Origin of the sequence: Bacillus inaquosorum (genome assembly GCF_023238325.1) — a bacterium.
GTDB lineage: Bacteria > Bacillota > Bacilli > Bacillales > Bacillaceae > Bacillus > Bacillus inaquosorum.
Map to the genome: position 1 here is coordinate 1,670,110 of NZ_CP096592.1, position 57,671 is coordinate 1,727,780.

59 protein-coding genes, 1 riboswitch and 1 other annotated feature (1 of these 61 running past the window's edge) are annotated in these 57,671 nt (G+C 43.9%); of the genes, 54 read left to right on the plus strand and 5 right to left on the minus strand.

Translation table 11 applies throughout. The features are described from left to right. The first annotated feature begins 79 nt into the window (after positions 1 to 79). Genes coxB through ctaG form a run of 5 tightly spaced genes read left to right on the plus strand, consistent with a single transcriptional unit; the run spans position 80 to position 4,929 of the window. Positions 80 to 1,150: a cytochrome c oxidase subunit II gene (gene coxB / locus M1M80_RS08260; protein WP_060398563.1), complete on the plus strand. Its 1,071-nt coding sequence runs from the start codon at positions 80 to 82 to the stop codon at positions 1,148 to 1,150. Between the two features lie 32 nt (positions 1,151 to 1,182). After that, a complete protein-coding gene (gene ctaD / locus M1M80_RS08265) occupies positions 1,183 to 3,051 on the plus strand; it encodes a cytochrome c oxidase subunit I (RefSeq protein ID WP_003238747.1) in 1,869 nt (622 codons plus the stop codon). Continuing rightward, entirely contained in the window at positions 3,051 to 3,674 is a 624-nt protein-coding gene (gene ctaE, locus M1M80_RS08270) for a cytochrome c oxidase subunit III (RefSeq protein ID WP_060398564.1), read from the plus strand. The genes ctaD and ctaE overlap by 1 nt, the downstream gene beginning before the upstream one ends. A gap of 2 nt (positions 3,675 to 3,676) precedes the next feature. Continuing rightward, positions 3,677 to 4,009 carry a cytochrome c oxidase subunit IVB gene (gene ctaF, locus M1M80_RS08275; protein ID WP_003238744.1) on the plus strand — a complete coding sequence of 111 codons (333 nt, stop codon included), beginning with the start codon at positions 3,677 to 3,679 and terminating at the stop codon, positions 4,007 to 4,009. A 26-nt stretch (positions 4,010 to 4,035) separates the two neighbouring features. Then, on the plus strand, positions 4,036 to 4,929 hold the full coding sequence (gene ctaG, locus M1M80_RS08280) for a cytochrome c oxidase assembly factor CtaG (protein ID WP_060398565.1): 894 nt from the start codon (positions 4,036 to 4,038) through the stop codon (positions 4,927 to 4,929). A 31-nt stretch (positions 4,930 to 4,960) separates the two neighbouring features. Here ctaG and M1M80_RS08285 read toward each other — a convergent pair whose 3' ends face one another. Continuing rightward, complete coding sequence (locus M1M80_RS08285; protein WP_003238740.1) at positions 4,961 to 5,323, minus strand: YugN family protein; 363 nt, start codon at positions 5,321 to 5,323, stop codon at positions 4,961 to 4,963. Positions 5,324 to 5,462: 139 nt separating this feature from the next. On the opposite strand from M1M80_RS08285, the gene M1M80_RS08290 reads away from it, so the two are divergent. The 8 genes from M1M80_RS08290 (at position 5,463) to coaD (ending at position 10,172) form a co-directional block, all read left to right on the plus strand. Then, the gene (locus M1M80_RS08290; RefSeq protein ID WP_003238738.1) at positions 5,463 to 5,909 is read left to right on the plus strand and encodes a CBS domain-containing protein; all 447 of its coding nucleotides are present in this window, start codon (positions 5,463 to 5,465) and stop codon (positions 5,907 to 5,909) included. Between the two features lie 84 nt (positions 5,910 to 5,993). Further along, on the plus strand, positions 5,994 to 7,034 hold the full coding sequence (locus tag M1M80_RS08295; RefSeq protein WP_060398566.1) for a CAP domain-containing protein: 1,041 nt from the start codon (positions 5,994 to 5,996) through the stop codon (positions 7,032 to 7,034). Positions 7,035 to 7,268: 234 nt separating this feature from the next. Further along, on the plus strand, positions 7,269 to 7,667 hold the full coding sequence (gene ylbD / locus M1M80_RS08300) for a YlbD family protein (protein ID WP_060398567.1): 399 nt from the start codon (positions 7,269 to 7,271) through the stop codon (positions 7,665 to 7,667). A 15-nt stretch (positions 7,668 to 7,682) separates the two neighbouring features. Next, positions 7,683 to 7,922: a YlbE-like family protein gene (locus tag M1M80_RS08305; RefSeq protein WP_003238732.1), complete on the plus strand. Its 240-nt coding sequence runs from the start codon at positions 7,683 to 7,685 to the stop codon at positions 7,920 to 7,922. A gap of 104 nt (positions 7,923 to 8,026) precedes the next feature. Next, complete coding sequence (ricF, locus tag M1M80_RS08310) at positions 8,027 to 8,476, plus strand: regulatory iron-sulfur-containing complex subunit RicF (RefSeq protein ID WP_060398568.1); 450 nt, start codon at positions 8,027 to 8,029, stop codon at positions 8,474 to 8,476. A gap of 54 nt (positions 8,477 to 8,530) precedes the next feature. Then, on the plus strand, positions 8,531 to 8,803 hold the full coding sequence (locus tag M1M80_RS08315) for a YlbG family protein (RefSeq protein ID WP_009967171.1): 273 nt from the start codon (positions 8,531 to 8,533) through the stop codon (positions 8,801 to 8,803). 324 nt (positions 8,804 to 9,127) lie between these two features. Beyond that, positions 9,128 to 9,682 carry a 16S rRNA (guanine(966)-N(2))-methyltransferase RsmD gene (gene rsmD / locus M1M80_RS08320; RefSeq protein WP_019258325.1) on the plus strand — a complete coding sequence of 185 codons (555 nt, stop codon included), beginning with the start codon at positions 9,128 to 9,130 and terminating at the stop codon, positions 9,680 to 9,682. A 4-nt stretch (positions 9,683 to 9,686) separates the two neighbouring features. Beyond that, positions 9,687 to 10,172, plus strand: a complete 486-nt coding sequence (gene coaD, locus M1M80_RS08325; RefSeq protein WP_003238727.1) for a pantetheine-phosphate adenylyltransferase — start codon at positions 9,687 to 9,689, stop codon at positions 10,170 to 10,172. A 10-nt stretch (positions 10,173 to 10,182) separates the two neighbouring features. Here coaD and spoVV read toward each other — a convergent pair whose 3' ends face one another. Further along, positions 10,183 to 11,409: a dipicolinic acid transporter SpoVV gene (gene spoVV / locus M1M80_RS08330; RefSeq protein ID WP_060398569.1), complete on the minus strand. Its 1,227-nt coding sequence runs from the start codon at positions 11,407 to 11,409 to the stop codon at positions 10,183 to 10,185. Between the two features lie 180 nt (positions 11,410 to 11,589). On the opposite strand from spoVV, the gene M1M80_RS08335 reads away from it, so the two are divergent. Both M1M80_RS08335 and ddcP read left to right on the plus strand, forming a co-directional pair. After that, positions 11,590 to 12,372: a patatin family protein gene (locus M1M80_RS08335; protein ID WP_003238724.1), complete on the plus strand. Its 783-nt coding sequence runs from the start codon at positions 11,590 to 11,592 to the stop codon at positions 12,370 to 12,372. A gap of 1 nt (position 12,373) precedes the next feature. Then, positions 12,374 to 13,399 (plus strand): protease DdcP, encoded by a 1,026-nt coding sequence (gene ddcP / locus M1M80_RS08340; protein ID WP_060398570.1) that lies wholly within the window; start codon positions 12,374 to 12,376, stop codon positions 13,397 to 13,399. Positions 13,400 to 13,415: 16 nt separating this feature from the next. Here the strand turns inward: ddcP and M1M80_RS08345 are convergent, their stop codons facing one another. Continuing rightward, positions 13,416 to 14,663 carry a nucleotidyltransferase gene (locus M1M80_RS08345; RefSeq protein WP_060398571.1) on the minus strand — a complete coding sequence of 416 codons (1,248 nt, stop codon included), beginning with the start codon at positions 14,661 to 14,663 and terminating at the stop codon, positions 13,416 to 13,418. Then, positions 14,660 to 14,845 (minus strand): hypothetical protein, encoded by a 186-nt coding sequence (locus tag M1M80_RS08350; RefSeq protein WP_003238719.1) that lies wholly within the window; start codon positions 14,843 to 14,845, stop codon positions 14,660 to 14,662. Before M1M80_RS08350 ends, M1M80_RS08345 begins: the two co-directional genes overlap by 4 nt. Positions 14,846 to 14,872: 27 nt before the next feature. Here M1M80_RS08350 and M1M80_RS08355 point away from each other — a divergent pair, with 27 nt between their 5' ends. The 3 genes from M1M80_RS08355 to gerR all read left to right on the plus strand — a co-directional run bounded on the left by M1M80_RS08355 (position 14,873) and on the right by gerR (position 16,320). Beyond that, positions 14,873 to 15,391: a YceD family protein gene (locus M1M80_RS08355; protein ID WP_003221388.1), complete on the plus strand. Its 519-nt coding sequence runs from the start codon at positions 14,873 to 14,875 to the stop codon at positions 15,389 to 15,391. 21 nt (positions 15,392 to 15,412) lie between these two features. Next, entirely contained in the window at positions 15,413 to 15,592 is a 180-nt protein-coding gene (gene rpmF / locus M1M80_RS08360) for a 50S ribosomal protein L32 (protein ID WP_003154457.1), read from the plus strand. 146 nt (positions 15,593 to 15,738) lie between these two features. Beyond that, positions 15,739 to 16,320, plus strand: coding sequence for a sporulation-specific transcriptional regulator GerR (gerR, locus tag M1M80_RS08365; RefSeq protein WP_003238716.1), 582 nt, complete (start codon positions 15,739 to 15,741; stop codon positions 16,318 to 16,320). 55 nt (positions 16,321 to 16,375) lie between these two features. Here the strand turns inward: gerR and M1M80_RS08370 are convergent, their stop codons facing one another. Beyond that, positions 16,376 to 16,858: an N-acetyltransferase gene (locus tag M1M80_RS08370; RefSeq protein ID WP_003238714.1), complete on the minus strand. Its 483-nt coding sequence runs from the start codon at positions 16,856 to 16,858 to the stop codon at positions 16,376 to 16,378. A 159-nt stretch (positions 16,859 to 17,017) separates the two neighbouring features. Between M1M80_RS08370 and M1M80_RS08375 the strand changes: the two genes are divergently transcribed. The 36 genes from M1M80_RS08375 to M1M80_RS08550 form a co-directional block, all read left to right on the plus strand. Continuing rightward, complete coding sequence (locus tag M1M80_RS08375) at positions 17,018 to 17,914, plus strand: 2-dehydropantoate 2-reductase (protein ID WP_060398572.1); 897 nt, start codon at positions 17,018 to 17,020, stop codon at positions 17,912 to 17,914. A 70-nt stretch (positions 17,915 to 17,984) separates the two neighbouring features. Further along, positions 17,985 to 19,604 (plus strand): bacillithiol biosynthesis cysteine-adding enzyme BshC, encoded by a 1,620-nt coding sequence (bshC, locus tag M1M80_RS08380; RefSeq protein ID WP_060398573.1) that lies wholly within the window; start codon positions 17,985 to 17,987, stop codon positions 19,602 to 19,604. A 125-nt stretch (positions 19,605 to 19,729) separates the two neighbouring features. After that, complete coding sequence (gene mraZ, locus M1M80_RS08385; protein WP_003221402.1) at positions 19,730 to 20,161, plus strand: division/cell wall cluster transcriptional repressor MraZ; 432 nt, start codon at positions 19,730 to 19,732, stop codon at positions 20,159 to 20,161. A gap of 69 nt (positions 20,162 to 20,230) precedes the next feature. Continuing rightward, on the plus strand, positions 20,231 to 21,166 hold the full coding sequence (rsmH, locus tag M1M80_RS08390; RefSeq protein ID WP_003238706.1) for a 16S rRNA (cytosine(1402)-N(4))-methyltransferase RsmH: 936 nt from the start codon (positions 20,231 to 20,233) through the stop codon (positions 21,164 to 21,166). A 39-nt stretch (positions 21,167 to 21,205) separates the two neighbouring features. After that, on the plus strand, positions 21,206 to 21,559 hold the full coding sequence (ftsL, locus tag M1M80_RS08395) for a cell division protein FtsL (RefSeq protein WP_003238704.1): 354 nt from the start codon (positions 21,206 to 21,208) through the stop codon (positions 21,557 to 21,559). A 5-nt stretch (positions 21,560 to 21,564) separates the two neighbouring features. Further along, the gene (gene pbpB / locus M1M80_RS08400) at positions 21,565 to 23,706 is read left to right on the plus strand and encodes a penicillin-binding protein 2B (protein ID WP_060398574.1); all 2,142 of its coding nucleotides are present in this window, start codon (positions 21,565 to 21,567) and stop codon (positions 23,704 to 23,706) included. Between the two features lie 131 nt (positions 23,707 to 23,837). Next, positions 23,838 to 25,778 carry a stage V sporulation protein D gene (locus M1M80_RS08405; RefSeq protein ID WP_060398576.1) on the plus strand — a complete coding sequence of 647 codons (1,941 nt, stop codon included), beginning with the start codon at positions 23,838 to 23,840 and terminating at the stop codon, positions 25,776 to 25,778. 175 nt (positions 25,779 to 25,953) lie between these two features. Further along, a complete protein-coding gene (locus tag M1M80_RS08410; protein ID WP_060398577.1) occupies positions 25,954 to 27,438 on the plus strand; it encodes a UDP-N-acetylmuramoyl-L-alanyl-D-glutamate--2,6-diaminopimelate ligase in 1,485 nt (494 codons plus the stop codon). 110 nt (positions 27,439 to 27,548) lie between these two features. After that, positions 27,549 to 28,523 carry a phospho-N-acetylmuramoyl-pentapeptide-transferase gene (gene mraY / locus M1M80_RS08415; protein ID WP_003238695.1) on the plus strand — a complete coding sequence of 325 codons (975 nt, stop codon included), beginning with the start codon at positions 27,549 to 27,551 and terminating at the stop codon, positions 28,521 to 28,523. Further along, on the plus strand, positions 28,524 to 29,879 hold the full coding sequence (murD, locus tag M1M80_RS08420) for a UDP-N-acetylmuramoyl-L-alanine--D-glutamate ligase (RefSeq protein ID WP_060398578.1): 1,356 nt from the start codon (positions 28,524 to 28,526) through the stop codon (positions 29,877 to 29,879). Between the two features lie 60 nt (positions 29,880 to 29,939). Next, positions 29,940 to 31,040, plus strand: a complete 1,101-nt coding sequence (gene spoVE, locus M1M80_RS08425; RefSeq protein WP_019258336.1) for a stage V sporulation protein E — start codon at positions 29,940 to 29,942, stop codon at positions 31,038 to 31,040. 121 nt (positions 31,041 to 31,161) lie between these two features. Next, entirely contained in the window at positions 31,162 to 32,253 is a 1,092-nt protein-coding gene (murG, locus tag M1M80_RS08430) for an undecaprenyldiphospho-muramoylpentapeptide beta-N-acetylglucosaminyltransferase (protein WP_060398579.1), read from the plus strand. A 31-nt stretch (positions 32,254 to 32,284) separates the two neighbouring features. After that, positions 32,285 to 33,196: a UDP-N-acetylmuramate dehydrogenase gene (gene murB / locus M1M80_RS08435; protein ID WP_003238687.1), complete on the plus strand. Its 912-nt coding sequence runs from the start codon at positions 32,285 to 32,287 to the stop codon at positions 33,194 to 33,196. A gap of 129 nt (positions 33,197 to 33,325) precedes the next feature. Further along, positions 33,326 to 34,117, plus strand: a complete 792-nt coding sequence (divIB, locus tag M1M80_RS08440; protein ID WP_060398580.1) for a cell division protein DivIB — start codon at positions 33,326 to 33,328, stop codon at positions 34,115 to 34,117. Further along, a complete protein-coding gene (locus M1M80_RS08445) occupies positions 34,114 to 34,809 on the plus strand; it encodes a DUF881 domain-containing protein (protein WP_060398581.1) in 696 nt (231 codons plus the stop codon). Before divIB ends, M1M80_RS08445 begins: the two co-directional genes overlap by 4 nt. A 22-nt stretch (positions 34,810 to 34,831) precedes the next feature. After that, a complete protein-coding gene (locus M1M80_RS08450; protein ID WP_060398582.1) occupies positions 34,832 to 35,539 on the plus strand; it encodes a DUF881 domain-containing protein in 708 nt (235 codons plus the stop codon). A gap of 17 nt (positions 35,540 to 35,556) precedes the next feature. Next, a complete protein-coding gene (locus M1M80_RS08455) occupies positions 35,557 to 35,922 on the plus strand; it encodes a small basic family protein (protein ID WP_003238683.1) in 366 nt (121 codons plus the stop codon). A gap of 176 nt (positions 35,923 to 36,098) precedes the next feature. Next, complete coding sequence (ftsA, locus tag M1M80_RS08460; RefSeq protein WP_003238682.1) at positions 36,099 to 37,421, plus strand: cell division protein FtsA; 1,323 nt, start codon at positions 36,099 to 36,101, stop codon at positions 37,419 to 37,421. Between the two features lie 35 nt (positions 37,422 to 37,456). Then, on the plus strand, positions 37,457 to 38,605 hold the full coding sequence (gene ftsZ / locus M1M80_RS08465; protein ID WP_003238681.1) for a cell division protein FtsZ: 1,149 nt from the start codon (positions 37,457 to 37,459) through the stop codon (positions 38,603 to 38,605). A 301-nt stretch (positions 38,606 to 38,906) separates the two neighbouring features. Next, positions 38,907 to 43,208 carry a S8 family peptidase gene (locus tag M1M80_RS08470; RefSeq protein WP_060398583.1) on the plus strand — a complete coding sequence of 1,434 codons (4,302 nt, stop codon included), beginning with the start codon at positions 38,907 to 38,909 and terminating at the stop codon, positions 43,206 to 43,208. Positions 43,209 to 43,399: 191 nt separating this feature from the next. After that, entirely contained in the window at positions 43,400 to 44,329 is a 930-nt protein-coding gene (gene spoIIGA / locus M1M80_RS08475; protein WP_060400023.1) for a sigma-E processing peptidase SpoIIGA, read from the plus strand. Positions 44,330 to 44,391: 62 nt separating this feature from the next. Further along, positions 44,392 to 45,111, plus strand: a complete 720-nt coding sequence (sigE, locus tag M1M80_RS08480; RefSeq protein ID WP_003221446.1) for an RNA polymerase sporulation sigma factor SigE — start codon at positions 44,392 to 44,394, stop codon at positions 45,109 to 45,111. 139 nt (positions 45,112 to 45,250) lie between these two features. Next, positions 45,251 to 46,033 (plus strand): RNA polymerase sporulation sigma factor SigG, encoded by a 783-nt coding sequence (sigG, locus tag M1M80_RS08485; protein ID WP_009967190.1) that lies wholly within the window; start codon positions 45,251 to 45,253, stop codon positions 46,031 to 46,033. A 152-nt stretch (positions 46,034 to 46,185) separates the two neighbouring features. Further along, the gene (locus M1M80_RS08490; protein ID WP_060398584.1) at positions 46,186 to 46,980 is read left to right on the plus strand and encodes an ABC transporter ATP-binding protein; all 795 of its coding nucleotides are present in this window, start codon (positions 46,186 to 46,188) and stop codon (positions 46,978 to 46,980) included. Between the two features lie 12 nt (positions 46,981 to 46,992). Beyond that, a riboswitch (TPP riboswitch) is annotated at positions 46,993 to 47,094 on the plus strand. An 86-nt stretch (positions 47,095 to 47,180) separates the two neighbouring features. Further along, positions 47,181 to 48,461 carry an acetylornithine deacetylase gene (locus M1M80_RS08495; protein ID WP_060398585.1) on the plus strand — a complete coding sequence of 427 codons (1,281 nt, stop codon included), beginning with the start codon at positions 47,181 to 47,183 and terminating at the stop codon, positions 48,459 to 48,461. An 82-nt stretch (positions 48,462 to 48,543) separates the two neighbouring features. Continuing rightward, complete coding sequence (locus tag M1M80_RS08500) at positions 48,544 to 48,789, plus strand: YlmC/YmxH family sporulation protein (protein ID WP_003232153.1); 246 nt, start codon at positions 48,544 to 48,546, stop codon at positions 48,787 to 48,789. Positions 48,790 to 48,952: 163 nt separating this feature from the next. Then, positions 48,953 to 49,789: a peptidoglycan editing factor PgeF gene (pgeF, locus tag M1M80_RS08505; protein WP_060398586.1), complete on the plus strand. Its 837-nt coding sequence runs from the start codon at positions 48,953 to 48,955 to the stop codon at positions 49,787 to 49,789. Between the two features lie 6 nt (positions 49,790 to 49,795). After that, positions 49,796 to 50,488 carry a YggS family pyridoxal phosphate-dependent enzyme gene (locus tag M1M80_RS08510; RefSeq protein ID WP_060398587.1) on the plus strand — a complete coding sequence of 231 codons (693 nt, stop codon included), beginning with the start codon at positions 49,796 to 49,798 and terminating at the stop codon, positions 50,486 to 50,488. Next, positions 50,485 to 50,940 carry a cell division protein SepF gene (gene sepF / locus M1M80_RS08515; protein WP_019258347.1) on the plus strand — a complete coding sequence of 152 codons (456 nt, stop codon included), beginning with the start codon at positions 50,485 to 50,487 and terminating at the stop codon, positions 50,938 to 50,940. Before M1M80_RS08510 ends, sepF begins: the two co-directional genes overlap by 4 nt. A gap of 6 nt (positions 50,941 to 50,946) precedes the next feature. Then, positions 50,947 to 51,219 (plus strand): YggT family protein, encoded by a 273-nt coding sequence (locus M1M80_RS08520; RefSeq protein ID WP_003221463.1) that lies wholly within the window; start codon positions 50,947 to 50,949, stop codon positions 51,217 to 51,219. A gap of 60 nt (positions 51,220 to 51,279) precedes the next feature. Beyond that, complete coding sequence (locus M1M80_RS08525; protein WP_060398588.1) at positions 51,280 to 52,053, plus strand: YlmH family RNA-binding protein; 774 nt, start codon at positions 51,280 to 51,282, stop codon at positions 52,051 to 52,053. A 93-nt stretch (positions 52,054 to 52,146) separates the two neighbouring features. Then, positions 52,147 to 52,641 carry a septum site-determining protein DivIVA gene (divIVA, locus tag M1M80_RS08530; RefSeq protein WP_003221468.1) on the plus strand — a complete coding sequence of 165 codons (495 nt, stop codon included), beginning with the start codon at positions 52,147 to 52,149 and terminating at the stop codon, positions 52,639 to 52,641. 62 nt (positions 52,642 to 52,703) lie between these two features. Next, positions 52,704 to 52,930, plus strand: a binding site (T-box leader). Positions 52,931 to 52,983: 53 nt separating this feature from the next. Next, on the plus strand, positions 52,984 to 55,749 hold the full coding sequence (gene ileS / locus M1M80_RS08535; protein ID WP_060398589.1) for an isoleucine--tRNA ligase: 2,766 nt from the start codon (positions 52,984 to 52,986) through the stop codon (positions 55,747 to 55,749). A 144-nt stretch (positions 55,750 to 55,893) separates the two neighbouring features. After that, the gene (gene ylyA, locus M1M80_RS08540) at positions 55,894 to 56,268 is read left to right on the plus strand and encodes a sporulation-related RNA polymerase-binding protein YlyA (protein WP_003238661.1); all 375 of its coding nucleotides are present in this window, start codon (positions 55,894 to 55,896) and stop codon (positions 56,266 to 56,268) included. 102 nt (positions 56,269 to 56,370) lie between these two features. Then, positions 56,371 to 56,835 carry a signal peptidase II gene (lspA, locus tag M1M80_RS08545; protein ID WP_003238660.1) on the plus strand — a complete coding sequence of 155 codons (465 nt, stop codon included), beginning with the start codon at positions 56,371 to 56,373 and terminating at the stop codon, positions 56,833 to 56,835. Position 56,836: 1 nt separating this feature from the next. Continuing rightward, on the plus strand, positions 56,837 to 57,671 hold the 5' portion of the coding sequence (locus M1M80_RS08550) for an RluA family pseudouridine synthase (protein ID WP_060398590.1). The gene runs 77 nt beyond the window's last position; 835 of the gene's 912 nt are visible here — the first part of the coding sequence; its start codon is at positions 56,837 to 56,839; the stop codon falls past the right edge of the window.

Consider the following 57,671-nt stretch of genomic DNA (forward strand, 5'->3'; position numbering starts at 1 on the left):
TTATTGGTGATAGGCTGGATTGCGATGAATTTCGAGTCTGCTTTCCGCCTTGTATTGACCAGAAAAGGGGTTGGGTGAAATGGTAAAGCATTGGCGTCTTATTTCATTATTAGCCTTAGTGCCGCTTCTATTAAGCGGATGTGGAAAACCTTTTTTATCCACACTCAAGCCTGCTGGCGAGGTGGCTGATAAACAGTATGATCTGACAGTGCTCAGCACATTGATTATGGTGGTTGTTGTTGCAGTAGTATCTGTTATCTTCTTTTATGTGATTGTGAGATTCAGAAGATCACGGGTCGGTGAGAACACGATACCGAAACAGGTAGAGGGGAACAAATTTTTAGAAATCACATGGACCGTGATCCCGATTTTGCTGCTCATCATTCTTGTGATCCCTGTCGTATTATATACGCTTGAGCTAGCAGATACATCACCAATGGATAAGAAAAGCCGCAAAGCTGAGGATGCGCTTGTAGTCAATGTCCGGGCAAATCTATATTGGTGGGAGTTTGAATATCCTGATTACGGCATTATCACAAGCCAGGAGCTGATTGTGCCGACAGACCAGCGGGTATATTTTAATTTAAAAGCTTCCGATGTCAAACATTCCTTCTGGATTCCTTCAGTCGGAGGAAAACTTGATACGAATACAGATAATGAAAATAAGTTTTTCCTGACATTTGATTCAAAACGAAGCAAAGAAGCAGGAGATATGTTTTTTGGGAAGTGTGCAGAGCTTTGCGGCCCTTCACACGCGCTGATGGATTTTAAGGTAAAGACGATGTCTGCAAAAGAATTCCAGGGCTGGACAAAAGAAATGAAAAACTATAAGTCTACAACAGAAAGTGATTTGGCTAAGCAGGGCGAAGAACTGTTTAAAGAGAAGAACTGTCTGAGCTGCCATGCGGTAGAGCCGAATGATAAACGTGCAGAAGCAGCAAGAACGGCACCTAACTTAGCGACCTTCGGTGAAAGGGCAAAAGTGGCAGGGGTGAAAGACGCCAACGAAGAAAATGTGAAGGCTTGGCTGAAGGATCCTGAGAGCATAAAACCGGGTAACAAAATGACAGGAACATATCCGAAGCTGTCAGACAGTGAAACAGATGCGCTTTATGAATACTTAAAAGGCTTAAAAACGGAAAGCAAGTAGGGAAGAAAGGGAGATATTGGGGGAGGTCACATATGTTGAATGCGCTTACAGAAAAACGGACGCGCGGATCTATACTTTGGGATTATTTGACGACGGTGGACCATAAAAAAATCGCAATTCTTTACTTAATCGCCGGGGGATTCTTCTTTCTTGTCGGGGGAATTGAAGCGATGTTTATCAGAATTCAGCTTGCAAAACCTGAAAATGCTTTTCTCAGTGCCCAAGCGTACAATGAAGTAATGACAATGCACGGGACGACAATGATCTTTCTGGCTGCGATGCCGCTCTTATTTGCCTTGATGAATGCGGTCGTGCCTTTGCAGATTGGGGCTCGCGACGTTTCGTTTCCATTTTTAAACTCGCTCGGTTTTTGGCTCTTCTTTTTCGGGGGCATTTTCTTAAATCTAAGCTGGTTTTTGGGCGGAGCACCAGACGCGGGCTGGACGTCATACGCCTCACTTTCGCTTCATTCTGAAGGGCACGGCATAGACTTTTTCGTCCTCGGACTGCAAATATCGGGGCTTGGGACGCTGATAGCCGGGATTAACTTTTTGGCCACGATTATCAACATGAGGGCTCCGGGCATGACATACATGAGGCTGCCTTTGTTTACATGGACGACATTTGTGGCTTCGGCATTGATTTTGTTTGCATTTCCGCCGCTTACGGTCGGATTGGCACTGATGATGCTGGATCGGCTGTTCGGCACCAATTTCTTTAATCCGGAGCTTGGCGGGAATACGGTCATTTGGGAGCATTTATTTTGGATCTTTGGCCATCCGGAGGTTTATATCTTAATTTTGCCTGCATTCGGTATTTTTTCAGAGGTCATCCCTGTGTTTGCCAGAAAGCGTTTGTTTGGGTACTCATCAATGGTTTTTGCCATCGTGCTCATTGGCTTTTTGGGCTTTATGGTTTGGGTGCATCACATGTTTACGACAGGTCTCGGCCCGATTGCAAATGCGATTTTTGCGGTTGCCACAATGGCTATCGCGATACCGACCGGGATTAAGATTTTTAACTGGCTTTTGACGATCTGGGGAGGAAATGTAAAGTATACGACAGCGATGCTGTATGCCGTCTCATTTATTCCGTCCTTCGTGCTCGGCGGTGTGACGGGAGTCATGCTGGCAGCAGCAGCAGCTGATTATCAGTTCCATGATACGTATTTTGTGGTAGCGCACTTCCACTATGTCATTATTGGCGGCGTGGTATTCGGCCTTTTAGCCGGTGTTCATTTCTGGTGGCCGAAAATGTTCGGTAAGATTCTGCATGAAACGATGGGGAAAATTTCATTTGTATTGTTTTTTATCGGCTTTCATCTCACGTTTTTCATTCAGCATTTTGTCGGTTTGATGGGGATGCCGCGCCGGGTTTATACGTTTTTGCCAGGCCAGGGTCTTGAAACCGGCAACTTGATCAGTACGATCGGAGCGTTCTTTATGGCGGCAGCTGTTATTCTTCTGCTGGTCAATGTCATTTGGACATCAGTAAAAGGTGAATATGTCGGAGCCGATCCTTGGCAGGACGGACGTACGCTTGAATGGACCGTTTCTTCACCGCCGCCGGAGTATAACTTTAAACAGCTTCCTTTTGTCAGAGGGCTTGATCCGTTTTGGATCGAGAAGCAGGCAGGACACAAATCAATGACACCGGCTGAACCGGTTGATGATATTCATATGCCGAACGGTTCAATCCTGCCGTTCATCATTTCCTTCGGCCTCTTTGTCGCAGCGTTCGGTCTGCTGTACAGAACCGATCACGCTTGGGGGCTGCCGGTGATCTTTATCGGACTCGGCATCACATTTATTACGATGCTGCTTCGCTCAGTAATTGATGATCACGGCTATCATATTCATAAAGAGGAACTGCCGAATGATGATAAAGGGGTGAAGGCATAATGCAAATTGAAGAAAAATTCACCGCAGAAACCTTTCCAGCTTCTCCCGAAAAAGTAACACTGGAAGGGAAAAATAAATTTTTAGGCTTTTGGCTTTTTCTTGGGGGAGAGACAGTTTTGTTCGCGTCTCTCTTCGCAACGTTTCTTGCACTCCGGAATTCAAACGCCGGTGATCCGCCTACGACGGAAATGTTCGATGTAACACTTGTTTTTATCGCCACAATGCTATTGTTAACGAGCAGTTTAACGAGTGTGTACGCGATGTACCACATGAAGAACTTTTCCTTCGGCAAAATGCAGCTTTGGCTGGGAATTACGATCTTATTGGGGGCTGGCTTTTTAGGACTGGAAATCTATGAGTTTAAGCATTATACCCATGAGTTTGGCTTTACCATCACAAGCTCTGCGCTCGGTTCCGCGTTTTACACGCTTGTCGGTACACACGGCGCCCACGTGGCATTTGGGCTTATGTGGATCAGCGCGCTGATGATCCGTAATGCAAAGAGGGGTCTGAACCTGTATACGGCGCCTAAGTTTTATGTTGCCAGTCTTTATTGGCACTTTATTGATGTCGTGTGGGTCTTCATCTTTACCGTTGTATATTTAATGGGGATGGTGGGATAAACATGGTCGGTAAAAAAAGCAGAGGGCATATCAACAGCGACCTTGAATTTAAGAAAAAGAAGCATGCTCAGGAGATGAAATATCAGGTTCTGTCTTTTGGCTTAATGATCGGTCTTACGATTGTTGCATTTCTGACTGTGGCAACGGACGGTGTCGGCAGCTGGTTTACGATTCCTTTCATTATTCTGCTTGCTGCAGTTCAAGTCATCTTCCAGCTGTATTATTTCATGCATATGAATCAAAAAGGGCATGAGGCGCCGGCACTGTTTTTGTATTCAGGGGTGTTTGTCGCGTTCATCACTGTGCTTGCGTTTGTCACAATTATATGGTGGTAATTTGAACAGCCGCCGGAGGTGAAGGAATGAATCAGTTAGAGGTATTTGGGTTTCGCGCGATGTGGAGCCCTTATCTTTTTTGTATCCTGTTGGGCATTACGGTGCTTTATCTCTTTTTTTACAGGCGAATGTCTTCAAAGCCTGAACGGATAACAGGTAAAGAGATGATGTGCTTTCTGTCGGCGATGCTGTTTTTATATGCAGCCGAGGGAAGCCCGGTTGATCTGCTCGGACATATTATGTTCAGCGCGCATATGGTGCAGATGGCTGTGCTGTACTTGGTCGTCCCGCCGTTATTGATCGCGGGAATTCCTGCATGGCTCTGGGAGAAAATCATTTTCAAGCCTGCCATTAAACCGGTTTTTTCATTTTTCTCGACGCCTTTAATTGCTTTGCTTTTATTTAACGGCATTTTTTCTTTATATCATGTTCCGTTTATATTTGATGCTGTCAAAACGGATCCGTTTTACCATACGTTAATGACTTGGCTTATCTTTGTGCTTGCGTTTTTGATGTGGTGGCCGCTTGTTCATAAGGTAGAGCGTCTTCGGCAGCTCAGCGGCTTGATGAAGCTGGGATATATTATGGCGGACGGTATACTGCTCACGCCTGCTTGCGCACTGATCATGTTCAGCGGTGCGCCGTTATACGCCACCTATACAGATCCGTCTGCGTGGGCTGAGGCAATGAAGCTTTGTGTGCCTGCAGATATGATGGGGCAGGTCCCATTAACAGGACCGGAGATATTCAATACACTGCCTTTGTTAGAGGATCAGCAGCTCGGAGCGGTTATGATGAAAATCATTCAGGAAATTGTGTACGGTACTTTTTTGGCGATTATTTTTTTCCAATGGGTGAAGAAAGAAAGGGAAAAGGACGGGCAAGAGGAGCCGCCGTATATTCAGCAAACGATATCATAAAAGGTACAGCAAAACATGCTGTACCTTTTCATTACATTTGAACTGTTTTTAACAAGTCGGAGATGTCCTGAATCAGTGCCTTGCTTTTTGTCACAACCTGTACGGGAAACTCTTCCGTTTCTCCATATTCTACTCCATGCGGGTAGTAATGCTTGCCTAAGAGAGGGGACATTAATTGAATCACGGCACGGCCGCTTCCAACATCGCCCTCTGCCGCAATGCCTTGTATCCGCAGATAAAACGTACCCTCAATCGTCGAAAACTTCCTGTCATAGGTGACTCTTTCGTAATCCCATTGACCCGCTCTGACGAGGCCTTTGCTTTCCATCAAGTCGTCCAGCCAGCTCAGCTCAGCCTTTACCCCTTCAAGTCCGCTTTCAGTAAACTTCAACACCGACCCCTCCTTATAAAAATTACCTTTCCTGACAATCATAGTATGAAAGCGTTAAACTTTCAATGAATCTTCTTCTTTTGAAAGTATGCAAAAATTAAATTTTGACGACAATAGCACTAGACTAAAGGAGGTTATACGGATGACAAAAATAAAAGATCTGATGACAGCCGACTTGCAATATTGCACGGTATTAGATAATGTATATGAAGCTGCGGTAAAGATGAAAGACGCGAATGTAGGTGCGATTCCGATAGTTGATGAGGATGGAGAAACACTGGTAGGCATCGTAACCGACCGTGATCTCGTGTTAAGAGGAATCGCCATAAAAAAACCAAACTCGCAAAAAATCACTGACGCGATGACCGAAAAACCTGTCAGTGTGGAGGAAGATGCTTCAGTCGATGAGGTTCTTCATTTGATGGCATCCCATCAGCTCAGAAGGATACCTGTTACAAAAAACAAAAAGCTGACTGGAATTGTCACGCTTGGTGATCTTTCTTTATCTGAACAAACCAATGAACGTGCCGGCAGTGCCTTATCGGATATTTCCGAGGGTGATAATAGAGAAGAAGGCTTTTTTCATTAACACATAAATCTTTGGCATGTTAAATAGGCTGTATTGTAATGAGATGTAAGGCAAGACATTGTGATTCGCCACGGGGGTGATAGATTGAAAAATATATTGAGAGCACTGATTATCCTCTTGATTATCTGCGGAACTTATGTTCTGTTTATTCAATATGGATCTGTTCCTGAAAAAAAATCAAATGACAGCGAGCCTCAAGTGTCTAATGAGGAAGCGCAAAGCGGCAAACGAATACATATGCCGACTTCAGGGTTATTGTCCTTTATGGGCAAGTCCGCCGATGATGTAACGAAAAAACTGGGGGAACCTGAACGCATTGACCCTTCAGCTTATGATTATGATTGGTGGGTATACAATCAAGGAAAAGACCAATATATCCAAATCGGGGTATTAAACAATAAAGTGGTCACATTATTTGCGGCTGGGAATGATATTAACGCAAAGCCTTTCAAAATTGGTGAATCGACCGGAGACGTATTCAAGACGACCCAGGTTGCACCATTTGTGAATGTAGAGTATAAAGGAAATTCCTATCGATTTGAGTTTTCTGAAGAGGACATCAATACAAGACCGACTGTAAAAGTAGGAAAGATGTATGTCCAGCTGTATATGGACAAATTTGAGGGGAAGCTATCCAGCATCAGGGCATTTGATGCGCAAACCTTTGTTAAGCAAAGACCTTATGAGGTTGTGTACCGCGGTGAATTGATTGAACCGAAAGCTGTTTCAGATGATAAGTGGAAAAAGATCCAAACGACGAGCGAAAAGCAAATACTTGATTTGACGAATGTCATACGCGTCAAACATGGGCTTGCGAAGCTTGAGTGGGATCAGCCGACGGCGGAAGTGGCTTTTGGACATAGCGAGGATATGAGGGACAATAACTATTTCTCCCATGTCTCTAAAAAATACGGCTCGCTGAAAGACCGCTTAGAAAAAGGGGATGTTGACTTTCAGCAAGCGGGAGAAAATATCGCATACAATTATGTGGACGGTCCGGCCGCTGTAGAAGGCTGGCTGAATAGTGAAGGCCATCGAAAGGCGCTTCTGAATTCAGATTATACGCATCTTGGTGTCGGAGTAGACCGAAAATATTACACCCAAAATTTTATTAAACGATGGTAATGAAAAGCCGCGGACGAATGGTTCCGCGGCTTTTCCTATTCCGCAAAAGCTGATGGCTCGAGTGCAAGTGCTGATGGTAACAGAGGAGGCAGATTCCCATTCCTTCTAAGGCTACGGCTTTTATGTGTATGGAGGCAAGGTTAAAAATTGATTCCTGAATGAATATAGGCGAACACAATGCCTCACAAAACGATACATTGTAGTAGGTATCGATTTTCGGAGGGGGTGAGGATTGTGGCGAATCAACATGGCGATCATTCAATCAATGACTTTAAACAATTCGTCAAAAAGCATCCCAAGCTGATAAAAGAAGTGCGTAAAGAACAAAGAAGCTGGCAGGACGTATATGAAAATTGGGTTCTCTTTGGGGAGAGCGACCCGATTTGGGATCCATATCGGGAACCGGAAGAAGCTGCGGAAGATGTGCCTGAAACACCGCAAAAAAATGATTTTGTCTCTAAGATGGTGACAGCGGTGAAAAAGATGGATGTCAATCAAATGAACGAACAAATCAATAAAATGAGCCAGTCGATCTCATCGTTGCAAAGTCTTCTTCATACATTTTCCGGAAATGGCCAGAAGCAATCTCAGCCAGGCTCTGGACAGCATCCTTTTTCTTTTCGAAAGGATTAAAAAAGGGGAGCTCATATGCGCAAAGAGGTTCAGGAATTTATTTTAGCAAACGAAGAACGGAAACGATTCATCAGAGAACAGCCGATATGGTACCGCAGGCTTTCGAGAAAACCGGATGATCTGTCCTCCTTTCAGCTTGAGATGATGAACTTTTATGAAAAAACCATACCGCACCGGGTGAACCAGTTTTCGAACGGGGTTCAAATGGCGCAAATGATGATGCAAATGTTTCAAGCGATGCGGACAAAAGATTAAAAGGCCCGAAAGAGGGTCTTTTTCGTGAGATTGTTTTCGGGCTGCGGTTAAGCATTTTCCAATTGGCTGGTTTCATGGTAAACTAACAACTGGAGGTGCATGTTATGTATGCGACGATGGAATCCGTGCGGCTTCAAAGTGAAGCTCAGCAGCTTGCCGAGATGATTCTGCAGTCGGAGACGGCTGAGAACTACCGCAATTGTTACAAGCGTCTCCAGGAAGATGAAGAGGCAGGGCGGATTATTCGTTCTTTTATCAAAATAAAAGAGCAGTATGAGGATGTACAGCGTTTTGGCAAATATCATCCTGACTATAGAGAAATATCCCGGAAAATGAGGGAGATCAAGCGGGAGCTGGACCTGAACGATAAGGTGGCTGACTTCAAGAGAGCTGAAAATGAGCTCCAGACTATTCTTGACGAGGTTAGCGTCGAGATTGGGACTGCTGTTTCAGAGCATGTTAAAGTTCCGACTGGGAACCCTTATTTTGATGGTTTGTCTTCATGCGGAGGCGGCTGCGGTTCAGGCGGAAGCTGCGGATGCAAAGTATCCTGACGAGACTGGCCGTCTCGTCTTTTACATAAAAGAGAAATCAGGCAGGTGATTGTATTGGAGAATAGGCGCCAGGGCATGGTTGTGTATTTGCATTCCCTTAAGCAAAGCAAAATGCTGAGGAAGTTCGGAAATGTGCACTATGTATCAAAACGCTTAAAATATGTCGTGCTGTATTGCGATATGGACCAAATTGAAAAAACAATGGACAAGATCGCATCGTACTCGTTTGTGAAAAAAGTAGAGCCTTCTTATAAACCGTTTTTAAAATTGGAATTCGAGTCAAAGCTTGATAAAGCAAAAGAATACGATTATAAAATCGGAATATAGCTGTATAAAAAAATCCCCGCAGGCTTCTGCGGGGTCCTTCTATTCCTTAACATGTTAAGGAGAAGGCAAAGGGAGAGGAGAAACCGGAGGAAGAACTTATGGGGAAACGTAAGTCTTCTCCGCGGTTGGCAACAACATCCTCTAGATGCTGTTGCTTATAGTATGGACAAGGATCATTCTGCCTATACACCTGTTTATCAAGATTAGCGTTCATTGTTTGAAAGAATGCTTTATGTTAAGATAGGGATGATTTTTTTCTATGTACATAGCGGCGTCCGGCCGAACAAAGAAACAAAATAGCTTTTAGAAAAAGTGGTGTGGAACATGAGAGTAATTTCTGGATCAAAAAAAGGCCGTTCATTAAAGGCTGTGCCGGGAACATCAACAAGACCGACAACCGACAAAGTGAAGGAATCCATTTTCAATATGATCGGCCCTTATTTTGACGGGGGCAGGGGACTTGACTTATTCGCGGGGAGCGGAGGCCTAGGAATCGAAGCGCTTTCACGCGGATTTGAGCATTGTATATTTGTTGACCGTGATTTTAAAGCAATTCAAACGGTAAAATCAAATTTGAAAACGCTGGAGCTTACAAAACATGCACAGGTATACCGCAATGATGCGGAACGGGCTTTGCATGCTGCTGCCAAAAGAGAAACAGGCTTTCGCGGAATTTTTCTTGATCCGCCGTATAAGGAACAAAAGCTGAAAGCACTCTTAACGATGATTGACGAATATCAAATGCTGGAAGAAGACGGCTTTATCGTTGCTGAGCATGACAGAGAGGTTGAGCTTCCCGAAACCGTAGGAGATCTTGTGATGACAAGGAAAGAAACCTACGGGCTTACAGGGGTGGCGATTTATAAAAAGAGGGGGTAGTGATGTGGCGAGTATAGCTGTCTGTCCCGGCAGTTTTGATCCGGTGACCTACGGGCATTTGGACATCATCAGACGCGGGGCGCATATTTTTGAACAAGTGTATGTATGTGTGCTGAATAATTCTTCAAAAAAGCCCTTGTTCAGTGTGGAAGAACGGTGTGAGCTTCTGAGAGAAGTGACAAAAGACATTCCAAACATAACAGTTGAAACGTCGCAAGGGCTGTTGATCGATTATGCAAAAAGAAAAAATGCGAAAGCGATTTTAAGAGGCTTGAGAGCGGTATCTGATTTTGAATACGAGATGCAGGGGACATCCGTAAACCGTGTGCTGGATGAATCCATTGAGACGTTTTTTATGATGACAAACAATCAATATTCGTTTTTAAGTTCAAGTATCGTAAAAGAAGTGGCAAGATACAATGGCTCGGTATCAGAGTTTGTGCCGCCGGAAGTAGAGCTGGCGCTTCAGCAAAAATTCAGACAAGGATGAGGGTTTTGACTCATCCTTTTTTTGTTCCGTTTGTCAGTCTGTAAGAAAAAATGATAATGTACGTAAACAGCGCGCATAATGTGACAGCAGGTCCAATCTGCACAAGCAGATTCCATCCGTTTATAAATGCAGTTGGCATTTCGCCGCTATTAAGAGGTTTGAATACATGCTGATATGGATCATGCCATGCTATGTAAAGAGGTTTCCATAAAAGCATGACGAACACGGCCGCATAAACGCCCTGCAGCAAACGTGCGATAAAGAATGGTTTAAATCTGATATCGGTTTCCGATAAAATACCTGCCACCTGAGCTTGAACGGAAAAGCCGCTAAACCCGAGAATAAAGCTGACGATAATGGCTTTTTGCAGAAGAGAAACATCTGTCTCGCTGACAAGCTTGCTTCCTAACGTGATTTCAAACATCCCTGATAAAAGGGGAATGTCCAATTGAGCCGGAAGCTGAAACAAGGTCAGCGCGCCTTTTGTGAAAACAGACAGAATATCAGTCAGCTGAATGACAGACAACAGCCGGTTAAAGACAGAAAATAAAATAATAAAGCCGCCTACCATAAGGAGCGTTTGAACTGAAGACGTCACAGCGTCGCCTAAAATTTTGCCCAGAGGCCGTTTTTCCGCAAGTCTGGCAGTGTGAAGAGCGTGTAAAGCATCTTTGATCGAAGGAAAAGGTATCGTTTTCCTCCTTCTGAGATGCTGCTCTTCCTTGCGTCCGTAGGAACGCATCGTTAAACCGACAGCCAGATTCCCCAAATAGTGTGCAGAAGCCAATAAAATGCCCAATGACGCGTTTTGAAAGAAACCGACGGCAACAGCGCCGAAAATAAAGAGCGGGTTTGAAGAATTGGTAAACGACGCAAGCCGTTCTGCTTCTACTCTTGAAATCTGTTTTTCCTGCCGCAGACGGGCAGTGAGTTTTGCTCCCGCTGGGTTTCCTGATGCCATTCCCATAGCAAGTACGAAGCCGCCGACACCCGGCACACGAAAGATCGGCCGCATAAAAGGCTCAAGCAAAACACCGACAAACCGTACAATGCCAAAACCGATTAAGAGTTCAGACAGAATAAAAAATGGCAGCAATGACGGAAACACAACTTCCCACCACATAGAAAGCCCGGTTTTAGAGGCTTCGAATGAAGCCTGCGGATGTGAGATGACAGTCGCTGTTAAAAAAAGAAAAAACGAAGCAATCAAAAGTGTATTAATCTTCGACAAGTTCATTCTTACCTCCCCGATGCTAAAAATGCCCAATGACATGTATATCATGATAAAATAATGTATGACACGAAACGGCCAAGCAGTACCTGTCCTCTTGATTCTTTGTACTAATATACGAGCATAGGGGTTCAGTTTAGACCATAGAATTCGGTATACAGGGAATTCAGGCAGGAGGTTAACGCGTTGGCCAAACCTAAAATCGGGTTAGCGTTAGGATCGGGAGGGGCCAGAGGGCTCGCTCATCTCGGTGTGCTTTCCAGTTTACATAAGCACCAAATTGAAGTGGATATGATTGCGGGGAGCAGCATGGGCGCTTTGGTGGGCAGTTTCTATGCCGCCGGCCATGACGTGGCAACGATGAAAAAAGTCGCCAAAGCCTTTAAACGGCGGTTTTATGCTGATTATACAGTGCCCAGACTCGGTTTTTTAAAAGGTGACCGCGTCAGGCAGCTTGTGCATGCTTATACATTCGGAAAACCGATCGAAGAGCTTCAAATCCCGCTGGGCATTGTTGCATGTGATTTACAGACGGGAGAAAAGATTGTATTCCGCAAAGGATCAGTGTCAGATGCGGTGCGGGCCAGCATAAGCATACCGGGTATCTTTATTCCGCAGAAGCTGGACGGACGGCTTCTTGTAGATGGCGCGGTCGTAGACCGAATTCCGGTTTCTGTTGTAAAAGACATGGGCGCTGATATCATCATCGCCTCTGATGTCTCCAGGGTTCGAAAAACCGAAACGGCGTCGCATATTTTTGATGTAATTATGCAAAGTATGGATATACTGCAAAATGAATTGGTGCGACATCAAACGATCGCCGCGGATATCATGATTCGCCCTTCTCTTGAAACATACAGCTCCAGCTCGTTTGCCAATATTGAAGCAATGATATCGGCAGGCGAGGAGGCGACAAACCGAATGATCAGCCAGATAAAAAAAGAAATAGAGAATTGGGAGGGCTTATAATTTGCTACGTAAAAAACATTTTAGCTGGATGCTTGTCATCCTCATTTTGATTGCCGTTTTATCATTTATAAAACTTCCATTTTATATTACAAAACCGGGAGAAGCGACAGAGCTTGCTTCACTGATAAAAGTGGAGGGAGGCTACCCGGAAAAAGGGAGTCTGTCCTTAATGACTGTCAAAGTGGGACCGGCTAATCCATTTACATATGTGTGGGCAAAGATGCACCCTTATTATGAGATTGTTCCTGATGAAAGCATCAAGGAAGAAGGCGAATCAGATAAGGAGTATATGAAAAGGCAGATCCAAATGATGGAAAGTTCGCAAGAAAACGCCGTCATAGCCGCCTATCAAAAGGCAGGAAAAAAAGTCAGCTATTCCTTTAACGGCATATACGCAAGCTCAGTTGTAGAAAACATGCCTGCAAAAGGGAAAATAGAAGTCGGTGATAAAATCATCAGCGCAGACGGCAAAAACTATCAGTCTGCTGAAAAGCTGATTGATTATATCAGCAGCAAAAAAGCGGGAGATAAAGTCACGTTAAAAATCGAAAGAGAAGAAAAAGAAAAGAGTGTCACCCTTTCGTTAAAACAATTTCCTGATGAGCCGGAACGGGCAGGAATCGGAGTATCGCTCTATACGGACAGAAACGTGGAAGTGGAGCCTGATATTGATTTTGAAATCGAAAATATCGGCGGACCGTCAGCAGGGTTAATGATGTCTCTTGAAATCTATAATCAGCTGACAAAAACAGACGAAACAAAAGGCTACGATATTGCGGGAACCGGTACAATTGATGTTGACGGAAAAGTAGGCCCGATTGGCGGCATTGATCAAAAAGTCGTCGCCGCAGACAAAGCCGGAAAAGACATTTTCTTCGCGCCAAATCAAAACGGTGCCAGCAATTCTGATTATAAAAACGCAGTAAAAACAGCAAAAGATATCGATTCAGACATGAAGATTGTGCCTGTTGATACGATGCAGGATGCGATTGATTATTTGAATAAGCTGAAAGCAAAAAGCACCTGATACTCAGGTGCTTTTTCTATAAGTTTAAAAAACGTTGTTCATCTTCGTCATATTGAATCGGTGCATGTCCGTATTCTTGCAGGTCAAACTCAGTTCTCAGTGGCTCTTCTATCGGCAGGCTGTAGATTCTGCTCGCTTTAATGTCCAGATCTAGAGCGGGATGGGAGAAAGAAGACAGTTTGCTGACAAGCGGAACGGACAGCGCTTTTTTCTTTTCCGATAAATAAGCCTGTCCTTTTTTCGTCATGCCGAGAAGCCTGATATAAGGCACTTCTTTGTCGTCAAGCAGCTTGTGTATATCCTGTTTTTTCGTTCTGGTTAAAATGTGCGTGTTCATCCGCTGAAGCCTTGTCCACGTATAACGTTTTGTTTTCAGCAGCTCCATAAATTCCTGATAGGAGCTGGCTTTTCTGATTGAACGAAGAATTCTGTGCTCTAAGCCCTCCTCCACCTCGTATATTTGCTGTAATTCCTGTGCTGTTACAGTTGAAAGGCTGTATTTTAAGTAAGAAAAATAGCTTTCAGGTGTATGCCACAGTCCGAAAGATTTGCGGTAATCTGCCAATTCACATGCAGATGCAGCAGGAAGAAACCGAAGGCAGGTTTCAAGATTCTGTTCAATCATCGCTTTTCTGATGCTTGTGGCGCTTGCGATATGGTGTTCGCCTTCAGGAAGGTCGGCATCATGATAGTCCGAGGAAATTCGAGCTGTGGTATAAGGTTTCATCGGATATCTCCCGGAAAGAATGGAAGTCACATAATGGTATCCCAGAATGTTGTTTGGTTTTGACAAATCAAGTGCATTTTCGGTATGTAAAATGGAGCTGAAGGCGATAGCTGCCGCTGCTGGGTAACTGGCACCCTTTTTAACTTCTTCTTTAATACGCTGATCAAATGTATGTTTATGATCATTAATAAGCTTTGCAGTTTTTAAAAACGGCTCAATATCACCATTTTCGCTCCCGAAAAACAGCGCCTCGCATCCGAGTTTGTTCAGGCTGGATACACTGCCGCGTGCAAAAATCTCCGCTTTTTGCACCGCATACAGATAAGGCAGCTCAATCACAAGATCGACGCCGCTTTGCAGCGCCATTTTTGTTCGTGCCCATTTTGACACAACAGCTGGTTCTCCTCGCTGTAAAAAATGCCCGCTCATTACCGCGATAGCCGCGTCGCATCCGGTTTGCCGCTTTGCTGTTTGGGCATGATAAAGGTGACCGTTATGAAAGGGATTATATTCAACCACCAATCCGACAGCTTTCATATTTTTTCCGCCTTTCTTGCTATGTTTAAAAACGTATGGTACATTTGCAAATGGAAACTCTTATGTCTTATTTTTGTTTTAAGTGTATGCATAGCACATTCCGCTGTCAACGATACTTGAATGGCAGCATTATGCTGTAAAGAAAAAATATTGACAAAAACAATCTTAAAAGCTATAATCATGTTTGTTGCTTTCCTGAGGTGATACAAATGAAATGGACGATTTATCAGCTGCATCAAATGCCAAAACAAAGTTTTGAGTTTGATGAAACAGTTGAGTTAAATGAGCTGACAAAACTGAATTCTGACATTCGCCGCATTTCTCCCGTCCGGGTGAAGGGCAGAGCGGATATCAAATCCAAACAGGTTTCGTTTGATTTTACAATTTCAGGCGAAATGATTTTGCCATGCTCAAGAACACTCGTTGATGTTCCGTATCCATTTGAAATTTCAACAAAAGAACTGTTTATATTTCATCAGACGGATGATATAGAAGATGATGACGTTCACATTGTTGAGGACGATACTATCGACTTAACTCCGATCGTGAAAGAAGAAATTCTTTTAGAAATCCCTATGCAAATCTTTTGTGAATCTGAACAAGAAAAAGGGGCTGCTCCTCAAGAAGGAAAGGACTGGCAAGTCATTTCGGAGGAAGACAAGAAGAATCAAGTTGATCCGAGACTTGCAGCCCTCGAAAAGCTCTTAAAACAAGATGATGAATCTTAACTCTTTAAGGAGGTGGGAATAATGGCTGTACCTTTTAGAAGAACTTCTAAAATGAAGAAAAGATTGCGCCGTACACATTTCAAACTTAATGTACCTGGTATGACAGAATGTCCGTCATGCGGAGAGATGAAATTGTCTCACCGTGTATGCAAAGCATGCGGATCATACAACGGCAAAGACATAAATGTAAAAAGTAACTAAGTAAGAAAAGCGCAGGGTGAAAACCCTGCGCTTTTTCTTTTTCTCTTCCTGTCAGCTTGCGGAAAAATTGTGAGTGCAAATAGTCTATCTAATCTATTACCGGCATATGTATGAGATAAATAAGCTGACATGGAGGGAGATTAAATTTGACCATTACCAGACAAGATGCTTGGACTCAGGATGAGGATTTGCTGCTGGCGGAAGTGGTGCTTCGTCATATTCGAGAGGGAGGAACACAGCTTTCCGCCTTTGAGGAGGTTGGAAGGGCGCTGACCAGAACTGCGGCAGCCTGTGGCTTCAGGTGGAACTCGTATGTGAGAAAACAATACCAGTCAGGCATAGAGCTTGCGAAAAAGCAGAGGAAAGAATTGAGAAAGCAAATCGGCGTTCATTCAGTCAATATGCCGAATTCCGTGAAGCAGACTGCCGCGGCAGCGCCAGAAGGAAAACGAGATTTGTCCATTCAGGATGTGATTCAATTTCTTGAACAATTCAAAGAAACGCCGTCTTCGCAAGAATTTCAGCTTGAAAGGGAAAAATTGAAGGAGCAAATCCAATCGCTGCAAAAAGAGCTTGAGGATTTACGGAGTGAAAATCAAACACTGAGGAACCAGCTAGAGATGACAGAAGAGGATTACAAGGCGCTGATCGATATCATGGATCGGGCCAGAAAAATGGTTGTTTCAAAGGAAGACGGAAGAATGAAAAAAGCAGCTCAAGAAACGTAATGAACGTCTGAAATGAACCGGCCCTATATTTAGAAGAGGCCGGTTGTTTTTATTTCTATGCAGACTCTCCCGGTGTCATTTCGTGATCCATGTCAGGATGCCAGATGAGCGGGTTTTCCCCTTTGTCCCGCGCCATATCATACTTAACAGTTTCAAAGTTCATTTTATTCCAAAATTCCGCTGATTTCATTCGTGGATTTGTCCGGATCGGCATTTTGAATGATTTAGCGAATTCAACCAATGCTGTCCCGTAACCTCTGTTCTGGTAGCCCGGAAGAACCTCAAGCTTCCACAGCTCCAAATAATCCTGGCGGTTGTCGAAATAAGGATTCGATTTGCCGTTAACTTGATATAGACTCATTCGCGCTACAAGTTTATCCCCAAAATAAATCCCGTAAAAAGGCGAAGTGCTGTCATTTTCAATAATATTATCCTGAAGATCTTCAAGCATTGAAAGCTCCTGGATACCGTATTCTTTGAATTTCTTGAATTCATCAAGCGTTTTATAGTTGATAAGCAGACGTTCTACCTTTACCAAACAAATCTCCCCCTTTGTTGTTTCTACATATATTGTAAACGCTTTATTTAAAAAATCCAAATATTTAAACTTTAATTTTAAGCACACGGGATCTTTGAGAAGTAATTTCTTTGCACTTCTGCTATGATAATACGTAAATGCTAAATTGGGTGTGACATCATGAAAATTGGAATTATCGGCGGGGGCTCCGTCGGCCTTTTATGCGCCTATTATTTGTCACTTCATCACGAGGTGACTGTTGTGACGAGGCGGGAAGAACAGGCTGCGGCCATTCAGTCTGAAGGGATCCGGCTTTATAAAGGCGGAGAAGAATTCAGAGCTGATTGCAGTGCGGACATGAGAATCAATTCGCATTTTGATCTTCTTGTCGTGACAGTGAAGCAGCATCAGCTTCAGTCTGTTTTTCCATCGCTTGAACGGATCGGGAAAACGAATATTTTATTTTTGCAAAACGGTATGGGGCATATCCATGATCTCAAAGACTGGCGCGCTGGCCATTCCATTTATGTTGGAATTGCTGAGCACGGAGCTGTAAGGAAATCAGATACTGCTGTTGAACATACAGGCTTAGGTGCGATAAAATGGAGCGCGTTCGACGATGCTGAACCAGATCGGCTGAATGTCTTGCTTTCGCATAACCATTCGGATTTTCCGATTCGTTATGAGACGGATTGGTACCGCCTGCTGACGGGCAAGCTGATTGTAAATGCTTGTATCAATCCGTTAACCGCGTTATTGCAGGTGAAGAACGGAGAACTGCTGACAACGCCGGCTTATCTGGCTTTTATGAAGCTGGTTTTTAAGGAGGCGTGCCGTATTTTAAGGCTTGAAAACGAAGAAGAGGCTTGGGAACGGGTTCGGTCCGTTTGCGGGCAAACGAAAGAAAATCGTTCTTCTATGCTGGTTGACGTCATCGAAGGCCGGCAGACAGAAGCTGACGCCATTATCGGATATTTATTGAAGGAAGCAAGACTTCAGGGCCTTGATGCCGTCCACCTGGAGTTTTTATACGGCAGCATTAAAGCTTTGGAGCGAAATACAAACAAAGTCTTTTGAGCTTTTTCGGTAACATGCTATACTCATTTCGGATAACTAACTATTTATTGGAGAAAGGAAGTTCTAGAAGATGCAGCTAACTGAACTTTCCATCAAAAATCAGAATGTGTTTGTACAGCACTATATAGATGGCAAAGAAGAAATGTCTTCTTTTTTTGATTACAGCATTCATCATAAGGACATGTGGCGCGAAAGACTGAAAGATTTATCCTCCCGGTTTTTCGCAAGAGAGGAATTGGCGGCGTACTTATCCTCTTACCATCATAAATTCGGATCAAGTGCCATGCAGTCTGCCATTGAGAAGCTGAAGGACCCGTCAAGTGCCGCTGTTGTCGGCGGACAGCAGGCCGGACTTTTAACAGGACCGCTTTACACTATACATAAAATCATTTCAATCATTGTGTTAGCAAAGGAACAAGAAAAGCAACTGCAAGTGCCTGTCATACCGATCTTTTGGGTGGCCGGAGAAGACCACGATTTGGATGAGATTAATTTTGTCCATACGTCAGAAGAGAATGGGCCTGTGAAAAAAAAGCTGCCTCAGTCTTACTGGAAGAAGTCTTCGGCAGCAAGCACATCGCTTGATCAGGAAAAATGTGCCGCCTGGATAGATGATGTATTTGCCGCGTTTGAAGAAACAGACCATACGAATGCACTTCTCGACAATGTAAAACGATGTTTAAGGGAATCTGTTACGTTTACTGACTTCTTTGAACTGCTGATTGCGGATCTGTTCCAAGAGGAGGGCCTAGTATTATTAAATTCTGGAGATCCGGGGATTAAAAAGCTGGAAACGGCCATGTTCCAAAAGATTCTTCGGGAAAATGATGAACTCGCCCGCGCTGTTTCAGATCAGCAGGCCTTCATGCGTGAAGCAGGCTACAAACCGATTATCGAGTCCGGAAAAGAGCAGGCGAATCTGTTTTATGAATATGAAGAAGAACGTTTTTTAATTGAAAAAGATAACGGCCGTTTTGTTATCAATGAGCTTGATCTCGGATGGACGATGGATGAACTTTATACCCATATGGAAGAACATCCTGAGCGCTTCAGCAACAATGTTGTGACGAGACCGTTAATGCAGGAATACCTCATTCCGACTTTAGCATTTATTGCAGGCCCTGGAGAAATCAACTATTGGGGTGAGCTCAAACAGGCCTTTGCGGTGATGGGCTTTAAAATGCCTCCTGTTATGCCGAGGCTGAACATTACAATACTTGAACGGCATATTGAGAAAAAACTGCTTGAACGGAATATCTCGTTACAAGACGCGATTGAACGCGGAACGGAGAATCAAAGAGAGACATACTTTGAGCGCCAGATTCCGGAAGAGTTTACCGCAGTGATGGATCAGGCGAAGAGCCAAATTGAAGCGATTCACAAAACGGTCCGGCAGGAGGCGTTAAAGGTTGATCAAAGCATGGAACCTTTACTCATGAAAAATGCCGCTTTTATCCAGGGTCAGCTTCAGTTTTTAGAGCGTACGGTGACGAAACGAATTGAAGAGAAAGAAGGCTACGTGCTGAAGGATTATGAGAGAATCCAAAATAGCATTAAGCCGATGCTTGCGCCGCAAGAACGAATTTGGAATATTATGTATTATTTGAACAGGTACGGTCCAAAATTCTTCACATCATTCAAGAATCTGCCATTTTCTTTTCAAAATCAACATCAAGTTGTCAAACTTTGAAATAAAGTTTTAAAGAACCCTGAATAGTTCAGGGTTTTTTTTTATGGGTAAACAGTGTAAAATGAAGTTGTGGAGAGAAGTGGTGGATAGTGGTGAGTTAAGGAGAGAAAGTGGGGCAAGAGATCATGTTTATGGGTGAATATCAGCATACCATCGATGCGAAGGGCCGCATGATCGTACCCGCTAAATTCAGAGAAGGCCTCGGTGAGCAGTTTGTGCTAACTAGAGGGCTTGACCAATGTCTCTTCGGCTACCCTATGCACGAATGGAAACAAATTGAAGAAAAACTAAAAGCTCTTCCTCTCACTAAGAAAGATGCCCGCGCGTTTACCCGTTTCTTCTTTTCAGGGGCTACCGAATGCGAACTGGACAAGCAAGGCAGGGTAAATATTGCATCATCTCTATTGAATTACGCCAAACTGGAAAAAGAATGTGTTGTTATCGGGGTTTCTAATCGAATTGAATTGTGGAGTAAAGTAATTTGGGAACAATACACAGAAGAGCAAGAAGATTCATTTGCTGAAATTGCTGAAAACATGATTGGGTTTGATATATAATGATTCTTCGTGTATAACACTCTAAAAACAATTTCAATTCATCCTGATAAAAGGTGGGACCAACACAATATGTTTCAACACAAGACAGTACTTCTTCATGAAACCGTAGACGGGCTTAATATTAAACCGGACGGTACATATGTAGACTGCACACTCGGCGGAGCTGGGCACAGTACATACTTATTGCAGCAGTTATCCGAGAAGGGGCGTTTAATCGCTTTTGACCAAGATGATACGGCATTACAGCATGCGAAAGAAGCGTTGTCCGATTATAAAGGGCAGCTCATTCTGATTAAAAGCAATTTCAGGTATTTAAAAGAATGTTTGAATGAACAAGGCATTACAGAAGTAGACGGTATTTTATTTGATTTAGGGGTGTCCTCCCCGCAGCTGGATACACCGGAACGCGGATTCAGTTACCATCATGACGCTCCGTTGGACATGAGGATGGACCAGTCGGCCACGCTTACGGCGAAAGAAGTCGTAAATGAGTGGCGCTATGAGGATCTCGTACGTATTTTCTTTAAATACGGCGAAGAGAAGTTCAGCAAACAGATCGCCAGAAAAATTGAGGAGGCAAGAATCAAATCTCCTATTCAAACTACGGGCCAACTGGTCGATCTAATAAAAGACGCGATTCCCGCTCCAGCGAGAAGGAGCGGGGGACATCCCGCTAAACGCGTGTTTCAGGCAATCAGAATTGCCGTGAACGATGAACTTAAGGTTTTTGAAGAGGCTTTGGAGCAGGCAATTGAGGTTCTTAAGCCAGGGGGAAGGGTATCAGTCATTACCTTCCACTCGCTTGAAGACAGAATTTGCAAAAGCACTTTTAAAGAAAAGTCGTCGCTTCCGGAACTTCCACCGGGTCTTCCTGTCATACCGGAAGAGTTTGAACCGGAGCTGAAGCTCATCACACGAAAACCGATTACGGCATCTCATGAAGAGCTTGAAGAAAACAACCGGGCTCGTTCTGCGAAGCTTCGGATTGCCGAAAAAAGAAAATAACGAAACACGAAAGCAAAATTAAAAGGAGGTCATCAGCCTATGAGCAATTTAGCTTACCAACCAGAGAAACAGCAGCGGCATGCGATCAGTCCTGAGAAAAAAGTGATTGTCAAGAAAAGGGCTTCCATTACTCTCGGAGAAAAAGTGCTTCTTGTCCTCTTTGCTGCGGTGGTGCTCAGCGTATCGCTTTTGATCGTATCGAAGGCGTATGCGGCATATCAAACCAATATTGAGGTACAAAAGCTTGAGGAGCAAATTTCATCCGAAAATAAGCAAATTGGTGACCTCGAAAAAAGCGTTGCTGATTTAAGCAAACCGCAGCGCATTATGGACATTGCGAAAAAGAACGGCTTGAATTTAAAAGATAAAAAAGTGAAAAACATACAGGAATGATTCAAATGCCAAAAAAGAATAAATTTATGAATAGAGGAGCAGCGATTCTAAGTATTTGTTTCGCTCTCTTTTTCTTTGTCATCCTGGGGAGAATGGCATATATTCAAATAACCGGAAAAGCGAACGGTGAAGTGCTTGCGACAAAAGCAACAGAGCAGCATGAAAAGAAACGGACCATCGAAGCAAGCCGCGGCTCGATATTAGACCGAACCGGAAAAGTGATTGCAGAGGACACAGCTACGTATAAGCTGATTGCGATTCTCGATAAAAAAATGACCACTGATGTCAAGCATCCTCAGCATGTCCAAGACAAAGAAAAAACGGCGGAAGCGCTGTCTAAAGTAATAAACATAGACAAGGCTGATATCCTTGATATCTTAAATAAGGATGCAAAACAAGTAGAGTTCGGCTCAGCGGGCCGGGATATTACGTATTCACAAAAGCAAAAGATCGAAAAGCTGAAACTCCCGGGCATTTCATTTTTACGGGATACAAAACGCTACTATCCAAACGGCGTTTTTGCATCCAATTTAATCGGCTATGCCGAGGTTGATCAAGACACAAATGAAATTTCCGGCGCGATGGGATTAGAAAAAGTGCTGGATAAGTATTTGAAGGAGCGGGACGGATATGTGACTTATGAAAGTGACAAATCCGGCTGGGAGCTCCCGAACAGCAAAAATAAAATTACAGCGCCAAAAAATGGTGACAATGTATATTTAACCATTGACCAAAAAATTCAAACCTTTTTGGAAGACAGCATGACAAAAGTGGCGAAAAAGTATAATCCGAAAAAAATCATGGCCGCAGTCGTCGATCCGAAAACGGGCAAAGTCCTTGCGATGGGACAGCGCCCAAGCTTTGACCCGAACACGCGTGATGTGACAAACTACTATAATGATTTGATTTCATATGCGTATGAGCCCGGGTCAACGATGAAGATTTTTACACTTGCTGCTGCCATACAGGAGAATGTGTATAACGGCAATGAAAAGTACAAGTCCGGAACATATAAAGTAGGCGGAGGAATAGTAAAAGACCATAATGACGGAGTAGGCTGGGGGGCAACAACATACCATGACGGTGTAGTAAGGTCTTCTAATGTGGCTTTTGCCAAATTGGCTAATGAAAAGCTGGGCTATACCCGTCTTGATGAATATCTGCATAAATTCAATTTCTATCAAAAAACAGGTATTGACTTGCCGAATGAAGTATCAAGTAAAATGAACTTTAAATATGAATTTGATAAAGCATCGACTGCATATGGTCAAGCTTCTGCTGTTACACCAATTCAACAGCTGCAGGCTGCGACTGCAATAGCAAATGACGGTAAAATGATGCAACCCTACGTCATAGACCATATTGTTGATCCTGATACGAAGAAAACCATTTATCAAAATAAACCTCAGTCAGCCGGTACGCCAATCTCTGCTGACACCGCTAAAGAGGTTCGTAATATTTTAGGTGATGTCGTTACATCTGATATCGGTACTGGACGGCCTTATAAAATTGAAGGTTTTGATGTAGCTGTTAAAACCGGGACAGCACAAATTGCCGGGCAAAACGGTTATTTATCTGGACGCGATAATTACGTATTTTCTGTAATGGGAATGGCGCCTAAAGATGATCCCGAGTTGCTGATCTATGTTGCAGTACAGCAGCCGCAATTAGAGAATGATGAAACGGGTTCAAATCCAGTTTCTGAAATCTTCAACCCAACAATGAAAAACAGCCTGCACTACCTAAACATAGAGCCAACTGAAAAGTCTGACTCAGATAAGGAAAAAACAAAAGCGCAGACGATGCCTGATTTAACAGATCAAACGGTAACTGCTGCTCAAAAGAAAGCAAAAGAAGAGAATCTCACACCGATTGTCATCGGCAGTGATATCGCTGTAAAAGAACAGTATCCGAAAGCGGATGAGGAAGTTCTGACCAATCAGAAGGTCTTCCTGAAAACGGGCGGCAAAATCAAAATGCCTGATATGACAGGCTGGTCGAGAAGAGAGGTTCTTCAATACGGCGAGCTGGCGGGTATTCATATTGAAGTAAGCGGACAAGGCTATGCTGTCAGCCAAAGCGTCAAGAAGGACAAAGAAATAAAAGACAAAACAGTCATCAAGGTAACGTTTAAAAATCCAGATTAAAAAAGAAAGCCTGCTGGGGATTTTCCCCATTATGCAGGCTTTCTTTTTTTATACCTTCAAAGGAGCATCGTTCTATCCGTCCAATTTCAGGCATAAAATGAAACAAGCCTAAATAAGGAGTGGACGGTCTCTTGCGCGTCTCGAATGTAACGGTTAGAAAACGTTTATTATTTGTTTTGCTTTTTGGCGTGATCGTGTTTCTGATCATTGATACAAGGCTGGGGTATGTTCAGTTTGTGATGGGCGAGAAACTGACTTCGCTGGCGAAAGATTCCTGGAGCCGGAACTTGCCGTTTGAACCAGAGAGAGGAGAGATTCTGGATCGGAACGGCGTGAAACTCGCAACAAACAAAAGTGCGCCGACCGTATTCGTCGTCCCGCGCCAAGTTCATAATCCGATGAAAACGAGCAAGCAGCTTGCGGCGGTTTTAAACATGTCAGAAGAAAAAGTATATAAGCATGTAACAAAAAAAGCGTCAATCGAAAAGATAACTCCTGAAGGGAGAAAGATTTCGAATGAAAAGGCGAAAGAAATCAAAGCGCTTGATTTAAAGGGTGTGTATGTTGCGGAGGACAGTATCCGCCATTACCCTTTCGGCAGCTTTTTATCTCATGTGCTTGGATTTGCCGGCATTGACAACCAAGGGCTCCTTGGACTTGAAGCCTATTACGACGATGATCTGAAAGGGGAAAAGGGCTCTGTTAAGTTTTATACAGATGCAAAAGGGAAGAAAATGCCTGATGAAGCGGACGACTACACACCGCCTAAGGACGGGCTTGATATGAAGCTGACAGTTGATTCGAAGGTTCAGACGATAATGGAAAGGGAGCTTGATAACGCTGAGGCCAAATATCACCCTGACGGTATGATTGCCGTAGCGATGAATCCGAAAAACGGAGAAATATTGGGGATGGCTAGCAGGCCTGACTTTGACCCGGCTGATTATCAATCAGTCGATCCGTCCGTCTACAATCGGAATCTGCCGGTATGGAGCACGTATGAGCCGGGATCCACCTTTAAAATTATTACACTTGCAGCAGCTCTTGAAGAACAAAAAGTAAATTTGAAACGTGATCAATTTTATGATAAAGGGCATGCGGAAGTGGACGGAGCGAGACTGCGGTGCTGGAAAAGAGGCGGACACGGGCTGCAGACGTATCTAGAGGTTGTACAAAACTCCTGCAACCCGGGGTTTGTTGAATTAGGCGAGCGCTTAGGGAAGAATAAGCTTTTCAAATATATTAAAGACTTTGGTTTCGGCCAAAAAACTGGAATTGATCTGCAGGGCGAGGGGACAGGAATCTTATTCCCGCTTGATAGAGTAGGTCCGGTCGAGCAAGCGACTACGGCTTTCGGACAGGGGGTATCTGTCACGCCGATTCAGCAGGTTGCAGCCGTATCTGCCGCTGTAAATGGAGGAACGCTCTACACACCTTATATTGCAAAGGAATGGATCGACCCTGTAACGAAAAAAACGGTTAAAAAACAATCACCAATCGCAAAGAAACAAGTCATTTCTGAGGAGACATCCAAACAAATCCGCTATGCTTTAGAAAGCGTCGTCGCAGAAGGCACCGGCCGTAACGCATTTGTTGAAGGATATCGTGTCGGCGGAAAAACGGGAACTGCACAAAAGGTAAAGGATGGAAAATACCTCGAAAACAACCATATTGTATCATTTATCGGTTTCGCGCCGGCTGACGATCCGAGTCTTGTCGTCTATGTCGCGGTGGATAACCCGAAAGGCACGATTCAGTTTGGCGGAACGGTTGCAGCGCCTATTGTCGGGAATATTATGAGAGACAGCCTGCCGGAGATTGGTGTGAAGCCTCGGAAAAATCAAATCGAGAAAAAGTACCAATGGAACGACACAAAAACAATAGAAGTTCCGAATGTTGTAGGGATGTCTGTCTCAGATCTTGAGTCACTTTTGGTGAATCTCAATGTGGATGCTTCCGGGAAAGGAAGCAAAATCGTTAAACAATCGCCAGCTGCCGGAACGAAAGTAAAAGAGGGCTCAAAGATACGCGTTTATTTGACTGAAGAAGATGAAAAAGAGGCAGCCGATTAATTCGGGCTGCCTATTATTTTATTGCAGAAAAAATGCTCATATCTTCAAGATTAGCTGGATGTATCCTTTTATTTACGCTAAAATATGAACTGTATGCTTAAAATCATTATCACATCATTTGACGTGACTTCAAATGATAAAAAGAACGAATTAGAATGTTGAGAGGTTTGATACGATGAAACTTACAAAGCTGCTTACATACTTAACAACCGAACCTTCTGTAAACGACTCACAAGACCCTGAAATAACTTCAATTGAGATGGACTCCAGGGAAGTAAAGAAAGGGAGTCTTTTTGTATGTGTAAAAGGGTATACGGTAGATGGCCATGATTTTGCGCAAAAAGCAGTAGAGAACGGCGCAGCGGCTATTGTGGCTGAAAGAGAGCTCGATGTGGATGTGCCCGTCATTATTGTCCGGCAGTCACTGCGTGCGCTCAGCGTTTTGTCTGATGCGTTTTACGGACAGCCGACAAAGAAGCTTCAGCTGATCGGGATAACAGGCACAAACGGCAAAACATCAACGACCCACATGGTCGATGAGATTCTGAAAAAAGCGGGAAAACGCACAGGCTTGATCGGCACAATGTACATGAAAATCGTCGATGAAACACTTCCCGTTAAAAACACGACTCCGGAAAGCGTCACGCTGCAGAAAACGTTTAAGAAAATGAATGACAAGCAAGTTGACACTGCTATCATGGAGGTTTCTTCTCACGCTTTATCTTTAGGGCGTGTTCATGGCTGTGATTATGATATTGCCGTGTTTACGAATTTAACGCAGGACCATCTGGACTATCATAAAACGATGGATGAGTACAGACAGGCAAAAAGCCTGCTCTTTTCTCAGCTTGGCGGGGCTTTCAACCATGAACATCCAAAGCGTGCCGTACTGAACGCTGATGATGAGGCGAGCGCTTATTTTGAAAAGGTGACCGCAGCGCATATCTCTACATACGGAATTAAAAACAACGCTGATGTGATGGCGAAGAACATCACGATCACTGCACAGGGCACAAGCTTTGATCTTGTGACAAACAAAGGCACTAAACATATCACGATGTCGCTCGTCGGACAATTTAACGTGTATAATGTGCTGGCAGCTGTTGCAACATGTATTGCAGCAGGCATACCGTTTGAAACCATCACTGAAGCTGTTGAAGAATTGCATGGCGTAAGAGGCCGCTTTGAATTGGTCAATCAGCAGCAGGAGTTTCCGGTTATTGTAGATTACGCGCACACACCGGACAGCCTTGAAAATGTGCTGAAGACATGCAGAGACATGACGGTAGGAAAGCTCTTTGTCGTTGTCGGCTGCGGGGGAGACAGAGATAAGACGAAACGCCCAAAAATGGCTAAAATCGCTGTAGAGCTGGCTGATGAGCCGATTTTCACTTCAGATAACCCGCGAAGCGAAGATCCTCGCGCGATTTTAAGAGATATGGAAGCCGGAGTAGAGAACGAATACTACCACAGCATTGCAAACCGCGAGCAGGCAATCTTTTTCGCGATTGCCAATGCCAAAAAAGGAGATGTAGTTCTCATTGCCGGAAAAGGGCATGAAACCTATCAGCAGATCGGAAGCGAAACCTTCGACTTTGACGATGCTGAAGTGGCGGCGAGAGCCATTGTCGAACTCAATAAGAATAAGACGAATTCATAGGAAAGAGATGTTATTGAATATGGAGCTTGAAAAGAATTTTCATATGAGAAAAAATCATGAATATGATAACTACGTATGTCGTTTGAAAGAAACAGGAGGAGAAAAGGACAATGCTTGAGCAAGTCATTCTGTTTACAATTTTAATGGGGTTTTTAATTAGTGTTCTGCTCTCTCCGATTCTTATTCCGTTTTTAAGAAGATTAAAATTCGGCCAGAGTATTAGAGAAGAAGGACCGAAATCACATCAGAAAAAATCAGGGACGCCGACAATGGGCGGGGTCATGATCATACTTTCTATCATTGTGACAACAATTGTTATGACACAGAAATTTTCAGAAATAAGCCCGGAAATGGTGCTGCTTCTGTTTGTTACGCTCGGCTACGGTTTGCTTGGCTTTTTAGATGATTACATCAAGGTCGTCATGAAGCGCAATCTGGGATTGACGTCAAAGCAAAAGCTGATCGGACAAATTATCATTGCGGTTGTATTTTATGCCGTGTATCATTACTACAATTTCGCGACAGATATTCGCGTGCCTGGAACTGACTTATCATTTGATCTTGGCTGGGCTTACTTTATCCTGGTGCTCTTTATGCTTGTCGGCGGATCAAATGCGGTTAACCTGACTGACGGTCTTGACGGCTTATTATCCGGTACTGCGGCGATTGCTTTTGGCGCTTTTGCCATCCTGGCATGGAATCAGTCTCAATATGACGTAGCGATTTTCTCAGTTGCCGTTGTGGGTGCGGTGCTGGGTTTCCTCGTATTTAATGCTCATCCGGCCAAAGTCTTTATGGGAGATACCGGATCACTGGCATTGGGAGGAGCCATCGTTACCATTGCCATTTTAACGAAATTAGAGATCCTGCTGGTTATTATCGGCGGTGTATTTGTTATCGAGACATTATCCGTTATCCTGCAGGTTATCAGCTTTAAAACGACAGGTAAACGTATCTTTAAAATGAGTCCGCTTCATCACCATTATGAGCTTGTCGGCTGGTCTGAATGGAGAGTAGTCGTGACGTTTTGGGCTGCGGGACTTTTGCTTGCCGTTTTAGGAATTTACATCGAGGTGTGGTTATAAGTGGAAAACGATCAATTTTTACAGAATCAGCATTTTTTAATCCTTGGGCTCGCGAAAAGCGGGTATGCGGCGGCATCCATTCTTCACGAAAAAGGCATTTATGTTGCAGTCAACGACCAAAAGCCTTTTGAAGAAAACGAACCAGCGCAGAAGCTTTCTAAAAAAGGACTCGAGGTTGTTTGCGGAGAGCATCCAGTTTCTCTGTTTGATCAGCATCAAATCACGGTCCTGATCAAAAACCCGGGAATTCCATACGAAAATATTATGGTTCAGGAAGCGGAAAAAAGAGGCATCCCGGTTTGGACGGAAATTGAGCTCGCTTATTACCTGACAAACGCCAAGTTTATCGGGATTACCGGATCGAACGGAAAAACGACCACGACAACGCTGATTTATGAAATGCTCAAAGCTGACTCGCAAAAAGCACTGATTGCCGGAAATATCGGCACAGTCGCAAGTGAGGTTGCCTATCATGCTGATGGGGATGAGTGGATCGTTACTGAATTGTCTTCGTTTCAGCTGATGGGGACACACGCTTTCAGACCGGAAATCAGCTTGATTTTAAACATATTTGACGCTCATTTGGATTATCACCATACGCGAGAAAACTATGAAAAAGCGAAACAGAAAGTGTATCTTCATCAGACTGCTTCAGATAAAGCCATTGTCAACCAGGATGATGAAACCGTCATGCGTCTGGCTGAAGCCGGAAAAGCCGGTACCGTTCCATTTTCAGTCAGCAAAACGCTTGAACAGGGTGCTTATGTAAAAGACGGTATGATTATGTTCAATGGCGAAGTCATTCTCCCTCTGGAAGAGGTTGTGCTGCCCGGCGCTCATAACCTGGAGAACATTTTAGCTGCCATTGCAGTTGTGAAAACGGCAGGAGCGTCCAACGAAGCAGTCAAAAAGGTGCTGACAAGCTTTACTGGCGTGAAGCACCGTCTCCAATATGTCACAACAGTGAAAAACCGCAAGTTTTATAATGACAGTAAAGCGACAAACATTTTGGCGACAAGCAAGGCGCTTTCAGCTTTTGACAAACCGGTCATTCTGCTTGCGGGCGGACTGGATCGCGGAAATGGTTTTGACGACTTAAAACCGTATATGAAGCATGTCAAAGCAGTGCTGACATTTGGCCAGACTGGTCCGAAACTCGAGAAGCTCGGTAATGAGATGGGAATACAACATGTCAAACGTGTCGATAATGTTGAACAAGCAGTATCTGCGGCGTTTGCGCTCTCAAATGAAGGAGATGTCATCTTGCTGTCACCTGCGTGTGCGAGCTGGGATCAATTCAAAACATTTGAAGAACGCGGTGACATGTTTATAGATGCCGTGCATATGCTTAAGTAAGGGCTTGTCTTGAAGTAAATCGGCAGCCCTAATGACTTTAAGCTTGGGGTGTCGATTGCTTTGACTACTAAAAAAACATCGCCTGATTTGTTATTGGTCATCATTACGTTATTATTATTAACAATCGGATTAATTATGGTGTACAGTGCGAGTGCGGTATGGGCGGATTATAAATTTGATGACTCATTCTTTTTCGCGAAACGGCAGCTGCTGTTTGCGGGAATAGGCGTCATAGCCATGTTTTTTATCATGAATGTTGATTATTGGACATGGCGGACATGGTCCAAATTGCTGATGGTTATCTGTTTTTTTCTTTTGATTCTTGTTTTGATACCGGGCGTCGGCATGGTGCGGAACGGCTCAAGAAGCTGGATCGGAGTCGGGGCATTCAGCATACAGCCTTCAGAGTTTATGAAGCTTGCGATGATTGCATTCCTTGCTAAATTTCTCTCTGAAAAACAAAAAAACATAACATCGTTCAGAAGGGGATTCATCCCGGCACTTGGCATTGTATTTTCAGCATTTTTGATTATTATGTGCCAGCCTGACCTCGGAACGGGGACAGTAATGGTCGGAACTTGTATTGTCATGATTTTTGTAGCTGGCGCGCGAATCGCCCATTTCGTCTTTCTCGGACTGATCGGCCTCAGCGGATTTGTTGGGCTCGTACTATCGGCCCCATATCGGATTAAGCGGATTACTTCATATTTAAATCCGTGGGAAGATCCGCTCGGCAGCGGTTTTCAAATCATTCAATCGCTTTATGCAGTGGGGCCCGGCGGATTGTTCGGAATGGGACTTGGACAAAGCAGACAGAAGTTCTTTTATCTGCCTGAGCCGCAAACAGACTTTATTTTTGCCATCTTGTCAGAGGAACTTGGGTTTATCGGGGGAACACTTATTTTGCTCCTCTTCAGCGTCCTGCTGTGGAGAGGAATCAGAATTGCACTCGGTGCACCTGATCTGTACGGAAGCTTTGTCGCAGTCGGCATTATTTCAATGATTGCCATTCAAGTCATGATTAATATCGGCGTAGTAACGGGCCTTATTCCGGTAACAGGGATCACGCTCCCGTTCCTGAGCTACGGAGGTTCTTCATTGACCCTGATGCTGATGGCCGTCGGTGTGCTGCTGAACGTGAGCCGATACTCGAGGTATTAATGAATGTTTGCCTAAAGCTCCCTGTGAAACAGGAAGCTGGGAAACAATTGATGCGATAACCCTGTCCAACAAAACAGGGTTATCGCTATGTTATAGAGAAACTTAGACTGGGGGAAGAGATATGCGAATTGCAATAAGCGGAGGCGGTACAGGGGGACACATTTATCCCGCTCTTGCCTTTATTAAAGAAGTGCAGCGCCGTCATCCTAATGTGGAATTTTTATATATCGGAACAGAAAACGGGCTGGAGAAAAAAATTGTGGAACGGGAGAATATACCTTTTCGTTCAATTGAAATTACAGGGTTTAAAAGAAAGCTGTCATTTGAAAACGTCAAGACTGTGATGCGTTTTCTGAAGGGCGTAAAAAAGAGCAAATCGTATTTGGCGGAATTTAAGCCTGATGCCGTAATTGGAACGGGCGGCTACGTATGCGGACCGGTTGTCTATGCCGCTGCCAAGATGGGAATTCCGACTATCGTCCATGAACAAAACAGCCTGCCGGGCATCACGAATAAGTTTCTTTCAAAATATGTTAATAAAGTAGCAATTTGTTTTGAAGAAGCAAAATCGCATTTTCCTAGCGAGAAAGTTGTATTTACGGGAAACCCGAGAGCCTCTGAAGTCGTCTCAATAGAGACGGGCCGATCAATGGCTGAATTTGGGCTTTCTGAAGAGAAAAAAACGGTCTTAATCTTCGGCGGAAGCAGAGGCGCCGCACCGATTAACCGTGCTGTCATTGATATGCAGGATGCGCTGAAAACAAGAGACTACCAAGTGCTGTATATTACCGGTGAAGTTCACTATGAAAAAGTGATGAATGAGCTGAAAAGCAAGGGTGCAGCTGATAATATGGTCACAAAGCCGTTTCTTCATCAAATGCCAGAGTATTTGAAGGCCATTGATGTCATTGTGGCCAGAGCTGGTGCGACGACGATTGCTGAAATTACTGCTCTCGGAATCCCAAGTGTACTGATTCCAAGCCCATATGTAACAGCGAATCACCAAGAGGTCAATGCGAGATCTCTCGGCCAGCATGATGCGGCGATTGTTCTGAAAGAAACAGAGCTCAACGGGGAAAAACTGATTGAAGCGCTTGACCGGATCGTACTGAATGAGAAAACGTTAAAGGAAATGAGCGAACGGACAAAGTCACTCGGTGTTCCTGACGCGGCTGCCCGTTTATACAGCGTACTCGAAGAATTGAAAAAATAATAGAAAAGCAAATGGAATGCGGAGGTTTACGATGGAGAAAGTGATACAGGAATTAAAAGAACGCGAAGTCGGCAAGGTTCTTGCAAATGAACCGCTCGCGAATCATACAACGATGAAAATCGGCGGACCTGCGGATGTATTGGTCATTCCAAGCAGTGTAGATGCCGTCAAAGATATTATGGACGTTATTAAAAAATATGATGTGAAGTGGACAGTCATCGGCCGCGGATCCAACCTTCTTGTTTTAGATGAGGGAATCAGAGGCGTAGTGATTAAGCTGGGCGCAGGCCTTGACCATTTGGAGCTTGACGGGGAACAAGTAACAGTCGGAGGCGGCTATTCCGTGGTCCGTCTTGCAACATCATTGAGCAAAAAAGGCCTGTCCGGGCTGGAATTTGCTGCTGGTATTCCAGGATCAGTCGGCGGAGCGGTTTATATGAATGCCGGCGCCCACGGTTCTGATATGAGCGAAATCCTCGTCAAAGCACATATTTTATTTGAAGACGGCACGATTGAGTGGCTGACAAATGAGCAGATGGATTTCAGCTACAGAACATCTGTATTGCAAAAGAAGCGCCCGGGCGTTTGCCTTGAAGCTGTTCTGCAGCTGGAGCAGAAGGATAAGGAATCAATCGTTCAGCAAATGCAAAGCAATAAAGATTACAGAAAAAATACACAGCCGTATTCAAGCCCTTGTGCGGGAAGCATATTCAGAAATCCGCTTCCGAATCATGCCGGAAACCTTGTAGAAAAAGCAGGCTTGAAAGGATATCAAATCGGCGGTGCAAAGATATCGGAGATGCACGGAAACTTCATCGTCAATGCGGGCGGAGCATCAGCAAAAGATGTGCTTGATCTCATTGACCATGTGAAAAAGACAATCCGTGAAAAATACGAGATTGATATGCACACAGAGGTTGAAATCATCGGCGAAAATCGCTGATTCAAGTTCTGACTGAAGCTGTTCATATGATATACTGTAAGCAAACGACAAACGGCATCGTAGTATGCCGTTTGTTTTGGAATAGACAGACTTTTAACAGCTGTTTCATTTGAATGAGGTGAACAGGCAATGAACCCGGGTCATGACCGAGAAAAAATCGTAAACATTGAAGAACGGATTCCTAAAATTAAAGAGCAGAGGAAACAGAAGGCAAATCGCCGTCTCATTTCATTTATTATGCTCTTTTTTATTATGGTGCTGATCATCGTGTACCTGCAGACGCCAATCAGTAAAGTATCAACCATCTCTGTTACAGGGAATGAAAATGTATCTAAAAAGGAAATTATCGAGCTTTCCGATATTAACAGCGGTGATACTGAGTTTTGGAGTTTGGACAAGACAAAAACAGAAAAGAAGATTCAGCAAAATAAATTAGTAAAAAAAGCGGAGATCAGCAAATCGCTTCCTAATAAAATCAACATTGCGATCGAAGAGTATAAAGCGATTGCTTATTTAGAAAAAGACAATGTGTACTATGAAGTGCTTGAAAACGGATCAGTTCTGCCAAACGAAGTAACGCCGGAGGATGCCGGACCGATTTTGGTCAATTGGACAAACGCGAAAAAGCGGTCTCAAATGGCCAAGCAGCTCGATGCTTTGTCAAATTCTTTAAAACAGTCAATTTCAGAAATTTATTACACGCCTGTAAAAATGGATGAAAACCGCATTAAATTGTATATGAACGACGGTTATGTTGTCACTGCGTCTATTAAAACCTTTGCAGACCGAATGAAAACGTATCCTTCTATCATTTCACAGCTTAGCAGCAATAAGAAAGGCATTATTCATTTAGAAGTTGCCACCTATTTTGAAGAGTTTGGAAAAAACAATAAAGCTGCTAAAAAGGAAGATGAAAATTGAGGGGCAAATCAGCAGTCCTTCTTTCTTTGATTATGCTTATCGCAGGCTTTTTGATCTCATTTTCTTTTCAAATGACAAAAGAAAACAACAAAAGCGCGTCTGAGACGGAAGAATGGAAAAAAGAATATGCGCTGAGAGATGAACTCCTGAAACAGGAGAAAGAAAATAAGAATCTTGAAAAAGAATTGTATCAAAAGCAAAACAAAGTCCGTCAGGCGGAAAATAAGCTGAAGAAAGAAAAGACGGAATACTATAACGTCCTCGAAGATACAGAAAAGTACAGAATGTATATTGGGGAAGTCGGTGTGCAGGGAGAGGGCGTTGAGGTGACCTTGGAAGATGCGTCGTACATACCGGAAGGGGAGAATGTGAACAGTTACATCGTTCACGAAAGCCATATCTTTCAAGTGGTAAACGAACTGTATATTTCGGGGGCGGCGGCCGTCGCCGTTAATGGCCAGCGTTTGACACATGATTCCTATATCAAGTGCAACGGTCCTGTTGTAACGGTAGACGGGGTACAGCATCCGGCTCCGTTTACGATATCCGCTATTGGAGATCCTGATGTTCTGCTGCCTTCGTTAAATATAGCAGGAGGCCTGATCGATCAGCTTTCTATGGATCATATTTCTGTTACCGCAGAAAAAGAGAAAAACGTACAAATGAAACCGATTCTGAAAACGAAGGAATGACTGAAAAAGCGGGTGAAACAGATTGAAAATAAAGCGTTCCTTCATAAGCATCAGTGTGCTTATGGTCATCTTCGGCCTCATGATTTCTGTTCAGTTTAACTCGTTAAAGCATCCTAAAGTCCGAGATACAAGAGATATGTGGGATATAAGAGAAGAGCTGACATCAGAGCAGAAGAAGCAGGAAAAGCTGCTGGCTGAAATAAACAAATATGATAAACTGCTGAATAGCTATTCGCAGAGTAAAGAAATGACAAAAGAAACCGCGCTCAATAATACCTTGCAAACCTTAAAAAAAACAGCCGGCATGACCGATATAACAGGTAGCGGAATTGTCATCACCATTTCCCCGCTTTTTTCCGAAAGCTTAACAGGAGAGCCGATCGAAAATCCGCCTCCGGATTTGCTGAAGAAGCTGATCAATGAACTCAACTCCTTCGGTGCAGAGCATATCTCGATTAATGAGCGAAGAGTTGTGAATCATACAGTCATAAGGGATATAAACGGCACAACAAAAATAGACGGATACGGCCTTGACGATTATCCTTTAACAGTAAAAGTGCTCGCCGAAGATCCGGACATGCTGTACAGCAGAGTGAAGGGGTCCGGCCTTGAGGATCTTTTTGCATCTGAAAATTTAGCATTAAAAGCCGGTAAATCTAAAAGCGAGCTGACATTAAAAGCATACGACAGACCATTGGACATACAACAGCTGAAACCGCTTAAAGACTGAAAAGGAGGAGAATTGTCATGTGGCTGCCCGTGCTGGGACTAGTGCTCGGAATAGCGATTGGACTGATGACAAACTTAACGATACCGAGTGAATACTCAAACTATTTATCGCTTGCGGTGCTCGCCGCACTTGATACATTAATCGGCGGAATCAGGGCGCATTTACAAGGTACATATGATGAAATGGTATTTGTTTCCGGTTTCTTTTTTAATATTATATTGGCAATAAGTTTAGCTTTTCTGGGAGTCCATCTTGGTGTAGACTTGTATTTAGCAGGTATATTTGCATTTGGAGTCAGATTATTTCAGAATATAGCTGTTATCAGAAGAAATCTACTAACAAAGTGGACTCTTTCTAAAAAAAATAAAAAAAATGTGATATAAAAGAGGATATACATAGGATATAACGAATATTTTCAATAAACATAAAATGTGAAAAGCACATAAGGAATATTCTGTTGTGATATTTTTTGTTACACACTTGTAAAGCCACATTCATTGTATTGTTGTTCCGCAAATAATAGAATAGAAATGATCGAAATGTGAGGAGGTGCCATAGAATGAACAACAATGAACTTTACGTCAGTCTTGACATCGGTACGTCCAATACAAAAGTGATCGTCGGAGAAATGACAGATGATTCCCTTAATATTATCGGTGTGGGAAATGTACCGTCTGAAGGGTTGAAAAAAGGCTCAATCGTTGATATAGATGAGACCGTTCATTCTATAAGAAAAGCGTTTGACCAAGCTGAAAGAATGGTAGGTTTTCCGCTTAGAAAAGCTATTGTCGGCGTTAATGGAAATTATATCAATATTCAAGATACAAACGGTGTTGTAGCAGTTTCCAGTGAGAATAAAGAAATTCAAGTTGAAGATGTACGCCGTGTCATGGAGGCGGCACAGGTTGTTTCAGTACCGCACGAACAGCTGATTGTCGACGTCATTCCTAAACAGTTTATCGTAGATGGAAGAGATGAAATCACCGACCCGAAAAAAATGCTGGGTGTGCGTTTAGAAGTAGAAGGCACCCTGATCACCGGTTCAAAAACAATCTTACATAACTTGCTTCGCTGTGTTGAAAGAGCCGGTATTGAAATAACTGATATATGTCTTCAGCCGCTGGCAGCCGGTTCTGCTGCATTGTCAAAGGACGAGAAAAATCTTGGTGTGGCTCTCATTGATATAGGAGGAGGGTCAACAACCATTGCCGTGTTCCAGAACGGACATCTCACTTCTACCCGTGTCATTCCTCTCGGAGGCGAAAATATCACCAAAGATATCTCCATCGGATTGAGAACGTCAACAGAAGAAGCAGAACGCGTGAAAAAGCAATTTGGACATGCCTACTATGACGAAGCCTCGGAAGATGAAGTATTTGAGGTAACCGTTATAGGCACCAATCAAAAACAAACATTTACACAGCAGGAAGCAGCGAATATCATTGAAGCAAGAGTAGAAGAAATTCTTGAAATTGTTTCAGAAGAGCTTCGCAGTATGGGAATTACCGATCTGCCGGGAGGCTTCGTGCTGACAGGGGGACAAGCAGCAATGCCGGGTGTCATGTCATTGGCACAGGATGTGCTGCAAAACAATGTCAGAGTGGCAAGCCCGAATTATATCGGTGTAAGAGATCCTCAATATATGACGGGAGTGGGTCTGATCCAATTCGCCTGCCGAAATGCAAGAATCCAAGGCAGAAAAATAGGCTTTAAGATGCCTGAAGAAGCGATACAGGAAATTGCAGTCTCATCATCAGAGGAACAAGAGCAGCATCACCACCAGAATGAGGTGCAGCAGCGGCCAAAAGGAAAACAAAAAACACAAGCCGAACATAATAAACAGAGCAAAATGAAAAAACTATTAAGCATGTTTTGGGAATAGATAGATAGTCATTCGGCAGATTAGGAGGATTTAGCATGTTGGAGTTCGAAACAAACATAGACGGCTTAGCATCAATTAAAGTAATCGGAGTAGGAGGCGGCGGTAACAACGCTGTCAACCGAATGATTGAAAATGAAGTGCAAGGAGTAGAGTACATCGCGGTAAATACGGACGCTCAAGCTCTTAACCTGTCAAAAGCAGAAGTGAAAATGCAAATCGGCGCAAAGCTGACAAGAGGATTGGGAGCAGGTGCGAATCCGGAAGTCGGAAAAAAAGCCGCTGAAGAAAGCAAAGAGCAGATTGAAGAAGCGTTAAAAGGCGCTGACATGGTATTCGTGACAGCTGGTATGGGCGGCGGAACAGGAACAGGTGCTGCACCGGTTATCGCACAAATCGCGAAAGACTTAGGCGCATTAACAGTCGGAGTTGTTACAAGACCGTTTACATTCGAAGGACGCAAAAGACAGCTTCAGGCTGCAGGCGGAATCTCAGCAATGAAAGAAGCGGTGGATACACTGATCGTGATCCCGAACGACCGAATTCTGGAAATTGTTGATAAAAACACGCCGATGCTTGAAGCATTCCGTGAAGCTGATAACGTACTCCGTCAAGGGGTTCAAGGTATTTCAGACTTGATTGCTACACCTGGTCTTATCAACCTTGACTTTGCTGATGTGAAAACAATCATGTCAAACAAAGGATCTGCTTTGATGGGTATCGGTATTGCGACTGGAGAAAACCGCGCGGCAGAGGCTGCGAAAAAAGCAATCTCCAGCCCGCTTCTTGAAGCGGCCATTGACGGTGCGCAAGGTGTCCTCATGAACATCACTGGGGGAACAAACCTCAGCTTATATGAAGTTCAGGAAGCAGCAGACATTGTCGCTTCAGCGTCTGACCAAGACGTAAACATGATTTTCGGTTCTGTTATTAATGAAAATCTAAAAGATGAGATTGTGGTGACAGTGATTGCAACTGGTTTTATCGAACAAGAGAAGGACGTCACGAAACCCCAGCGTCCAAGCTTAAACCAAAGCATCAAAACCCATAACACAAGTGTTCCAAAGCGTGAGCCAAAACGTGAGGAGCCTCAGCAACAAAACACAGTAAGCCGTCACACGTCACAGCCGGCTGATGATACGCTTGACATCCCGACATTCTTAAGAAACCGTAATAAACGCGGTTAATGTAAAGGACAAAATCGTTTTCGATTTTGTCCTTTTTGTTTTTCTCCAAAACTTTTCTTCTTGTAAAGTCTTTTTCCCTATGTCTTCCTTCACAGAATAACAAAACAGACTATTAGACCTATTCTTATTTCATGACGATTTTATCATTTTCATATATATGGAAATCGAATGACATAAAACGACAATATCTGTAATACAGATTGTCTACAGTTAACGTACAGCGATGTTCTGACAAACCATTCATTTTTAAAAGGAGGGACGACATTCTTTTACAAAGCATTTTGAAAAAAGGGGGATAAAAATGAGGAAAAAAACGATAAACAGACTCGTTAGCTCTGTTTTAAGTACGGTTGTTATCGGTTCACTGCTGTTTCCGGGTGCAGCCGGGGCAAGCAGCAAAGGCGCCTCAACTTCTGTTAAACAGGAGCTTCAATCTGCTGAATCCATTCAGAACAAGATCTCAAGTTCATTAAAGAAAAGCTTTAAAAAGAAAGAAAAAACGACCTTTTTGATTAAATTTAAGGATCAAGCTGACACAGAAAAAGCGGCAAAAGCAGCTGTCAAAAAAGCAAAATCGAAGAAGCTGACTGTCGCTAAGACGGAATATCAAAAGCGTTCTGCCGTTGTGTCATCCTTAAAAGTCACAGCCAATGAATCACAGCAAGACGTCTTAACATACTTGAACAGCCAGAAAAATAAAGGAAATGCAGACCAGATCCACTCTTATTATGTGGTGAATGGGATCGCTGTTCATGCCTCAAAAGAGGTTATGGAAAAAGTAGCGCAGTTCCCCGAAGTGGAAAAGGTGCTTCCAAATGAGAAACGGCAGCTTTTTAAGTCATCCTCCCCATTTAATATGAAAAAAGCGCAAAAAGCTGTCAAAGCAACCGACGGTGTGGAATGGAATATAGACCAAATCGACGCCCCGAAAGCTTGGGAACTTGGATACGATGGAACTGGCACAGTTGTCGCGTCTATTGATACTGGTGTGGAATGGAACCATCCGGCATTAAAAGAGAAATATCGCGGATATAATCCGGAAAATCCTGATGAGCCTAATAATGAAATGAACTGGTATGATGCCGTAGCAGGCGAAGCAAGCCCTTATGATGATCTGGCTCATGGGACCCACGTGACAGGTACGATGGTGGGATCTGAACCCGATGGAACAAACCAAATCGGTGTAGCGCCTGGCGCAAAATGGATTGCTGTAAAAGCGTTCTCCGAAGAGGGCGGCACTGATGCTGATATTTTGGAGGCGGGTGAATGGGTTTTAGCTCCAAAGGACGCAGAGGGCAATCCTCACCCGGAAATGGCTCCTGATGTTGTCAATAACTCATGGGGCGGGGGCTCAGGACTTGATGAATGGTACAGAGATATGGTCAATGCCTGGCGTGCGGCCGATATTTTCCCTGAGTTTTCAGCGGGGAATACGGATCTCTTTATTCCAGGAGGACCTGGTTCTATTGCAAACCCGGCAAACTATCCGGAATCGTTTGCAACTGGCGCGACTGATATTAACAAAAAGCTCGCTGACTTTTCTCTTCAAGGGCCATCTCCATATGATGAAATAAAGCCGGAAATTTCTGCACCGGGCGTAAATATCCGGTCTTCCGTTCCCGGCCAGGCATATGAGGACGGATGGAACGGCACATCAATGGCAGGGCCGCATGTGTCTGCTGTTGCCGCACTGCTGAAACAGGCGGATGCCTCACTTTCTGTCGATGAGATGGAGGATATATTAACGAACACGGCTGAACCACTGACGGATTCAACATTTCCTGATTCTCCGAATAACGGATACGGCCATGGTTTGGTGAACGCTTTTGATGCTGTATCAGCTGTTACAGATGGTTTAGGAAAAGCAGAAGGACAAGTTTCTGTAGAGGGGGATGATCAAGAGCCTCCTGTCTATCAGCATGAGAAAGTAACAGAAGCCTATGAAGGCGTCAGCCTGCCGCTGACTTTGACAGCTGAAGACAATGTGAGTGTGACGTCTGTAAAACTGTCCTATAAGCTGGATCAAGGTGAATGGACAGAAGTAACGGCTAAACGAATCAGCGGTGATCACCTGAAAGGAACGTATCAGGCAGAGATTCCAAACATTAAAGGAGCTGCACTAAGCTATAAGTGGATGATTCAGGATTTTGGCGGCCATGTCGTTGAGTCTGACACATACGATGTAACTGTGAAGCCAAGCATCACAGTGGGATACAAGCATGACTTTGAAGCTGCACCCGGCGGCTGGATTGCAAGCGGAACAAATAATAACTGGGAATGGGGAGTTCCGTCGTCAGGCCCAACTACAGCAGCATCGGGAGAAAAAGTATACGGAACAAACCTGGCAGGAAACTATGCCAATTCAGCAAACATGAATCTCGTAATGCCTCCTGTTGAAGTGCCGGATTCAGGAAACCTGTTTCTTCAATTTAAAAGCTGGCACAATTTAGAGGATGATTTTGATTACGGCTACGTTTTTGTTCTTCCGGAAGGCGAAAAGAATTGGGAGCAGGCTGGTGTCTATAATGGAAAGACATCAAGCTGGACGGATGAAGAAATTGATTTATCCGCTTATAAAGGTCAAAACATTCAAGTGATGTTTAACCTTCAATCAGATGAAAGCATAGCAAAAGAGGGCTGGTACATTGATGATGTAGTGCTTTCTGACAAATCGGCCGGAAAAACAGCCAAAAAGAATAAGCTGGGTGTCGAAAAGCCTTCAGGAAAGCAAAAGAAAAAGCCAGTGAATCCGAAAAAGGCTAAGCCATCTGCAAACACAGCGGTAAATAATCAGAGTAAAGATATACAGCCACAGGTTTTGCCGATCAGGGCACAAGTCAGTGTCGCGGAAACAGGAAAATCAACATATTCGGATCAAGCCACAGGGCAGTACACGCTGATGCACAAAGCGGGAGATTATACGCTTAAGGCAGAAGCGTACGGTTATCAATCGAAAACCCAAAAAGTTTCTCTGCAGGCAGATCAGACGACACAAGCTAATTTTACGTTAGAGGAAATGAAGAAGGGGACATTAAAAGGCACAGTCATTAATAAAGCGACAGGAGAGCCGGTAAAAGGCGCCACCGTCTATGTTATAGAGGATGCTGCAGTTGAACCTGCTACAACAAACGACAAAGGTGAATATACGCTTGAGGCCTATGAAGGCGCCTATACGATTAAAGTCGCTGCACCGGGTTATTACAGCGATGAATTTACCGTTGATTTAAAAGGTGATGTTACGAAGGAAACTGTACTGAAGCCTTTCGTCGGTTATCCGGGTGAGATTGCATATGATGACGGAACGGCGGAAAATGCCAATTCCTATTTTGCAGCAGGTAACGGATGGGCGGTAAAAATGACGTTGGCTGACGGCAAGGACAAAGGCATGCTTACAGGAGGACTGTTCAGATTCTGGGATACAGAGTTCCCTGATCCTGGCGGCACCGAGTTTAAGGTTGAGGTATACGATGCTACAGGAGAAGACGGAGCACCAGGCAAAAAAATTGCCGGGCCATTTAACGCCGAAGCCCTTCGCAATGGCGAATGGACCAAGGTAGATCTCAGTTCAAAAGGGATTATGGTCGATAAAGACTTTTATCTCGTGTATATCCAGTCAAAACCTGATCCGTATTCACCTGGACTGGCAATGGATGAAACCGGTCAGAATTCTGGCCGCAACTGGCAGTATATAGATGGACAATGGCAGCCAGGTGACGAAGCGGACGGCAACTATATGATTCGCGCATTAGTTGATTATGAAGCTGCTGTACCTGAAATGACTTCACCGGCAGACAAATCGTACACAAACAAGGAGAACGTTACTGTAAAAGGAAAAGCCTCTCCTGGTACAACAGTACACATTTATAATGGAGAGAAAGAAGCAGGAGAAACGAAAGCTGCTGCGGATGGCACCTTCCAGGCAGGCATCTCACTCAGCAAGGGTGAAAATAAGCTGACGGCCACGGCATCAACAGACAACGGAACTACGGATGCCTCCAGCCCTGTTACAGTCACGCTTGATCAAGTCAAGCCTGAATTGACGCTGGACAATCCAAAGGATGGCGAGAAAACAAATAAAGAAGCACTGACTGTCAAAGGGGCTGTATCCGATGACAATCTGAAAGAAGTCAAGGTGAATGGCAAAAAAGCAACGGTTACAGATGGTTCATACTCAGCCCGTGTTCTCTTGGAGAACGGAAGCAATGAAGTCAAGGTGACTGCCTCTGACTTGGCGGGCAACAAAACGACGAAAAAGGCAGTCATTGACGTTAACTTTGACAAGCCTGTCATTTCCGGATTGATCCCTGGAGAGGACAAAACCTTAAAAGCCGGTGAATCTGTGAAAATCGCTTTCTCAAGCGCTGAAGATTTGGATGCAACGTTTGTCATTCGCCTGCCGCTGACAAATGCAAGGGCGAGTGTGCAAAACGCCACCGAGCTCCCGCTAAGAGAAATTTCTCCGGGGAGATATGAAGGCTATTGGACAGCCACTTCTTCTATTAAAGCAAACGGAGCAAAAGTAGAAGTGATTGTACGAGATGAGTATGGAAATGAAACTAGAAAAACAGCGAATGGAAAACTTTATATCAATACTGAAAATTAAGTGTAAAAAAGCTGCCGTCACAGGCAGCTTTTTTATATACTCTCAATTATTTCCTCGACAAATTAAGCAGATATCCCTGAAAAATTGTATTTTCCTCTCAACATTAATTGACAGACTTTCCCACAGAGCTTGCTTTATACTTATGAAACAAGAAGGGGAACAGCGTGATGCAAGAAAGAAAGGAGTCAGATGTGAAAATCTATTTAGATGTCATTTGGCTGTTAAACTTTTGTTTTGATGCACTTTTACTTTTGCTCACGGCATTTATTTTAAAACGTCATGTGAAAAAAAGAAGACTGATAGGCGGAGCGTTCATCGGTTCAAGTATTGTCCTTTTGATGTTTACTCCTTTTTCGCCGATCGTTGAACATCCGGCCGGGAAGCTGGCTTTTTCAGTTGTGATTGTGATGGTGACATTTGGATTTAAAAGATTTCGTTATTTCTTTCAAAATTTGTTTTCCTTTTATTTTGCCACTTTTTTAATGGGGGGAGGAATTATCGGAGCTCATTCTTTGCTGCAGTCACATTCTGTTGTTCGAAACGGTGTCATGATCACCAATCAAACCGGGTTTGGAGACCCAATCAGCTGGTTGTTTATTGTTGCTGGCTTTCCAGCGTTATGGTTTTTTTCTAAGAGAAGAATTGACGACATTGAAACAAAAAACATTCAATATGAGGAACGAGTCAGCGTACAGGCGGATTTGGGCGGTCAAACGCTTCATGTCAGAGGGTTGATTGATTCCGGTAATCAGCTGTACGATCCTCTTACAAAAACGCCGGTTATGATTATTTACATTGATAAACTGGAGCCGATTTTCGGAGCGGCTGAAACGATGATCATTCGAAACACAGACCCATTGGAAGCAATTGAACAGCTCGATGATTCATTTCGTTTTTTAGATAAAATGAGGCTGATTCCATACAGGGGGGTAGGGCAGCAAAATCAATTTTTATTATGCATTAAACCGGATCACGTAACGATAATGACAAAAGAAGAAATGATTTCTGCGGATAAATGCTTAATCGGCATCAGTACAACAAAGCTATCGGCAGATGGAGAGTTTGACGCGATTATTCATCCGAAAATGCTTTCGGGCAAGGCCATCAAACACGTTTCATAATGTTCGCAAATGTCCGTTACTTATCATACTCAAACGACGTGACATTTAGAAGGGAGAGGAAGATGAAAAAACTGAAATTGCGACTGACGCACCTCTGGTATAAGCTGCTGATGAAACTTGGATTGAAAAGTGATGAAGTCTATTACATAGGCGGGAGTGAAGCCCTGCCGCCGCCATTATCTAAAGATGAGGAGCAGGTTCTGTTAATGAAGCTCCCAAACGGTGATCAGGCGGCTCGCGCCATTTTGATTGAACGCAATCTGCGTCTGGTCGTCTATATCGCACGGAAATTTGAAAATACAGGAATTAATATAGAGGATTTAATCAGCATCGGCACCATCGGATTAATTAAAGCTGTGAATACATTCAATCCAGAAAAGAAAATCAAGCTGGCGACCTATGCCTCACGGTGTATAGAAAATGAAATCCTCATGTATTTAAGAAGAAACAATAAAATTCGTTCAGAGGTTTCCTTTGATGAGCCGCTTAATATTGATTGGGATGGCAATGAGCTTTTGCTTTCTGACGTACTCGGCACTGACGATGACATCATCACAAAAGATATAGAAGCCAACGTAGATAAAAAACTCTTAAAAAAAGCGCTTGAACAGCTCAATGAGAGAGAAAAGCAAATCATGGAGCTGCGGTTTGGGCTTGTCGGCGAAGAAGAAAAGACCCAAAAGGATGTAGCGGATATGATGGGGATTTCTCAGTCCTATATTTCGCGTCTTGAGAAAAGAATTATAAAAAGATTGAGAAAAGAGTTCAACAAAATGGTGTAAAATTTTTTATGGTTATAACCCCTTGATTTTACAGGGATTTCCTGATTTCGACTGTTTTTCGGTCTGAGTGCAGTGCATATTTTTCCCACCCAAGGAGATACTTAACGTTGTACAGCAGCTCCTGTAGGGAGGGAAAAAAGTGTCTAGGAATAAAGTCGAAATCTGCGGGGTGGATACCTCCAAATTACCAGTACTCAAGAATGAAGAGATGAGAAAGCTGTTTAGGCAGCTGCAGGATGAAGGCGATGATTCAGCCAGAGAAAAGCTTGTAAACGGGAACTTGCGTCTTGTCTTAAGTGTCATTCAAAGATTTAATAACAGAGGGGAGTATGTTGATGACTTATTTCAGGTCGGCTGCATCGGACTAATGAAATCCATTGATAATTTTGACCTAAGCCACAATGTTAAGTTTTCAACATACGCTGTACCTATGATTATCGGAGAGATCCGCAGGTATTTACGCGATAATAACCCGATCCGTGTTTCAAGATCGCTTCGGGACATCGCTTACAAGGCGCTTCAGGTAAGAGAGCGGTTAATCAGTGAGACAAGCAAGGAGCCGACTGCAGAAGACATCGCAAAAGTTCTTGAAGTACCGCATGAAGAAATTGTATTTGCGCTTGATGCCATCCAGGATCCGGTTTCTCTATTTGAACCGATCTATAACGACGGCGGAGACCCGATCTATGTTATGGACCAAATCAGTGATGAGCGCAATACAGATTCACAATGGATTGAAGAGCTGGCTTTAAAAGAGGGCATGAGAAGGCTGAATGATAGGGAAAAAATGATTTTGAGAAAGCGCTTCTTCCAAGGGAAAACACAAATGGAAGTAGCCGAGGAAATCGGGATTTCCCAAGCGCAGGTGTCCAGGCTTGAAAAAGCAGCTATCAAACAAATGAATAAGAATATTCATCAATAATGACATGAAAAGCCTTTAAAACAATTTTTGTTTTAAAGGCTTTTCTATTGATTGCGGGTTGTTTACGTTTTGGAAAAAATAAGGTATCCTAGTCCGTACAGAGTTTTATGAAAATTAAAACAATTATAATAGAAGTTTAGAGGAGGACCACGATGATTTTGCAGCTTGACAATGTCTCACTAAAACGAAATGGAAAATGGATACTGAGGGATATTCATTGGAAGGTGGAGGAAAAGGAAAATTGGGTGCTTTACGGATTAAATGGTGCCGGAAAGACAGCGCTGTTAAATATGCTTTGCTCATATTACTTTCCAACATCAGGCGAGATGCAGGTGCTTGGCCATGAATTTGGTAAAACCGAGCTTGGGGAGAAGCTCAGACGGAAAATTGGCCTCGTCTCAGCGGGTCTTCAGCAAAAATTGTATCCGGCAGATTCAGCCTTTGAGATTGCGTTGAGCGGAGCTTACGCTTCGATAGGATTATATGAAACGCCAAGTGCGGAAATCAGGGAAAAAGCGATTGGTTTGTTAGAGGATTTGGGTGCAATAGAATATGCCGACCGACGCTATGAAACCCTTTCTCAAGGAGAAAAACAAAGAGCCTTGATTGCAAGAGCGCTAATGGCCGATCCGGAGCTGCTGATATTGGACGAACCGGTCACAGGGCTGGATTTTATTGCCCGGGAAAAGCTGTTAGACACGATTACATATATTGCAAACAAAGAAAAAGCGCCATCGATCCTTTATGTGACACATCATGCGGAAGAAATTTTACCGGTCTTTGACAAAGCCCTTTTGTTAAAACAGGGAGAGGTCTTTAGCTCAGGAGAAATAAAGGAAATGCTCACTGATCACATACTTTCCGCTTTTTTTGATACGCCAATCCATGTATTATGGAATCAGGATCGGCCGTTTTTAACAAGAGCCGAGCCGATAACGAATGCCTGACAAACACATATAGATTCATCCTAGGGGTGCTTTGCGAAGCTGAGAGAGACATTGTCTCAACCCTTTTGACCTGATCTGGATCATGCCAGCGGAGGGAAGCGGTGAAATAGCGGAGTACATAGGACTCTGTTTGTTTTTACTAAGCCGTTTCATAACATTTGAAACGGCTTTTTGATTTTTAAGAATAGGAGCGGATCACATTGAATCAACAAATAGACTCTCTGTTAAAAAAGGTGGAAGATCAAAAGGAGGAGCTTATTCAGCTGGCAAAAACGCTGATTTCTTATCAAACACCTGCACCGCCTGCAAGAAATACAGACGGCATTCAGTCATGGATTGCTCGGTTTTTAAATGAAATGGGATTCTCGATCGACAAATGGGACGTGTACCCGGGAGATCCCAATGTTGTAGGCCTGCTAAAGGGAACAGATGCAGCAGACTATCATAGCTTGATCATCAATGGTCATGTAGATGTGGCAGAGGTAAAAGAGGATGAGGATTGGGAGCATGCTCCGTTTCATCCAATTGAAAAAAACGGTTTCTTAATCGGACGGGGTGCTTCTGATATGAAAGGCGGAATGGCGTGTGTGCTGTTTGCGGTCAAATTGATTCGTGAAGCCGGCATTGAACTTCCCGGTGATTTGATTCTGCAATCGGTTATCGGGGAGGAAGTTGGAGAAGCCGGTACGCTTGAGTGCTGTAAGAGGGGCTATCGTGCTGATTTTGCAGTTGTCGCAGATACGAGCGATATGCATATTCAAGGTCAAGGCGGTGTCATTACAGGCTGGATCGAAATCAAAAGCAGTCAAACGTTTCATGATGGGACGAGGCGGAATATGATTCATGCAGGCGGAGGAACATTCGGGGCAAGCGCAATTGAAAAAATGGCAAAAATCATTGCGGGGCTCGGTGAACTTGAGCGCCACTGGTCCATTATGAAAAGTTATCCCGGCTTTAAACCAGGCACAAATACGATTAACCCGGCTGTCATTGAAGGCGGCAGACATGCGGCTTTTATAGCGGACGAGTGCCGGCTGTGGATCACAGTGCATTTTTACCCGAATGAAACCCATGACCAAGTGGCAGCGGAAATAGAAGATTACATCAATCGGCTGAGTGACAGTGATGTTTGGCTTAGGGAAAACCGCCCTGTTTTTAAGTGGGGAGGCTCATCTATGATTGAAGACAGAGGAGAAATTTTTCCGGCACTGGAAGTTGATCCTGGCCACCCAGGCGTCTCAGCGCTTACTGTGTCTCATGAGAAAGTGAAACGGGAGCGCCCGGTTATGGACGTTTCTCAATCCGTTACAGACGGGGGATGGCTGTATAATGCCGGCATTCCATGCGTGATATACGGTCCTGGCGATCTGCACAATGCACACTCCGTAAACGAGGAGGTATCGATTGAGCAGCTGGTAGATTATACAAAAATCATGCTCGATTTTATCATCAGCTGGTGCAGCCGTAAAAAAGAACAGTGATCATGAAAATTTCTTCTTGCTGACAAGGTTCAGCCCGCCCGTTCATATACTGGAAAAAAGGACGGAAAAAGGACGTGATGGGATGATCAGCATTTCTGAATTTCAGGTGAAGGATGTCGTCAATGTCTCAAACGGAAAAAAGCTGGGGAGCATTGGTGATATAGATATCAATGTGACCACTGGAAAAATTCAAGCGATCATACTGGGAGGAAATGGGAAGGTTCTCGGTTTTTTTGGAAAAGAAGAGGAATTGGTCATTCCATGGCGAAATATAGTAAAAATCGGGGAAGACGTGATCTTGGTCCGATTAAGTGAACCGCATGCATAACCTGCTTTGTCTGCCGCGGATTGGCAAATGCCGGAAGTCTTGATTTCTTCCGGCACATTTCATTTAGAAATATGCAAATCGGCGCTCAACGAATGCAGAAAGATGTGGTAAAATAAGTGGGAAATTCCGCTTTTTTAAATGTTTGTCGAAAGGTTGGATCATCATGAATACATATCACCCATTCAGTCTTACCACACCCTCGACACTCATGATACAAGACTGGACACAAACGAATCAAAACAACAGAGAAGTCATTGCCGGATTTACTACGAAAAACGGCGGTGTCAGCCAAAAGCCTTTTGAATCGTTAAATACAGGATTGCACGTTCATGACAAAGATGCAGATGTAGTTAAAAATCGTGAATATATTGCCGATATGTTTAATATTGATTTGCAGTCTTGGGTATTTGCTGATCAGACACATGATAATCGCGTTCAGAAAGTGACGCAGAGGGATAGGGGAAAAGGCGCCCGTGAGTATCACACGGCTTTAAAAGCAACGGACGGGCTCTACACAAATGAAAAGAATGTGGTTTTGGCATTATGCTTTGCTGATTGTGTGCCTCTTTTCTTTTATGATCCGGTTAAATCGCTTGTCGGGGTCGCCCATGCCGGGTGGAAAGGCACTGTCAAACAGATTGGCAGAGAAATGGTGAAGCAATGGACCGAGCAGGAAGGTTCAAAGCTCTCAGATATTTATGCTGTTATCGGACCGTCTATCAGCGGAGCATGCTATACGGTAGACGATCGTGTCATGGATGCTGTCCGCACATTGCCGGTTTCAGCAGAACGTGCCGTAAATCAGACGGGAAAGGGACAATATCAGCTTGATCTGAAAGAGCTGAACCGCCTCATACTGATCGACAGCGGTTTGGCAAATGAACAGATTTCTGTCAGCGGTTTATGCACGGAAAGTGAGCAGTCGCTTTTCTATTCTCACCGCCGCGATCAGGGGAAAACTGGACGGATGATGTCCTTTATCGGAATGAAGGAGGCATAAAAGATCTTGCGTGTTGTTGATAATTTACGACATATAAACGAACGAATAAACGAAGCATGTAACAGATCGGGCCGCAGCTCCGATGAAGTTACGGTTATTGCTGTCACAAAATATGTATCGCCTGAAAGAGCACAGGAGGCAGTGGATGCGGGCATCACCTGCCTCGGAGAGAATCGGGACGCGGAACTGCTCCGCAAACAGGAAATGATGAAAGGGGATCCTGAATGGCATTTTATCGGCAGTCTTCAATCAAGAAAAGCAAAAGCTGTCGTCAATGCGGTTTCCTATATCCATTCCTTAGACCGGCTCTCATTAGCGAAAGAAATTGAAAAACGGGCTGAAGGTACTGTCCAATGCTTTGTGCAGGTCAATACCTCTCTTGAGCCTTCTAAACACGGCATGAAAAAAGAAGAAGTCATTCCCTTCATACAGGAGCTTTCCGGTTTCGAACACATCGTTGTGGCCGGACTGATGACAATGGCTCCGCTGACTGATGATCAAGATCAGATCAGAAGCTGTTTCCGGGCGCTGAGAGAACTCCGTGACCAGGTTCAGGAGCTGAAACAGCCAAACGCTCCGTGTACTGAACTGTCGATGGGCATGTCAAATGATTTTGAAATTGCAATTGAAGAAGGGGCTACTTATATTAGAATCGGCTCATCGTTAGTCGGAAATGAAACAGGGGGTGTACAGCAATGAGTATGAAAAATAAACTGAAAAACTTTTTCTCGATGGATGAGGAAGAATACGAATATGAATATATTGAGACAGAGCGGGAGTCTCAAGAAGAGCATGAGCAAAAAGAAAAGCCGGCTTATGCCGCAAACAAACCTGCGGGCAAACAGAATGTAGTAAGCTTGCAAAGTGTTCAGAAATCCTCTAAAGTGGTGTTGAGTGAGCCGCGCGTTTATGCGGAGGCCCAGGAAATAGCCGACCATTTGAAGAACCGGCGGGCAGTCGTCGTCAATCTTCAGCGGATACAGCATGACCAGGCTAAGCGGATTGTTGACTTTTTGAGCGGAACCGTTTATGCCATCGGCGGCGATATTCAAAGAATCGGCTCGGATATTTTCCTCTGCACGCCTGACAACGTAGATGTATCAGGCACAATTTCTGAGCTCATATCTGAAGACGAACATCAGAGGTGGTAAAGCGAGATGATCCTTTATCAAGTTTTTTCGGTTTTAAGCTTATTAATTACAATATACTCATTTGCCCTGATCATATATATTTTTATGTCATGGGTGCCGAGTACGAGGGAAACGGCAGTCGGGCGTTTTTTAGCTTCGATTTGTGAACCATATCTCGAACCATTCAGAAAAATCATCCCTCCGATCGCAATGCTGGATATTTCACCGATTGTAGCTATACTTGTGCTTCGGTTTGCGACAACCGGCTTGTGGGGGCTATATCGCATGATTGCGTTTTAAAGTGACAGTTTGATAGGGGCTTGGCAGCAGCCAAGCCTCTTTACATAGAAGGGAAAGACGATGAGCGATATCTATCAGCACTTCAGAAAAGACGAGCGGGCCTTTATTGATCAGGCGCTCGAATGGAAAAGTATTGTCCAGGAGCAGTACCGGATGAAACTGACTGACTTTTTAGATCCCCGAGAGCAGGTCATCCTCTCTGCTGTTACCGGACAGGCAGATGTTGGGCTTGCTTTTTCCGGCGGCTATGACAGAGCGGAACGAAAACGGGCGATCCTCTATCCAGAGTACATCACTCCGGAAGAATCGGATTTTGAACTGCAGGCGTTTAACGTCCGTTATGCTGAAAAGTTTGTCACAGTAGACCACCGTTCTCTCCTAGGTGCATTAATGGGTATAGGCTTAAGGCGGCAAAAGTTTGGTGACATCGTGTTTTCTGAGACATCAGTGCAATTGATTGTCTCAGCCGATACCGCTGATTTTGTGGCTGCACAGCTGACCCAAGCAGGCAAAGCTGCGGTCAGCCTAGAGAAAATTGACTTGTCAGACCTTAACATTCCGGCAATAGATGTCGAAATAAGAGATGACACGGTTTCTTCTTTAAGGCTTGACGCCGTCTGCGCCTCTATGAGCAGGCAATCCCGCCAGAAATCACAGACGCTCGTGAAAAACGGACTCGTGAAAGTGAACTGGAAGGTAGTTGAAGATCCTTCATATATGGTAGCAGAAGGGGACATGCTCTCTATCAGAGGTTTTGGACGATGCAGCTTAACAAAAATCGAAGGAAAAACCAAAAAAGACAAATGGAGAGTTACGTTTGAACGACAAAAATAGTCGGTTTTTCAGTTTTTTTCTCCATCTGTGCGAAATTTGTTTTATAATGTGAACTAGATAACCGTACTGAAATGTAAAAATGGAGGTGGCATCATGCCATTAACGCCAAATGATATTCACAACAAGACGTTTACAAAAAGCTTTCGCGGATATGATGAAGATGAAGTAAATGAATTCCTAGCGCAAGTCAGAAAAGATTATGAAATTGTTCTCCGTAAGAAAACTGAGCTTGAAGCGAAAGTCAATGAACTTGATGAAAGAATCGGACACTTTGCCAATATTGAAGAAACGCTGAATAAATCGATTTTAGTTGCTCAAGAAGCGGCTGAAGACGTAAAACGCAATTCTCAAAAAGAAGCAAAGCTGATCGTTCGGGAAGCGGAGAAAAACGCTGATCGCATTATCAACGAATCTTTATCAAAATCAAGAAAAATTGCAATGGAAATTGAAGAGCTGAAAAAACAGTCTAAAGTTTTCAGAACACGTTTCCAAATGCTGATTGAAGCACAGCTCGATCTTCTGAAAAATGACGATTGGGATCATCTGCTTGAGTATGAAGTCGACGCGGTATTTGAGGAAAAGGAATAAATTCTCTGATTATCTTGACATTATCTTAGCTTGTCGAATATAATACGTTCATAAATTCAGATGAAAAGACGGTTGAAAGGGACAGTCATGTTTCCTTCAGGCCTTCATAGCGACCCGGAGATGGTGAGAGCCCGGGATGGCCGGAATCATGTAGATCAGCCCTTAAGTTTCCTTTCTGAACTTACAGTAGGTTAGGACGTTCATCACGTTACGATGCTCGAGAGGAAAAAGCGTATGCTGGCTTTTTCTAAAAGGGTGGTACCGCGAGATAAGCTTTCTCGTCCCTTATGGGATGAGAGGGCTTTTTTTATTTTCTGAAAAAAATGCAGTGGAGGAATGAAAATGGATTTTAAAGACACGCTCTTAATGCCGAAAACAGATTTCCCGATGCGAGGAAATTTGCCAAACCGTGAGCCTGACATTCAAAAGAAATGGGAGGAACAGGATATCTACCGTCTTGTGCAGGAACGGACGAAAGACCGCCCGAAATTTGTTTTACATGACGGACCTCCGTATGCAAACGGCGACATCCATATGGGCCACGCGCTTAACAAGATCTTGAAGGATTTCATTGTCCGTTACAAATCAATGAGCGGTTACAACGCGCCGTTTGTACCAGGCTGGGATACACATGGATTGCCGATTGAAACAGCTCTTACAAAAAACAAAAAAGTCAACCGCAAAGAAATGTCAGTAGCGGAATTCCGCAAGCTGTGTGAAGAGTACGCCTGGAAGCAAATCGAGGGGCAGCGTGAGCAGTTCAAACGCCTTGGTGTCCGCGGTGACTGGGAAAACCCGTATGTGACATTAAAACCGGAATACGAAGCGCAGCAAATCCGCGTATTTGGTGAGATGGCAAAACGAGGCTACATTTATAAAGGCCTTAAACCGGTTAACTGGTCACCTTCAAGTGAGTCTGCTTTGGCTGAAGCTGAGATCGAATATCAAGATAAACGTTCAGCATCTATTTACGTTGCTTTCGGTGTGAAAGACGGAAAAGGCGTTCTTGAAAACGGTGAGCGTATCATCATTTGGACAACAACGCCTTGGACAATTCCGGCGAACCTCGGAATTTCAGTGCACCCTGATCTTGAGTACAGCGTGGTTGCAGTTGGTGAAGACCGCTTTGTCGTAGCAAGTGCTTTAGTCGAAAATGTTGCATCTGCATGCGGATTTGATCAATATGAAGTGACAAGAACGATTAAAGGGAAAGACCTTGAGAACATTATCGCTGAACACCCGCTCTATGGCAGAGACTCACTCGTTATGCTAGGCGAGCACGTAACAACTGATGCCGGAACAGGCTGTGTTCATACAGCGCCCGGACACGGAGAAGATGACTTTATCATCGGTCAAAAATACGGTTTAGATGTGCTTTGCCCAGTTGATGAAAAAGGTGTAATGACAAGTGAAGCTCCTGGCTTTGAAGGCATGTTCTATGATGATGCGAACAAAGCGATCACACAGCAGCTTGATGAAAAAGGCGCGCTTGTGAAGCTTGAATTCATTACTCACTCTTATCCGCACGATTGGAGAACAAAGAAACCAACCATTTTCAGAGCGACAGCGCAATGGTTTGCGTCTATTAAAGATTTCAGATCAGACCTGCTGGATGCCATTAAAGAAACCAAATGGGTTCCTGAATGGGGCGAGCAGCGTTTGCACAACATGGTGCGTGACCGCGGAGACTGGTGTATTTCCAGACAGCGTGCGTGGGGTGTTCCGATTCCGGTATTTTATGCCGAAAACGGAGAACCGGTTATTACAGATGAAACCATTGAACATGTTTCTGAATTGTTCAGACAGCACGGCTCAAACATTTGGTTTGAAAAAGAAGCGAAGGATCTTCTTCCGGAAGGCTTTACGCATCCTGGCAGCCCTAACGGCATATTTACAAAAGAACAGGACATCATGGATGTTTGGTTTGATTCAGGCTCTTCCCATCAAGCGGTGCTTGAAGAACGTGAAGACCTCGTTCGCCCGGCTGATTTATATCTAGAAGGATCAGACCAATACCGCGGCTGGTTTAACTCATCTCTTTCTACAGCAGTAGCCGTAACAGGAAAAGCGCCATATAAAGGTGTGCTCAGCCATGGATTTGCACTGGATGGAGAAGGACGCAAGATGAGTAAATCAATCGGTAACGTCGTTGTTCCAGCTAAAGTCATGAAACAGCTCGGTGCCGACATCTTGAGATTATGGGTGTCTTCAGTTGATTATCAGGCGGACGTTCGTGTGTCTGACGCAATTCTGAAGCAGGTTGCTGAAGTATACCGTAAAATCCGCAATACGTTCCGTTTCCTTCACGGCAACCTATTCGATTTTGATCCAAAAACGAATGCGGTGGCTGTCGAAGATCTTCGCGAAGTGGATCAGTATATGCTGATTAAGCTGAACAAACTGATTGATAAAGTGAAAAAAGCGTATGATGAGTACGAATTTGCGGTTGTGTATCACAGCATCCATAATTTCTGCACAATCGAATTGAGCTCATTCTATCTTGATTTCGCAAAAGATATTGTGTACATCGAGCATGCGGATCATCCGGATAGACGCAGCATGCAGACAGTATTCCATGAAACGCTTCTTGCATTAGTGAAGCTTTCAGCGCCGATTCTTCCTCATACGGCTGACGAATTATGGTCTCATTTAACATTTGTCGAAGAGCAAAGCGTTCAGCTGGCAGACATGCCGGAAACAATTGCGGTTCCAAACAGCGAAGCGACAGAAGATAAATTTGACCGCTTTATGGCTATTCGTGATGATGTACTAAAAGCGTTAGAAACTGCGCGGAATGAAAAAATTATCGGTAAATCATTGGAAGCGAACCTGAAATTGTATCCAAACAAAGAAAACCAAGAGCTCTTGGCTTCCATTAAAGAAAATCTTTCTCAGCTGTTTATTGTTTCTGAACTAACAATCAGCGAAGAAAATGAAGCGCCGAACGATGCGCAAAGCTTCGAGACAGGCAAAATTGCTGTCGAGAAAGCGGAAGGCGAAATGTGTGAGAGATCCCGTGTGATCTCAAAAGATGTAGGCGCGAATCCGAAATACCCTACACTTTCACTGCGAAACGCAGAAATCGTTGAAAAATACTATCAAAAATAATGAAAAATAGTCCGGCGTTAAAGCCGGGCTTTTTTTGTACCAAGAGTGACATCGTTTAGAACGGCAGGAAAAATCTTATGGGCTTTAGATCATCATTCACAGGCAACACTATAGGTACTACGTTAAGAGCAGGAGTTGTGATGAATGAATGATCAACTGACCGCAATTTATACGGAACTTCTTCTGATGAAAGAAGAATTACAGTCGAGATTATTTGAGTATTCTTGCTTTCAGGTTTCAACAAGCCCGCAAGCAGCAATCAATCATAAACAAAAAGCAACTCTGATCTATCACATTAAAGAAGAGCTACAAGACGTTCTCCTCGCATTGTCCAAAATCGAAAACGGCACATTCGGATACTGTGAAGAAACCGGGGCTCCCATTCCTCTTTCAAAACTGGCGGTGTTGCCGACTGCCCGAACAGCAAACGATTTTCTTTATTCTGTCCAATTCGAAAAAAAAACGCTTCCGCTGTGGAAATCAACCGATATCGAATATGGTCAGGCACTGTATGAATAACAGTGTCTGGCCAGTTTATATGCCTGATATTTCTTTACTCCAGTGCTTTTTATTGATAAAATGCATAATGGATTAAAGTAACCGTAAACTGGAGGAACGTTTGTGCTGTATTATGTGATTGCACTACTTATTATTGCAGCCGATCAATTGACAAAATGGCTTGTTGTTAAAAACATGGAGCTGGGACAAAGCATTCCGATCATTGATCAGGTATTCTATATCACCTCCCATCGCAATACGGGTGCTGCATGGGGGATATTAGCCGGTCAGATGTGGTTTTTCTACCTCATTACAACCGCGGTTATTATTGGCATTGTTTATTACATACAGCGTTATACAAAAGGACAAAGGCTTCTTGGCGTGGCCCTCGGACTTATGCTTGGCGGTGCCATCGGCAACTTCATCGACCGGGCTGTCAGACAGGAAGTTGTGGATTTTATCCATGTCATTATTGTGGATTATAATTACCCGATTTTTAACATCGCGGACTCTTCACTATGTGTCGGCGTAATGCTTTTATTTATACAAATGCTGTTGGACAGCGGGAAAAAGAAAAAGGAGCAATAGCATGAATCAAATTGATATAACCGCTTCAGAAGAACAAAAAAGTGAGCGGATTGATAAATTTCTGGCATCGACTGAAAATGATTGGTCGAGAACCCAGGTGCAGCAATGGGTGAAAGACGGACAAGTTGTCGTGAACGGAAGCCCTGTAAAATCGAATTATAAAATTCAGCCGGGTGATCAGGTGACCGTCACCGTACCTGAGCCGGAAGCGCTCGACGTGCTGGCAGAACCTATGGATCTGGATATTTATTATGAAGACCAGGATGTGCTGGTCGTCAATAAACCTCGCGGAATGGTTGTGCACCCAGCCCCTGGGCATCTTACGGGTACGCTTGTAAACGGCCTTATGGCTCATTGCACGGACCTTTCCGGAATAAATGGCGTGATGCGTCCGGGGATCGTTCACAGAATCGATAAGGACACGTCCGGCTTATTAATGGTAGCGAAAAATGATATGGCGCATGAGTCTCTCGTAAACCAATTGGTCAACAAAACGGTCACGCGGAAATATACGGCAGTTGTCCACGGGCTTATTTCTCACGATGACGGCACAATTGATGCGCCGATCGGACGAGACAAGAAAGACCGTCAAAGCATGACTGTGACGCGTGATGGCAAAAACGCCGTCACTCATTTTCATGTGCTTGAGCGTTTTCAGGATTTTACGTTGGTGGAATGCCAGCTTGAAACAGGGAGAACGCATCAAATTCGTGTTCATATGAAATACATCGGATTTCCATTAGCGGGTGATCCAAAATACGGTCCGAGAAAAACGATCGATTTTAACGGCCAGGCCCTTCACGCCGGAATTTTAGGTTTTGATCATCCTCGTACTG

Excerpts from the sequence above, each read along its gene's own strand:
- coxB (WP_060398563.1), top strand. The coding sequence starts at position 80 with ATGGTAAAGCATTGGCGTCTTATTTCATTATTAGCCTTAGTGCCGCTT.
- ctaD (WP_003238747.1), top strand. The coding sequence starts at position 1,183 with ATGTTGAATGCGCTTACAGAAAAACGGACGCGCGGATCTATACTTTGG.
- ctaE (WP_060398564.1), top strand. The coding sequence starts at position 3,051 with ATGCAAATTGAAGAAAAATTCACCGCAGAAACCTTTCCAGCTTCTCCC.
- ctaF (WP_003238744.1), top strand. The coding sequence starts at position 3,677 with ATGGTCGGTAAAAAAAGCAGAGGGCATATCAACAGCGACCTTGAATTT.
- ctaG (WP_060398565.1), top strand. The coding sequence starts at position 4,036 with ATGAATCAGTTAGAGGTATTTGGGTTTCGCGCGATGTGGAGCCCTTAT.
- M1M80_RS08290 (WP_003238738.1), top strand. The coding sequence starts at position 5,463 with ATGACAAAAATAAAAGATCTGATGACAGCCGACTTGCAATATTGCACG.
- M1M80_RS08305 (WP_003238732.1), top strand. The coding sequence starts at position 7,683 with ATGCGCAAAGAGGTTCAGGAATTTATTTTAGCAAACGAAGAACGGAAA.
- ricF (WP_060398568.1), top strand. The coding sequence starts at position 8,027 with ATGTATGCGACGATGGAATCCGTGCGGCTTCAAAGTGAAGCTCAGCAG.
- rsmD (WP_019258325.1), top strand. The coding sequence starts at position 9,128 with ATGAGAGTAATTTCTGGATCAAAAAAAGGCCGTTCATTAAAGGCTGTG.
- spoVV (WP_060398569.1), bottom strand. The coding sequence starts at position 11,409 with ATGAACTTGTCGAAGATTAATACACTTTTGATTGCTTCGTTTTTTCTT.
- M1M80_RS08345 (WP_060398571.1), bottom strand. The coding sequence starts at position 14,663 with ATGAAAGCTGTCGGATTGGTGGTTGAATATAATCCCTTTCATAACGGT.
- M1M80_RS08350 (WP_003238719.1), bottom strand. The coding sequence starts at position 14,845 with ATGATTATAGCTTTTAAGATTGTTTTTGTCAATATTTTTTCTTTACAG.
- M1M80_RS08355 (WP_003221388.1), top strand. The coding sequence starts at position 14,873 with ATGAAATGGACGATTTATCAGCTGCATCAAATGCCAAAACAAAGTTTT.
- rpmF (WP_003154457.1), top strand. The coding sequence starts at position 15,413 with ATGGCTGTACCTTTTAGAAGAACTTCTAAAATGAAGAAAAGATTGCGC.
- M1M80_RS08375 (WP_060398572.1), top strand. The coding sequence starts at position 17,018 with ATGAAAATTGGAATTATCGGCGGGGGCTCCGTCGGCCTTTTATGCGCC.
- bshC (WP_060398573.1), top strand. The coding sequence starts at position 17,985 with ATGCAGCTAACTGAACTTTCCATCAAAAATCAGAATGTGTTTGTACAG.
- mraZ (WP_003221402.1), top strand. The coding sequence starts at position 19,730 with ATGTTTATGGGTGAATATCAGCATACCATCGATGCGAAGGGCCGCATG.
- rsmH (WP_003238706.1), top strand. The coding sequence starts at position 20,231 with ATGTTTCAACACAAGACAGTACTTCTTCATGAAACCGTAGACGGGCTT.
- ftsL (WP_003238704.1), top strand. The coding sequence starts at position 21,206 with ATGAGCAATTTAGCTTACCAACCAGAGAAACAGCAGCGGCATGCGATC.
- pbpB (WP_060398574.1), top strand. The coding sequence starts at position 21,565 with ATGCCAAAAAAGAATAAATTTATGAATAGAGGAGCAGCGATTCTAAGT.
- M1M80_RS08410 (WP_060398577.1), top strand. The coding sequence starts at position 25,954 with ATGAAACTTACAAAGCTGCTTACATACTTAACAACCGAACCTTCTGTA.
- mraY (WP_003238695.1), top strand. The coding sequence starts at position 27,549 with ATGCTTGAGCAAGTCATTCTGTTTACAATTTTAATGGGGTTTTTAATT.
- murG (WP_060398579.1), top strand. The coding sequence starts at position 31,162 with ATGCGAATTGCAATAAGCGGAGGCGGTACAGGGGGACACATTTATCCC.
- murB (WP_003238687.1), top strand. The coding sequence starts at position 32,285 with ATGGAGAAAGTGATACAGGAATTAAAAGAACGCGAAGTCGGCAAGGTT.
- divIB (WP_060398580.1), top strand. The coding sequence starts at position 33,326 with ATGAACCCGGGTCATGACCGAGAAAAAATCGTAAACATTGAAGAACGG.
- M1M80_RS08455 (WP_003238683.1), top strand. The coding sequence starts at position 35,557 with ATGTGGCTGCCCGTGCTGGGACTAGTGCTCGGAATAGCGATTGGACTG.
- ftsA (WP_003238682.1), top strand. The coding sequence starts at position 36,099 with ATGAACAACAATGAACTTTACGTCAGTCTTGACATCGGTACGTCCAAT.
- ftsZ (WP_003238681.1), top strand. The coding sequence starts at position 37,457 with ATGTTGGAGTTCGAAACAAACATAGACGGCTTAGCATCAATTAAAGTA.
- M1M80_RS08470 (WP_060398583.1), top strand. The coding sequence starts at position 38,907 with ATGAGGAAAAAAACGATAAACAGACTCGTTAGCTCTGTTTTAAGTACG.
- sigE (WP_003221446.1), top strand. The coding sequence starts at position 44,392 with ATGAAAAAACTGAAATTGCGACTGACGCACCTCTGGTATAAGCTGCTG.
- M1M80_RS08490 (WP_060398584.1), top strand. The coding sequence starts at position 46,186 with ATGATTTTGCAGCTTGACAATGTCTCACTAAAACGAAATGGAAAATGG.
- M1M80_RS08500 (WP_003232153.1), top strand. The coding sequence starts at position 48,544 with ATGATCAGCATTTCTGAATTTCAGGTGAAGGATGTCGTCAATGTCTCA.
- pgeF (WP_060398586.1), top strand. The coding sequence starts at position 48,953 with ATGAATACATATCACCCATTCAGTCTTACCACACCCTCGACACTCATG.
- sepF (WP_019258347.1), top strand. The coding sequence starts at position 50,485 with ATGAGTATGAAAAATAAACTGAAAAACTTTTTCTCGATGGATGAGGAA.
- M1M80_RS08520 (WP_003221463.1), top strand. The coding sequence starts at position 50,947 with ATGATCCTTTATCAAGTTTTTTCGGTTTTAAGCTTATTAATTACAATA.
- M1M80_RS08525 (WP_060398588.1), top strand. The coding sequence starts at position 51,280 with ATGAGCGATATCTATCAGCACTTCAGAAAAGACGAGCGGGCCTTTATT.
- divIVA (WP_003221468.1), top strand. The coding sequence starts at position 52,147 with ATGCCATTAACGCCAAATGATATTCACAACAAGACGTTTACAAAAAGC.
- ileS (WP_060398589.1), top strand. The coding sequence starts at position 52,984 with ATGGATTTTAAAGACACGCTCTTAATGCCGAAAACAGATTTCCCGATG.
- ylyA (WP_003238661.1), top strand. The coding sequence starts at position 55,894 with ATGAATGATCAACTGACCGCAATTTATACGGAACTTCTTCTGATGAAA.